General features: G+C 68.7%; 55 protein-coding genes and 2 tRNA genes (1 of these 57 only partly in view). 26 read left to right on the forward strand and 31 right to left on the reverse strand.

The features are described from left to right. Positions 1–90: 90 nt before the first annotated feature. The gene (locus ACWEOO_RS37460; protein ID WP_012922897.1) at positions 91–249 is read right to left on the reverse strand and encodes a DUF5679 domain-containing protein; all 159 of its coding nucleotides are present in this window, start codon (positions 247–249) and stop codon (positions 91–93) included. Between the two features lie 524 nt (positions 250–773). Here ACWEOO_RS37460 and ACWEOO_RS37465 point away from each other — a divergent pair. Both ACWEOO_RS37465 and ACWEOO_RS37470 read left to right on the forward strand, forming a co-directional pair. After that, positions 774–1,310: a M48 family metallopeptidase gene (locus ACWEOO_RS37465; RefSeq protein ID WP_359925727.1), complete on the forward strand. Its 537-nt coding sequence runs from the start codon at positions 774–776 to the stop codon at positions 1,308–1,310. Positions 1,311–1,646: 336 nt separating this feature from the next. Beyond that, a complete protein-coding gene (locus ACWEOO_RS37470) occupies positions 1,647–3,848 on the forward strand; it encodes an MMPL family transporter (RefSeq protein ID WP_452147079.1) in 2,202 nt (733 codons plus the stop codon). Positions 3,849–3,930: 82 nt separating this feature from the next. Here the strand turns inward: ACWEOO_RS37470 and ACWEOO_RS37475 are convergent, their stop codons facing one another. Further along, a complete protein-coding gene (locus tag ACWEOO_RS37475) occupies positions 3,931–4,518 on the reverse strand; it encodes a CGNR zinc finger domain-containing protein (protein ID WP_452147080.1) in 588 nt (195 codons plus the stop codon). 68 nt (positions 4,519–4,586) lie between these two features. Here ACWEOO_RS37475 and ACWEOO_RS37480 point away from each other — a divergent pair, with 68 nt between their 5' ends. Further along, the gene (locus tag ACWEOO_RS37480) at positions 4,587–5,789 is read left to right on the forward strand and encodes an MFS transporter (protein WP_452147081.1); all 1,203 of its coding nucleotides are present in this window, start codon (positions 4,587–4,589) and stop codon (positions 5,787–5,789) included. A 78-nt stretch (positions 5,790–5,867) separates the two neighbouring features. Here the strand turns inward: ACWEOO_RS37480 and ACWEOO_RS37485 are convergent, their stop codons facing one another. Continuing rightward, a complete protein-coding gene (locus ACWEOO_RS37485; RefSeq protein WP_452147082.1) occupies positions 5,868–8,126 on the reverse strand; it encodes an FdhF/YdeP family oxidoreductase in 2,259 nt (752 codons plus the stop codon). A gap of 146 nt (positions 8,127–8,272) precedes the next feature. Between ACWEOO_RS37485 and ACWEOO_RS37490 the strand changes: the two genes are divergently transcribed. Genes ACWEOO_RS37490 through ACWEOO_RS37500 form a run of 3 tightly spaced genes read left to right on the forward strand, consistent with a single transcriptional unit; the run spans position 8,273 to position 12,098 of the window. Further along, positions 8,273–9,001 (forward strand): 3-hydroxybutyrate dehydrogenase, encoded by a 729-nt coding sequence (locus tag ACWEOO_RS37490; protein WP_363717088.1) that lies wholly within the window; start codon positions 8,273–8,275, stop codon positions 8,999–9,001. Between the two features lie 18 nt (positions 9,002–9,019). Beyond that, positions 9,020–10,327 (forward strand): MFS transporter, encoded by a 1,308-nt coding sequence (locus tag ACWEOO_RS37495; RefSeq protein WP_359925708.1) that lies wholly within the window; start codon positions 9,020–9,022, stop codon positions 10,325–10,327. Between the two features lie 4 nt (positions 10,328–10,331). Next, positions 10,332–12,098, forward strand: coding sequence for a helix-turn-helix domain-containing protein (locus ACWEOO_RS37500; RefSeq protein WP_452147083.1), 1,767 nt, complete (start codon positions 10,332–10,334; stop codon positions 12,096–12,098). Between the two features lie 5 nt (positions 12,099–12,103). Here ACWEOO_RS37500 and ACWEOO_RS37505 read toward each other — a convergent pair whose 3' ends face one another. From ACWEOO_RS37505 to ACWEOO_RS37550, 10 genes are all read right to left on the reverse strand, one after another. Continuing rightward, positions 12,104–12,748, reverse strand: a complete 645-nt coding sequence (locus ACWEOO_RS37505) for a methyltransferase family protein (protein ID WP_452147084.1) — start codon at positions 12,746–12,748, stop codon at positions 12,104–12,106. A gap of 7 nt (positions 12,749–12,755) precedes the next feature. Next, positions 12,756–13,670 carry a type II secretion system F family protein gene (locus ACWEOO_RS37510; RefSeq protein ID WP_452147085.1) on the reverse strand — a complete coding sequence of 305 codons (915 nt, stop codon included), beginning with the start codon at positions 13,668–13,670 and terminating at the stop codon, positions 12,756–12,758. Position 13,671: 1 nt separating this feature from the next. Then, positions 13,672–15,624, reverse strand: coding sequence for a type II secretion system F family protein (locus tag ACWEOO_RS37515; protein WP_452147086.1), 1,953 nt, complete (start codon positions 15,622–15,624; stop codon positions 13,672–13,674). Further along, positions 15,621–17,033: a CpaF family protein gene (locus tag ACWEOO_RS37520; protein WP_452147087.1), complete on the reverse strand. Its 1,413-nt coding sequence runs from the start codon at positions 17,031–17,033 to the stop codon at positions 15,621–15,623. Before ACWEOO_RS37520 ends, ACWEOO_RS37515 begins: the two co-directional genes overlap by 4 nt. After that, on the reverse strand, positions 17,033–18,193 hold the full coding sequence (locus tag ACWEOO_RS37525) for an AAA family ATPase (RefSeq protein ID WP_452147088.1): 1,161 nt from the start codon (positions 18,191–18,193) through the stop codon (positions 17,033–17,035). Before ACWEOO_RS37525 ends, ACWEOO_RS37520 begins: the two co-directional genes overlap by 1 nt. Positions 18,194–18,206: 13 nt before the next feature. Then, positions 18,207–19,013 (reverse strand): Flp pilus assembly protein CpaB, encoded by an 807-nt coding sequence (cpaB, locus tag ACWEOO_RS37530; protein WP_452147089.1) that lies wholly within the window; start codon positions 19,011–19,013, stop codon positions 18,207–18,209. A gap of 25 nt (positions 19,014–19,038) precedes the next feature. After that, on the reverse strand, positions 19,039–20,109 hold the full coding sequence (locus tag ACWEOO_RS37535) for a TadE/TadG family type IV pilus assembly protein (protein WP_452147090.1): 1,071 nt from the start codon (positions 20,107–20,109) through the stop codon (positions 19,039–19,041). 20 nt (positions 20,110–20,129) lie between these two features. After that, the gene (locus tag ACWEOO_RS37540) at positions 20,130–20,552 is read right to left on the reverse strand and encodes a TadE/TadG family type IV pilus assembly protein (RefSeq protein ID WP_452147091.1); all 423 of its coding nucleotides are present in this window, start codon (positions 20,550–20,552) and stop codon (positions 20,130–20,132) included. A gap of 146 nt (positions 20,553–20,698) precedes the next feature. Further along, entirely contained in the window at positions 20,699–20,881 is a 183-nt protein-coding gene (locus ACWEOO_RS37545) for a Flp family type IVb pilin (RefSeq protein WP_452147092.1), read from the reverse strand. Positions 20,882–20,980: 99 nt separating this feature from the next. After that, complete coding sequence (locus ACWEOO_RS37550) at positions 20,981–21,166, reverse strand: Flp family type IVb pilin (protein WP_452147093.1); 186 nt, start codon at positions 21,164–21,166, stop codon at positions 20,981–20,983. 282 nt (positions 21,167–21,448) lie between these two features. Between ACWEOO_RS37550 and ACWEOO_RS37555 the strand changes: the two genes are divergently transcribed. The 3 genes from ACWEOO_RS37555 to ACWEOO_RS37565 all read left to right on the forward strand — a co-directional run bounded on the left by ACWEOO_RS37555 (position 21,449) and on the right by ACWEOO_RS37565 (position 23,789). Then, entirely contained in the window at positions 21,449–22,159 is a 711-nt protein-coding gene (locus ACWEOO_RS37555) for a prepilin peptidase (protein ID WP_452147094.1), read from the forward strand. Between the two features lie 104 nt (positions 22,160–22,263). After that, the gene (locus ACWEOO_RS37560; protein WP_452147095.1) at positions 22,264–22,941 is read left to right on the forward strand and encodes a response regulator; all 678 of its coding nucleotides are present in this window, start codon (positions 22,264–22,266) and stop codon (positions 22,939–22,941) included. 146 nt (positions 22,942–23,087) lie between these two features. Then, on the forward strand, positions 23,088–23,789 hold the full coding sequence (locus tag ACWEOO_RS37565; protein WP_452147096.1) for a response regulator: 702 nt from the start codon (positions 23,088–23,090) through the stop codon (positions 23,787–23,789). On the opposite strand, the gene ACWEOO_RS37570 is transcribed toward ACWEOO_RS37565, so the two are convergent. Beyond that, positions 23,786–24,700, reverse strand: a complete 915-nt coding sequence (locus ACWEOO_RS37570) for an NADP-dependent oxidoreductase (RefSeq protein WP_452147097.1) — start codon at positions 24,698–24,700, stop codon at positions 23,786–23,788. The two genes, ACWEOO_RS37565 and ACWEOO_RS37570, sit on opposite strands and share 4 nt — an antisense overlap. Before the next feature lie 101 nt (positions 24,701–24,801). Here ACWEOO_RS37570 and ACWEOO_RS37575 point away from each other — a divergent pair, with 101 nt between their 5' ends. From ACWEOO_RS37575 to ACWEOO_RS37585, 3 genes are all read left to right on the forward strand, one after another. Further along, complete coding sequence (locus tag ACWEOO_RS37575; RefSeq protein WP_452147098.1) at positions 24,802–25,209, forward strand: winged helix-turn-helix transcriptional regulator; 408 nt, start codon at positions 24,802–24,804, stop codon at positions 25,207–25,209. Next, the gene (locus tag ACWEOO_RS37580) at positions 25,206–25,847 is read left to right on the forward strand and encodes a DUF2064 domain-containing protein (RefSeq protein ID WP_452147099.1); all 642 of its coding nucleotides are present in this window, start codon (positions 25,206–25,208) and stop codon (positions 25,845–25,847) included. The genes ACWEOO_RS37575 and ACWEOO_RS37580 overlap by 4 nt, the downstream gene beginning before the upstream one ends. Positions 25,848–26,823: 976 nt before the next feature. Continuing rightward, positions 26,824–27,309 carry a hypothetical protein gene (locus ACWEOO_RS37585; protein ID WP_452147100.1) on the forward strand — a complete coding sequence of 162 codons (486 nt, stop codon included), beginning with the start codon at positions 26,824–26,826 and terminating at the stop codon, positions 27,307–27,309. Positions 27,310–27,608: 299 nt separating this feature from the next. On the opposite strand, the gene ACWEOO_RS37590 is transcribed toward ACWEOO_RS37585, so the two are convergent. Further along, on the reverse strand, positions 27,609–28,151 hold the full coding sequence (locus ACWEOO_RS37590) for an NUDIX hydrolase (RefSeq protein ID WP_452147101.1): 543 nt from the start codon (positions 28,149–28,151) through the stop codon (positions 27,609–27,611). 60 nt (positions 28,152–28,211) lie between these two features. Continuing rightward, the gene (locus tag ACWEOO_RS37595) at positions 28,212–29,513 is read right to left on the reverse strand and encodes a zinc-dependent metalloprotease (RefSeq protein WP_452147102.1); all 1,302 of its coding nucleotides are present in this window, start codon (positions 29,511–29,513) and stop codon (positions 28,212–28,214) included. A gap of 304 nt (positions 29,514–29,817) precedes the next feature. Between ACWEOO_RS37595 and ACWEOO_RS37600 the strand changes: the two genes are divergently transcribed. The 5 genes from ACWEOO_RS37600 to ACWEOO_RS37620 are packed head-to-tail and all read left to right on the forward strand — an operon-like array spanning position 29,818 to position 35,222. After that, positions 29,818–30,243 (forward strand): molybdenum cofactor biosynthesis protein MoaE, encoded by a 426-nt coding sequence (locus tag ACWEOO_RS37600; protein ID WP_452147103.1) that lies wholly within the window; start codon positions 29,818–29,820, stop codon positions 30,241–30,243. Positions 30,244–30,273: 30 nt separating this feature from the next. Beyond that, positions 30,274–30,546 (forward strand): hypothetical protein, encoded by a 273-nt coding sequence (locus ACWEOO_RS37605; RefSeq protein ID WP_359925655.1) that lies wholly within the window; start codon positions 30,274–30,276, stop codon positions 30,544–30,546. Then, positions 30,543–31,580, forward strand: a complete 1,038-nt coding sequence (locus ACWEOO_RS37610) for a YlbL family protein (protein ID WP_359925653.1) — start codon at positions 30,543–30,545, stop codon at positions 31,578–31,580. Before ACWEOO_RS37605 ends, ACWEOO_RS37610 begins: the two co-directional genes overlap by 4 nt. A gap of 43 nt (positions 31,581–31,623) precedes the next feature. Continuing rightward, the gene (locus tag ACWEOO_RS37615; RefSeq protein WP_452147104.1) at positions 31,624–32,238 is read left to right on the forward strand and encodes a PPA1309 family protein; all 615 of its coding nucleotides are present in this window, start codon (positions 31,624–31,626) and stop codon (positions 32,236–32,238) included. Continuing rightward, on the forward strand, positions 32,235–35,222 hold the full coding sequence (locus ACWEOO_RS37620) for a UPF0182 family membrane protein (RefSeq protein WP_359925648.1): 2,988 nt from the start codon (positions 32,235–32,237) through the stop codon (positions 35,220–35,222). Before ACWEOO_RS37615 ends, ACWEOO_RS37620 begins: the two co-directional genes overlap by 4 nt. An 80-nt stretch (positions 35,223–35,302) precedes the next feature. Here ACWEOO_RS37620 and ACWEOO_RS37625 read toward each other — a convergent pair whose 3' ends face one another. Together ACWEOO_RS37625 and ACWEOO_RS37630 are read right to left on the reverse strand one after the other, a co-directional pair. Then, positions 35,303–35,836, reverse strand: coding sequence for a hypothetical protein (locus tag ACWEOO_RS37625; protein ID WP_452147105.1), 534 nt, complete (start codon positions 35,834–35,836; stop codon positions 35,303–35,305). A gap of 170 nt (positions 35,837–36,006) precedes the next feature. Further along, positions 36,007–36,972, reverse strand: a complete 966-nt coding sequence (locus ACWEOO_RS37630; protein ID WP_452147106.1) for an N-acetyltransferase family protein — start codon at positions 36,970–36,972, stop codon at positions 36,007–36,009. A gap of 115 nt (positions 36,973–37,087) precedes the next feature. Here ACWEOO_RS37630 and ACWEOO_RS37635 point away from each other — a divergent pair. Continuing rightward, positions 37,088–37,161: transfer RNA gene (locus ACWEOO_RS37635), tRNA-Met, on the forward strand. Here the strand turns inward: ACWEOO_RS37635 and ACWEOO_RS37640 are convergent. After that, on the reverse strand, positions 37,159–37,830 hold the full coding sequence (locus tag ACWEOO_RS37640; RefSeq protein WP_452147107.1) for a site-specific integrase: 672 nt from the start codon (positions 37,828–37,830) through the stop codon (positions 37,159–37,161). The two genes, ACWEOO_RS37635 and ACWEOO_RS37640, sit on opposite strands and share 3 nt — an antisense overlap. A 317-nt stretch (positions 37,831–38,147) precedes the next feature. Further along, the gene (locus ACWEOO_RS37645; protein ID WP_452147108.1) at positions 38,148–38,609 is read right to left on the reverse strand and encodes an SHOCT domain-containing protein; all 462 of its coding nucleotides are present in this window, start codon (positions 38,607–38,609) and stop codon (positions 38,148–38,150) included. Between the two features lie 154 nt (positions 38,610–38,763). On the opposite strand from ACWEOO_RS37645, the gene ACWEOO_RS37650 reads away from it, so the two are divergent. The 5 genes from ACWEOO_RS37650 to ACWEOO_RS37670 all read left to right on the forward strand — a co-directional run bounded on the left by ACWEOO_RS37650 (position 38,764) and on the right by ACWEOO_RS37670 (position 42,593). After that, positions 38,764–38,852, forward strand: a tRNA-OTHER gene (locus tag ACWEOO_RS37650). Between the two features lie 185 nt (positions 38,853–39,037). After that, positions 39,038–39,709: a hypothetical protein gene (locus tag ACWEOO_RS37655; protein ID WP_452147109.1), complete on the forward strand. Its 672-nt coding sequence runs from the start codon at positions 39,038–39,040 to the stop codon at positions 39,707–39,709. A gap of 57 nt (positions 39,710–39,766) precedes the next feature. Beyond that, complete coding sequence (locus ACWEOO_RS37660; protein WP_452147110.1) at positions 39,767–40,438, forward strand: response regulator transcription factor; 672 nt, start codon at positions 39,767–39,769, stop codon at positions 40,436–40,438. Next, a complete protein-coding gene (locus tag ACWEOO_RS37665) occupies positions 40,435–41,793 on the forward strand; it encodes a HAMP domain-containing sensor histidine kinase (RefSeq protein ID WP_452147111.1) in 1,359 nt (452 codons plus the stop codon). Before ACWEOO_RS37660 ends, ACWEOO_RS37665 begins: the two co-directional genes overlap by 4 nt. A gap of 17 nt (positions 41,794–41,810) precedes the next feature. Further along, positions 41,811–42,593 (forward strand): alpha/beta fold hydrolase, encoded by a 783-nt coding sequence (locus tag ACWEOO_RS37670; RefSeq protein ID WP_452147112.1) that lies wholly within the window; start codon positions 41,811–41,813, stop codon positions 42,591–42,593. 1 nt (position 42,594) lies between these two features. On the opposite strand, the gene ACWEOO_RS37675 is transcribed toward ACWEOO_RS37670, so the two are convergent. The 5 genes from ACWEOO_RS37675 to ACWEOO_RS37695 form a co-directional block, all read right to left on the reverse strand. After that, entirely contained in the window at positions 42,595–42,918 is a 324-nt protein-coding gene (locus tag ACWEOO_RS37675; RefSeq protein WP_359925624.1) for a putative quinol monooxygenase, read from the reverse strand. A 49-nt stretch (positions 42,919–42,967) separates the two neighbouring features. Further along, entirely contained in the window at positions 42,968–43,924 is a 957-nt protein-coding gene (locus ACWEOO_RS37680; protein WP_452147113.1) for a proline racemase family protein, read from the reverse strand. A gap of 77 nt (positions 43,925–44,001) precedes the next feature. Beyond that, complete coding sequence (locus ACWEOO_RS37685) at positions 44,002–44,199, reverse strand: hypothetical protein (protein ID WP_355698571.1); 198 nt, start codon at positions 44,197–44,199, stop codon at positions 44,002–44,004. 235 nt (positions 44,200–44,434) lie between these two features. Continuing rightward, positions 44,435–45,208: an ABC transporter permease gene (locus tag ACWEOO_RS37690; RefSeq protein ID WP_452147114.1), complete on the reverse strand. Its 774-nt coding sequence runs from the start codon at positions 45,206–45,208 to the stop codon at positions 44,435–44,437. A gap of 11 nt (positions 45,209–45,219) precedes the next feature. After that, a complete protein-coding gene (locus tag ACWEOO_RS37695; RefSeq protein WP_452147115.1) occupies positions 45,220–46,119 on the reverse strand; it encodes an ATP-binding cassette domain-containing protein in 900 nt (299 codons plus the stop codon). 82 nt (positions 46,120–46,201) lie between these two features. Between ACWEOO_RS37695 and ACWEOO_RS37700 the strand changes: the two genes are divergently transcribed. Continuing rightward, entirely contained in the window at positions 46,202–46,939 is a 738-nt protein-coding gene (locus ACWEOO_RS37700; protein WP_363717008.1) for a TetR/AcrR family transcriptional regulator, read from the forward strand. Here the strand turns inward: ACWEOO_RS37700 and ACWEOO_RS37705 are convergent. From ACWEOO_RS37705 to ACWEOO_RS37720, 4 genes are all read right to left on the reverse strand, one after another. Further along, complete coding sequence (locus ACWEOO_RS37705; RefSeq protein WP_452147116.1) at positions 46,920–47,555, reverse strand: nucleoside/nucleotide kinase family protein; 636 nt, start codon at positions 47,553–47,555, stop codon at positions 46,920–46,922. The genes ACWEOO_RS37700 and ACWEOO_RS37705 overlap by 20 nt on opposite strands. A gap of 89 nt (positions 47,556–47,644) precedes the next feature. Continuing rightward, positions 47,645–48,610, reverse strand: coding sequence for a non-homologous end-joining DNA ligase (gene ligD / locus ACWEOO_RS37710; RefSeq protein ID WP_355698583.1), 966 nt, complete (start codon positions 48,608–48,610; stop codon positions 47,645–47,647). A 35-nt stretch (positions 48,611–48,645) separates the two neighbouring features. Further along, positions 48,646–49,755 carry a branched-chain amino acid aminotransferase gene (locus ACWEOO_RS37715; RefSeq protein ID WP_452147117.1) on the reverse strand — a complete coding sequence of 370 codons (1,110 nt, stop codon included), beginning with the start codon at positions 49,753–49,755 and terminating at the stop codon, positions 48,646–48,648. A gap of 49 nt (positions 49,756–49,804) precedes the next feature. Continuing rightward, positions 49,805–50,962 carry a helix-turn-helix domain-containing protein gene (locus ACWEOO_RS37720; protein ID WP_452147118.1) on the reverse strand — a complete coding sequence of 386 codons (1,158 nt, stop codon included), beginning with the start codon at positions 50,960–50,962 and terminating at the stop codon, positions 49,805–49,807. A gap of 166 nt (positions 50,963–51,128) precedes the next feature. On the opposite strand from ACWEOO_RS37720, the gene ACWEOO_RS37725 reads away from it, so the two are divergent. Together ACWEOO_RS37725 and ACWEOO_RS37730 are read left to right on the forward strand one after the other, a co-directional pair. After that, entirely contained in the window at positions 51,129–51,473 is a 345-nt protein-coding gene (locus ACWEOO_RS37725) for a hypothetical protein (protein ID WP_452147119.1), read from the forward strand. Between the two features lie 74 nt (positions 51,474–51,547). Next, positions 51,548–52,303, forward strand: a complete 756-nt coding sequence (locus tag ACWEOO_RS37730; protein ID WP_452147120.1) for a hypothetical protein — start codon at positions 51,548–51,550, stop codon at positions 52,301–52,303. Positions 52,304–52,313: 10 nt separating this feature from the next. Here ACWEOO_RS37730 and ACWEOO_RS37735 read toward each other — a convergent pair whose 3' ends face one another. Beyond that, entirely contained in the window at positions 52,314–55,304 is a 2,991-nt protein-coding gene (locus ACWEOO_RS37735) for a S8 family peptidase (RefSeq protein ID WP_452147121.1), read from the reverse strand. A 143-nt stretch (positions 55,305–55,447) separates the two neighbouring features. Next, on the reverse strand, positions 55,448–55,638 hold the end of the coding sequence (locus tag ACWEOO_RS37740) for a class I SAM-dependent methyltransferase (protein ID WP_452147122.1). The gene runs 586 nt beyond the window's last position; the window shows 191 of its 777 coding nt (coding positions 587–777); the start codon falls outside the window, past its right edge — the gene reads right to left on this strand; the stop codon is at positions 55,448–55,450.

Below are 55,638 nucleotides of genomic sequence, written 5' to 3' on the forward strand. Positions count from 1 at the left end.
GGGGGGGGCGTGGGGGGCGGCGCGGGCCTCGAGCTGGGGGGCGTCCCGCAGCTCCAAGTGCCCCCCCCCCCGCCTCTACGACTTGGTGCGTCAGGCCTTGCCGAGGATCCGGTTCAGGTTCGTACCGCACTCGGGGCACTTGGCCTTCGCCATGCGCGTGCCCTTGTCGTTGACCTTGACCTCGCCGTCGGCGGTGCGCTTGGCCTTGCACTTGACGCAGTAGAACTCGCCGCTCCAGGTCTCTGCCATGAGGGCCCTCTCCTTGCTCTGAATTTCAGCCCGGGGTCTCGCCCCGGGCAGTCGTTGGATGCTAACGGCAGACCGTTCCTGCCGTAGGCCGTTCGGCCCAGTCGGGAATCACCCTACGGCAGCTTTTCGCCGGTTCAAGCGCACCTCCCGCTCAGCGCGCCGCGTAATCCCGCCTGGGAAAGCCCTTACCGAAAGTTTCGCCCACACGGAACAGGCTCCCGGTGGTCCGCCTCCGCGACCACTCGGCTTCCCCTCCGAGCGGCCCCGGAAGCGGTCCGGGAGCCTGTTCCCGACGACGCTAGGAGACGCCGGCGGCGGTGGCAAGCCCGCGTTGTCCACCCCTGTGGATAACTCTGTGCGCAACCTGTGGGACGCGCCGCAGGGTGCTGTGGACGGGCGGGGGAACGCGATGTGAACAACCGGGGTCGGCAGGATCAAGATCTGGCGTCTGACCTGCGAAAACGCCCATGCACAGGATGTGGACCGAAGAAAGTTGTCGGAATCTGGGGGTACATTTTTGAGCCATGGCCGACTCTCCACCGCGCCCGATCCCGCCTTACGTGGACATCCGTCGCAGCAAGCGCCGCAAGCGCACGGTCAGCGCCTACCGCGACGGTGAGCGGGTGGTCGTGCTGATGCCCGACCGGCTGTCCGCCGCGGAGGAGGCGCGCTGGGTCGAGACCATGCTGGCGCGCCTGGAGAAGCAGCGCAGCCGATCCCGCGTGTCGGACGAAAAATTGTTGGCCAGAGCACACGAACTCGCGTGTCGTCACCTCCCCGAAGTGCCCGAACCTGCGTCGGTGAGGTGGGTTTCGAACCAAAACAGACGGTGGGGATCGTGCACTCCGGCGGACCGGTCGATCCGGCTGTCGACCCGGCTGCAGGCGATGCCGGGCTGGGTCGTCGACTACGTCCTGGTCCACGAGCTCGCCCACCTGATCGAGCCGACCCACAACGCCACCTTCTGGTCCCTGGTCCACCGCTACCCCAAGGCCGAGCGCGCCGAGGGGTACCTGGAGGGCGTCTCCGCCGCCTCCTCCCTCGACCTCGACGACTTCTGACCCCATCCACCGGCGCTCCCGCCGCGCCCCGCGCAGCGCCACCCTTGCGCCCCGCCTCGCCCCCGCCCCGCGTTTGTACGACGACTTTGAGCGCGCACCAACCGTCTGCGCGGGGCGAGAACGGTTGGTGGGTGCTCAAAGTCGAGCGCAGGGCAGCGGGCCGGGGTGCGTAGGGCGTACGGGAAAGGGTGGGGTGGGGTCTACCCCAGGGGGACCTCGGGGGTTTCCTGCATGGCCGCCGGGTGTCCCGGGCAGCGAGGCTTTTGCCCGTAGCCAGCGCGACGCCAGGGAGCGCTGGGTGGGGCGCCTGAGGGGGCGCAGAGGGGCAGGGTAGGTATGGCCAGGGGACAGATCACGGTACGGGCGGCGCGTTGGAGCGCCACCCATCCGTGGCGGGCGATCGCGATGTGGGTTGTCGTCGTGATCGCCTGTTTCGCGCTCGGCTCGGTGACCGGCACCAAGGAGTCGAAGAACGAGGGGGACATCGGTGAGGTGACCCGGGCGGACGACATCGTCAAGTCCGGCAACTTCGACGACCCGGACGTCGAGAGCGTGCTGATCACGGCTCCGTCCGGACAGCTCGACAGGACCGCGGCGAACCAGGCCGCCGGCGTGGTGATCCAGCAGATGCGCGCCCTCGGTGGGGTCGCGGAGGTCGCTCGGCCGATGCCGTCGCCGAAGAACGACGCGGTCATCGTCCGAGTGACGCTGAAGGACGCGCCGGAGGGGTCGGACGACGATGCGCGGGTCCAGCCGCTGCTCGACACGACCGCCAAGGTCCAGCAGCAGTACCCGAATCTCCGGATCGAGGAGGTCGGCGGGCTGTCGATCGGCAAGGCGCTCAATGAGACGCTCGGCAAGGACTTCAAGCGGGCGGAGATGTTCAGCCTGCCGGTGACGCTGGCGATCCTGCTGGTCGCGTTCGGCGCCCTGATCGCCGCGTCGGTGCCGGTGCTGCTCGCACTGTCCTCGGTCGCCGCCGCGATCGGCTTATCGGCCGCGGCGTCCCAGCTGGTGCCCGCGGTTGACGCGGTCAACAGCGTGATCCTGTTGATCGGTATGGCGGTCGGCGTCGACTATTCGCTCTTCTACCTGCGCCGCGAACGTGAGGAACGCGCCAAGGGCCGCGGCCACATCGACGCGGTCGAGATCGCTGCCGCGACCTCGGGCCACGCGGTCGTCGTCTCGGGGACGGCGGTGATCATCTCGATGGCCGGGCTGTTCCTGGCCCGCGACGCGGTGTTCTCGTCCTTCGCGGTCGGCTCGATCCTGGTCGTCGCGGTGGCCGTCGTCGGTTCGCTGACCGTGCTGCCGGCCGTGCTGGCGAAGCTCGGCCGCTGGGTGGACCGCCCGCGGATCCCGTTCGTGTGGCGGCTGACCGCGAGCAAGGGACAGCCGCGGTTCTGGCCGACGGTGCTGAAGCCGGCCCTGAAGCACCCGATCGCCACCCTGCTGGTCTCGGTCACCGCGCTGCTCGCGGTCGCGTCGCCGGCACTGGGGATGACTCTGAAGTTCCCGGGCACCGAGGACCTGCCGCGGACGACGTCGGTGATGAAGGCGTACGACCGGCTGACTGCGGCCTTCCCCAGCACGGGCACCAGCCACGAGGTCGCCGTACGGGCGCCTGCGGACCAGCAGCCTGCCGTCAAGGCCGCGCTGGCCGAGCTGATGGAGAAGACCAAGGGCGACAAGCTGTTCGCGTCGGACGGTCTCGAGGAGCCGCGGTTCTCCAAGGACGGCACAGTCGCCACGCTCGAGGTCGCCACGCCGTACGAGGGCGGCAGCGACCAGGCCCGGGACTCACTGACCAAGCTGCGCAAGGAGCTGATGCCGGAGACGGTCGGCAAGGTGCCCGGCGTCGAGTACGCGGTCGGCGGGTTCGTGGCCGCGGACGTCGACTACGCCGCCCACACGCGGGACAAGCTGCCGCTGGTGATCGGGTTCGTGCTGCTGCTGACGATGATCGTGATGATGGTGACGTTCCGGTCGGTGGTGGTCGCGATCACGGCGATCGGGCTCAACCTGCTGAGCGCGGCCGCGGCGTACGGCGTCGTCACCGCGGTCTTCCAGAACACCTGGGCCGAGGGCCTGCTGCACTTCCGGTCGAACGGGGCCGTGGTCAGCTGGCTGCCGCTGTTCCTCTTCGTGGTGCTGTTCGGTCTGTCGATGGACTACCACGTGTTCGTGGTCAGCCGGATCCGCGAGGCGGTGCTCCGCGGCGTACCCACCAAGCAGGCGGTCGCCGAGGGCATCACCGGCTCGGCCGGCGTGGTGACCAGCGCGGCAGCCGTCATGATCGGCGTCTTCGCGGTCTTCGCCACGCTGAGCACCCTGGACATGAAGCAGCTGGGCGTGGGCCTCGCCGTCGCGATCCTGATCGACGCCACGATCATCCGCGCGGTCGTCCTCCCCAGCATCATGACCCTCCTCGGCGACGCCAACTGGTGGGCCCCCAAGTGGCTCCGCCCCAAGCAGCCGAAGCACGCCCCCCAAACCCCACCCGCCGCCCCCGACCGCGAACTCACCCCGGTCGGCTGAGACAACACCCCGACGCCCCACCCGAAACTTCTCGGGTGGGGCGCTCGCGATGCCGGAGGATGTTGCCCCGTGCAGGGTTGGGTCAGCCGGCGGCCTGGCGGGCTCGGTGCGTGGCGGCTTTGACGCGGCTTTGGCATTGAGGGGAGTGGAAGCGGCGTTGGCCGTTCTTCGAGACGTCGACGAAGACTCGGTCGCACTGAGGGGCCGCGCAGACGCCTAGGCGGCCGGCCAGGTCGCTGCCGACGGCGAGGGCGAGGCCAGCTGCGCAGCCGGCGGCCCAGCCGTTCGCGAGTTGTTCGTCGGGGCCGTGGAAGTGCAGGCTCCACGGCCGGTCCTTGCCGCGGTCGAGCTGCGGGCGGGCGTTGGTGTCGAGCAGCAACGCGTTGATCTCGTCGGCCGCCGCGTCCAGATCGCCCGCGTTGGCGGCCTCGAAGACGATCCGCATCCGTCCGGCCAGATGCGCCAGCCGCCGCGCGTCGTCGGCCGGTACGGATTTCGGCGGATGGCCGATCGCGGTGAGCGCCTCGGCGACGGCAGTGGTGATCGCGTCGTCGGTGGGGGCGTCGTACGGAAGGCCGCCGGAGTACCCGGGCGTCAGCCGGTTCACGTACTCCACCGACGCGGCCAGCACACTCCGGGCATGACTATCAAAAGACACTTGACCAGTCACGCGATACCTCCGTAGTCTCAGGCTTGCGTGACCGATCATAGCCATTTAGACAGTCATGGGGGTTCGAGGTGGGCACAGTCGTCGCGGCGCGTGGACTGTCCCGCGCGGTGTGGATCCTGGTCGTCGCCCGGGCCGTGAACCGGATCGGAGCGTTCACGCTGCCGTTCCTGGGGGTGGTGCTGTCGGTCGAGTTCAAGGCGTCGCTCAGCCAGACAGGCCTGATCCTGGCGGTCTTCGGTGCCGCGACGATCCCGTCCCGTTTGCTAGGTGGTCAGTTGGCCGACCGGCTCGGCCGGCGCAGCACGATCGTTCTCGGGCTGACGGGTTGTGCCGTCGGGCAGTTGTGGATCGCGCTCAGCCACGCACTGTGGTCCGCCGTCCTCGCGACGATCCTGCTCGGCCTCGCGTTCGAGATCTACGAGCCGCCGAGCCAAGCGATGATCGCCGACGTCACGGAGCCCGAGGACCGCCCCGCCGCGTACGGGCTGTACAGCGCGGCGCTGGCCGCGGCGGGCGTCCTCGCCGGCCTCCTCGCCGCCGCGATCAGCCACTGGGATCTTCGCTGGCTCTTCGCCGCCGACGCGATCACGTGTCTGTCCTGCACCGCTCTCGTGGCCGTCGCACTCCCCGCGGATGTACGCCGGGCGCGGCGCGACGATCTGCCCGACAAGGCTGCGCCTGCGTGGCGCGACCGGCGGCTGTTGCTGCTGCTCGCGGGCGGCACGGTCTTCGCGACGATCTACATGCAGTTGATCATCGGCGTACCGCTGACCCTGCTCGACCAAGGCCTGCCGAAGTCGGGCACCGGCATCATTCTCGCGGTCTCGGCCGTCACCCTGATCGCGGCGCAGCGGCTGCTCCGCGTGCAGCACCTGGACGACTTCCGCGCGATCGCGATCGGCTACGCGCTCGTCGGCGTCGGCCTGGTGGTCGTCGCGCTGGCGCACAATCTCGCGGTCTTCCTGCTCGCCGCGGTCCTGTGGAGCCTCGGCGAACTGTTCCTCCTCACCCGCTACCTCACCCAGGCGTCCGGCCTCGCGCCCGAGAAGGCCCGCGGCCGGTATCTCGCGGTCTTCGGCCTGAGCTGGGGGATCGCGACCACGATCGCGCCGATCACCGTCACCCAACTCCTCGAAACCGCCGGACCCGAAGGCCTGTGGTTGACCAGCGCCGCGGTGGCCTGCGCACTCGCGATACTTCAACCATGGGTCAGGCGACGGCTCGATCCGGATCGGAGGAACGGTGACCGACGCATCGCAACCGACGGGTGACCCGGCTGCCGGATCCTGGTGCCGCCCGTGAACTCGAGTACGCCTGGGACGGTGTCGGCTCCTGTTGGACTGACGCCCTCAGCTCGACGGCTCCAGCCTGACTGTCAGGCCTTTGGCGACTGGGGTGTTGCTGCCCTTCGCGAGGTCGTCGGCGGACATCAGCACGTTGGTCTCCGGGTAGTACGCCGCGACGCAGCCACGCGCCGTCGGGTACGCGACCAGCCGGAAACGCGCCGCCCGCCGCTCGACGCCGCGGAACTCGCTCACGATGTCGACGTACTGGCCCTCCCGCAGACCGAGCTCGGCCAGGTCGTCCGGGTTCACGAAGACGACCTCGCGTGTCCCGTGGACGCCGCGGTACCGGTCCTCGAGGCCGTAGATCGTGGTGTTGAACTGGTCGTGGCTGCGCAGCGTCTGCAGCAGCAACCTGCCGGGCTCGGTCGGCAGCCAGGTCAGGTCGTTCGCGGTGAACTGCGCCCGCGCGTCCGACGTCCGGAACTCGCGCTTGTCCCGCGCGGCGTGCGCGAGCAGGAAGCCGCCCTCGTTCGCGCGGAGCCGATTCTCGAAGTCCTCGTACCCGTCGGCCACCCGCCCGATCCGCTGCCGGATCAGGCTGTAGTCGTCGGCGAAGTCGGCCCACGGGATCTGTCCCACGTCGGGTACGACGTGCTGCGCCAGCGCGCACACGATGCCGATCTCGGACTTCAGCTCCGGCGCCGGCGGAACCAGGTTGCCGGTGGACAGGTGTACTGCGCCCTGTGAGTCCTCGACGGTCACTGATTGCGGGCCGGCCGGCGTGTGGTCGTGGTCCGTGCGGCCGAGTGTGGGCAGGATCAGCGCCTCGCGGCCGGTGACCGTGTGCGACCGGTTGAGCTTGGTCGAGACGTGGACGGTGAGGTCACACTCGCGCAGCCCGCGGTGCACGACCTCGGTGTCCGGGGTCGCCATGGCGAAGTTGCCGCCCATCGCGAAGAACACGCGGACGTCGCCGTCCCGCAGGCGTTTCACGGTCGCGGCCGCGTCGACGCCGTGCTCTCGCGGCGAGGTGAACGCGAACTCGTGGTCGAGCCGGTCCAGGAAGGCGTCCGGCATCTTCTCCCAGATGCCCATGCTGCGGTCGCCCTGGACGTTCGAGTGGCCACGCACCGGGCACGGGCCCGCGCCGGGCTTGCCGATATTGCCCTGGAGGAGCAGCACGTTGACGATCTCGCTGATTGTCGCGACCGCCTCGCGATGCTGTGTCAGGCCCATCGCCCAGCAGATCACCGTCGCCTTCGAGCGGATGAACCGCTGGGCCAGCTCCTCGATTTCGGCCCGGCGCAGCCCGGTCGCGAGTTCGACCGCGTCCCAGTCGAGCTCGGCGTTGTGCTTCGCGTACAGCTCGAAGCCGCTGGTGTGCGACTCGACGAACGCCTTGTCCAGGACCGTACCCGGGGCGGCAGCCTCGGCCTCGAGCAGCAGGTGCCCGAGGGCCAGGAACAAGGCCTGGTCGCCACCGATCCGGATCTGCAGGAGCTGATCGGCGAGCTCGGTCCCCTTGCCGACCCAGCCGCGCGGGCGCTGCGGGTTCATGAAGTTCATCAGTCCCGGCTCGGGCAGCGGGTTCACGGAGACGATCGAACCGCCGTTGCGCTTGGCGATCTCCAGGTGGCTGAGCATCCGGGGCGCGTTGGTTCCCGGGTTCTGGCCGACGATCACGATCAGCTCGGACTCCTCGAGCATCTCGAGCGTGACCGCACCCTTGCCGCTCCCGATCACCTTGGACAGCGCCGTGCCCGATGACTCGTGGCACATGTTGGAGCAGTCGGGCAGGTTGTTCGTACCGTAGGCGCGCACGAACAGCTGGTACAGGAAGGCGGCCTCGTTGCTGGTCCGGCCGGAGGTGTAGAAGACGGCGTCGTTCGGGTCGACGAGGGCCTTCAGATGCCGGGCGACGACCTGGAACGCCTCGTCCCAGCCGACCGGCTCGTAGTGCGTGGCGCCGGCCCGCAGCAGCATCGGTTCGGTGATCCGGCCGAGCTTGCCGAGGTCGAACTCGGAGATCCGCTGCAGGTCGTCGACCGAGTTCTCCGCGAAGAACGCCCGCGGGACCCGCTTGCGGGTCGCCTCCCAGGCCACCGCCTTGGCGCCGTTCTCGCAGAACTCGGCCGCGTGCTTGCGCTTGTGGTCGGGGTCCGGCCAGGCGCAGGACGGGCAGTCGAACCCGCCGTCCTGGTTCATCTTCACGAAGACCTTGCCGGTCCGCGCCGGGCCCATCTCGCGAAGGCCGAACTTGAACGACGACAGGACCGCGGGGACGCCGGCGGCCTTCTTCTTCGGCTGCTCGATATCGACCATGTTTCAACAATAGGTCCAGCTATCGTGCCTCGCTGCTTTGATAGCCGGGGTTGTGGATAAGTGGACGCTCAACCCATCGCCGGGTCGGCGGATATGTGGTCCCATCCCATACCCGGCGGGACCTGGGATTCCTACAGTCGTCGCCCATGGAGACCCGTCGAGCACTCGTCACCGGAGCCGCGTCCGGTATCGGCGCCGCGTGCGCCCAACGCCTGGCAGCGGACGGCGTGCACGTCGTGGCCGTCGACCTCGACCAGGCCGGGCTCGACGCGCTGGAGGGCGTCGAGACGCTGGTGGCCGACCTGTCCGAGCTGGACCGGCTGGCGGAGCTGCCGACGGACGTGGACATCCTGGTGAACAATGCCGGGGTCCAGCAGGTCGCACCGGTCGAGCAGTTCCCGCCGGAGCGGTTCAGCTACCTCCTCCGGCTCATGCTGGAGGCCCCGTTCCGGCTGATCCGGCAGACGCTCCCACACATGTACGGCGCCGGCTGGGGCCGGGTGGTGAACATCAGCTCGGTCCACGGACTCCGGGCCAGCCCGTTCAAGGCGGCGTACGTCGCTGCGAAGCACGGGCTGGAAGGACTCAGCAAGGTCGTCGCACTGGAAGGTGCGCCGCACGGAGTGACCAGCAACTGTGTGAACCCGGCGTACGTCCGGACTCCGCTGGTCACCGCACAACTGGCGGACCAGGCCGCGACCCACGGCCTGTCCGAGTCGGAGGTGCTGGACAAGGTCCTGCTCGAGCCGGTCGCGGTGAAGCGGCTGATCGAACCGGCCGAAGTGGCGGAGCTGGTGGCCGTGCTGTGCGGTCCCGCGTCCGCCTCCATCACGGGGAGCTCGTTCGTACTCGACGGCGGCTGGACCGCCCACTAACAACTCAGGAGCCCGCCCATGACGGCAACACAACCGACCCAGACCCGGACGTCGATCGTCCGCGTGGTCGGCGCGAGTCTCGTCGGTACGACGGTGGAGTGGTACGACTTCTTCCTGTACGGGGTCGCCGCCTCGGTGGTGTTCGGCGACCTGTTCTTCCCGAAGGGGGAGGAGCTCACCGGGACGTTGCTGAGCTTCGCGACGTTCGCGGTCGGCTTCTTCGCCCGGCCGATCGGCGGTGTGGTGTTCGGGCACTTCGGTGACCGGCTGGGCCGCAAGCAGCTGCTGGTGCTGTCGCTGCTGATGATGGGGATCGCCACCTTCGCCATCGGTCTGCTGCCGACGTACGCACAGGTCGGTGCGCTCGCCCCGATCCTGCTCACGGTGCTGCGGCTCATCCAGGGCTTCGCGCTGGGTGGTGAGTGGGGAGGCGCCGTACTGATCGTGTCGGAGCATGGTGATCCGGCACGACGCGGTTTCTGGGCGTCCTGGCCGCAGGCCGGTGCTCCGGCGGGCCAGTTGATCGCGAACGGCGTACTGGCCGGGCTGGCCGCGTTCCAGTCCGAGGCTGCCTTCGACTCGTGGGGCTGGCGCATTCCGTTCCTGCTGTCCGCGGTACTGGTCCTGGTGGGGCTGTGGGTGCGGCTGCGGATCGAGGAGTCGCCGGTGTTCCGGCAGGCGCAGGCCCGCGCGAAGGAGCAGCCGGCGGAGAAGCTGCCGTTCTTCGAGGTGATCACGAAGTACCCGCGCGAGGTGCTGACCGCGATGGGCGCCCGGATGGCGGAGAACGTCAGCTACTACATCTTCACGATCGTGATCGCGACGTACGCGAAGGAGCACCTCGGTCTGGGCAAGTCGTTCGCGCTGAACGCCGTACTGATCGCCGCGGCCGTGCACTTCTTCGCCATTCCGCTGTGGGGCTCGCTGTCGGACCGGATCGGCCGGCGGCCTGTGTACCTGATCGGTGCGGTCGGGGTGGGGATCTGGGCGTTCGTCTTCATCGCCCTGGTGGACACGAAGAACTTCGCCCTGGCGACGCTGGCGGTGACGGTCGGTCTGGTGCTGCACGGTGCGATGTACGGACCGCAGGCCGCGTTTTTCACCGAGCTGTTCGGGACACGGGTGCGGTATTCCGGTGTCTCGGTCGGCTACCAGCTCGCATCGATCATCGCGGGCGGCCTGGCGCCGTTCATCGCGGTCGCACTGCTCAAGGCGTACGACTCGGGCTACGCGATCGCCGTGTACGTCGCAGCATGTGCGGTGATCTCGATCGTCGCGGTGACGTCGTACTCCGAAACCCGGCGCCGGGACCTCACTACCCTGTAGGACCATGGAGGAGCTTCTGCGGCTGCTGGCCGAGGATGCGCCCGGGAGCGAGCTGGCCCGGGCGGCGGGCGAGGACGCGGTGGCACGCGACCTCGCCCTGCGCATCCGGGCGGGCATGGACGCCAGCAAGAAGCGCGAGGCCGAGCTCTCGACCCTGGTCGACGTGGCCCGCGAGCTTGCCTCGGCCCGGGACCCCGGAGACGTCCTCGGCACCATCGTGCACCGGACCCGCAGCCTGCTCGGCGTGGACGTGGCCTACCTGACGCTGTACGACCCGTCCCGCGGAGACACCTACATGCGTGCGACCGACGGGTCCGTGTCGGCGGAGTTCCAGCAGGTCCGCCTCCCGCTCGGCGCAGGTCTCGGCGGTCTGGTCGCGGAGACCTACAAGCCGTACTGGACCGCCGACTACCCGTCCGACGAGCGGTTCCGGCACACGACGGCGATCGACCACGCCGTTGGTGACGAAGGGCTGGTGGCGATCTGCGGAACACCGCTGATCGTCGACGGAGCGTTCGTGGGCGTGCTGTTCGCCTCCAACCGCACGCGGCGCCCGTTCAGCCACGACGAGGTGTCGCTGCTCGGCTCGCTGGCAGCGCTGGCCGCGGTGACGATCGTCCAGGTGCGCGCAGCCGCCGAGACTGAGGCCGCGCTGGAACAGCTGTCCGCGGCCCACGCGGGCGTCGAGCACGCGGCCGCGGCCCACGACCGTTTCGCCGAGATCGTGCTGTCCGGCGGGGACGTGGATGCCATCGCCGCCGCGCTGTCCGAGCTGCTCGACATGTGGGTCGTGCTGGTCGATGCCGGCGGCAACGAGCTCGCCGTCGCCGGCAGCGTTCCCAGTACGCCGGTGCCGTGGCGGGAGTCCGAGTCCGGTCGCTTGACCCGCATCGGTGACTGCTGGGTCGTGGCAGCAACCGCTAAGGGCGAACGGCTTGGCGCGCTGGTCATCGGCGGTGCGGACGACCTGTCGGGTGCAGACCAGCGCATCGTCGAGCGGGCTGCCGTTGTCACCGCGCTGGTCCTGCTCTTCCGCCGACAGGCCGCTGAGCAATCCCAACGCGCCCAGGCGGATCTGCTGGCCGACGTACTCAGCGGAAGCGCCGACCCGCGCGCTCTGACCGACCGGCTCCGTCTACTGGCGCCGAACCATCGGCACGACCGCCTGGTCGTCGCAGTCTGCCGCGGCGACCACTCCGCCGTACGTGCTCGGCTGTCCGCGCCACTGGAAGACAGACTGGTCCTGGCCGGCCCGTATGGCGGGGACTTGGTGCTGCTGTTCGCTCGGACCAGCGCAGCAGCTGTCGCACGCGAGTTGACCGAGGTCGCCAAGCGCACCGGCGTGACCGTCGCTGTCACAGGCCCTGCGACCTGGGGCGAGCCCTTGGTCGAAGCACACCGGCAAGCGTCTCGTCTGGTCACGACAATGCTCCGCCTCGGCCGCACCAGCGAGTCGGCCACACCTGACGACCTGGGCGTGGCGGGCCTTGTAGGCGCGTCCGAGGTCGACCTGCGCACCCACGTGCACCACGTCCTCGGCAAGGTCCTCGACTACGACGACCAGCGAGGCACCGACCTGATCGGCACCCTCCAGGCATACTTCGCCGCCGGCCAGAGCCCGACCCGCGCCGCCACCTCACTCCACATCCACCCCAACACAGTCCAGCAACGCCTCGACCGCGTCACCGCCCTCCTCGGCGACGGCTGGCAGTCCCCGGACCACACCCTCGACATCCAGGTAGCCCTCCGCCTCCACACCGCCCTCGGCTGAGCCGTTCAGAACAGTCCTGGGAACAGGGCCGCGGTTCGGGTGCGGTATCCGGCGTAGGTCGGCAGGGTGCCGATGAGGATCTGTTCCTCGCGCCGGGCGCGGTAGACCTGAAGACCGACCAGCACCATCCAGACCCCGGCAGCTGCCACCGTGCCCGCAGCGATAGCAAGCCCCAGACAGCAGACGATCTCACCGCTGTACAACGGGTGCCGGACCCAGCGGTAAGGGCCGTGCTCGACGACAGAGCGGGCTTGGGCAAGGACCGACAAGTTCTTACCCAGGCTGCGCAGTGACCAGACCGACCACGCGGTGCCGCTGACCAGCAGGACATCCGCGGCCAGTTCCCTGCTCGCGCCGGCGTCCCCGCCGTGCAGCAGCGGAAAGGCGAACGGGATCAGGGTTCCCGTGACCGCGGCCAGGTGAGCAAAGCTGGAGGGACTCGTGGCCTTCGCGGGCCCGCGCCGTACGTAGGCCCAGATGATGAGCGCGTAGAACGCTGCGACCAGGGCGCTGCCAGTCCATCGCAGCGAACCTGCGAGACCACCGCCGGTGGTGTGTGCCAGGGCCACCGTGTCAATCACCAGCATCAGAGTGGCGCAAGGCACCATGATCAGCCGGCCGAGGTCCAGCTTCCGTTCGAGCACAGTCATCGCCGGCCTACTTCCCGAACAGCAGGTGGGCGATGCTGATCATGCCCGGCCCGATGATGACGATGAACATCGACGGGAACAGACAGAAGACGAGCGGGAACAGGATCTTCACCGGCACCTTCTGGGCCTTCTCCTCCGCCCGCTGCCTGCGTCGCAGCCGCATCTCGCGGGCCTGCTCGCGCAGTACGTCGGCGATGGTGATGCCGAGTTCGCCGGCCTGGACGAGAGCCGAGACGAAGGACCGCAGCTCCGGCACTGTCGTCCGATCGGTCAGCGAACGCAATGCCTGCGAGCGGGACTTGCCGATCTGCATCTCCTGCAGGACGCGCGAGAACTCCGCCGCCAGCGGCCCGGTGGTGTTGCGCGCGACCTGCGCCAGGGCCGCGTCGAATCCGAGGCCGGCCTCCACGCAGACAGTGAGCATGTCGAGCGCGTCGGGCAGGGCTCGCTGGAGTTTTTCCTGGCGCTTGACGCCCGCGTTGTAGAGCAGCACGTCCGGAAGGAAGAACCCGGCGGCGCCGGCAAGCGCCGCAGCCACGATCAGCAGACCGACCGAACGCAGGCCGTACGCCACGCCGAGTCCGCCGAAGACGAACAGGCCAAGGCCTTTGGCGGCGAGGATTCTGTCCGGCGTCCACGCCGACGGGTTGCCCGCCAGATCGAGCCGGCGCCGAAGCGTCGCGGTGATGCCCGAGGGCGACAAGCGCATTGCCAGGCCGCGTAGCCAACCCGGCAAGGCCGCGAACGGATCACGCGCGGCATCGACCTCGAGCTGCGGTTGCTGGGCGTAGTGAGCGTCGATGGTGGCCAGGGCCTTCGCGACGCCGCCCTCAGCAGGCCGTGCGGCGATGCCGACGACGGCCAGAACGATGGCGAGCCCGAGAGCGGACAGTCCACCGATCAGGATCACTGTTGCGGTCATGTCACGCCTCCACCTTGATCAGTGCACGGATCCAGAACGAACCGACGATCATCAGGACGACGCCGCTGCCGACCAGCATCAGACCGAACGGCGTGGTGTACAGCGGGCTCATGTACTGCGGCTTGCTGAAGCTCAGCCACGCGCCCAGGACGATCGGCAGGCAGACGATGATGTAGCCGGACAGCCGGCCCTCCGCGCTGAGAGCTCGGACATGGCGCCGGGTCTGGGCGCGTTCGCGCATCGTGTCGACAGTGTTCTTCAGGACCTCTGCCAGGTTGCCTCCGACCTCTCGCTGGATCCGGGTAGCCATCACGACCCAGCGCAGGTCGTCGCAGTCCATCCGGTCCGCGACGTGATTGAGGCCCTCCTCGAGTTCGACGCCGATCCGGGTCTCGGCCAGTGCACGCGAGAATTCACCCGCGGCGGGCTGCGTACCGTCCCGCACGACAGCGTCGACAGCTTGCGGGAGTGAGAAGCCGGACCGAAGCGATCCGACGATCAGTTGCAGAACGTCCGGAAGTTGCTCGCTGAACGCCGCACGACGGCGCCCGATGCGGAAGCTCAGGTAGACGTGCTGCCCCAGCCATCCGGCAACGAGCCCGATGGGTGCGCTCACCAGCGGAGGAAGGCCGATGAGCATCAGCACGGCGGCGAGTACAGCGCCGACGCACAGAGTCAGCAAGGCCCATTCGGCCGGCTTGCGCCTCAGATCCGCGAGATCGAGCCGCTCGGTCAGCCCTTGCTCGACGCCCGCCGAACGCAGCGCCTGGCCGATGAAGCCGACAGCGGTCCTGGCAGCTGCGCTCTCGGAATCGGCAGTCTGGAGCTCATTGCGACTAGGTCCGTAGCGACTGAACTGCTGGGTCAGCCGTCGCGTGACGTCGTCGCGAGCACCCTGCCAGCGGACGAGGATCACGGTGAGCAAAACGACGAGGAAGACGCCACCGAGCAAGGCGAGAAGCTGCCAGGACCAGACGGTCTGGTGCTGCTTCACCGGTGGGGCCGCGGCGGCAGGCTGCGGCGTCGCGGTACTGGACGGCGACGTGTTCGCAGCGAACGTGACCACAGTCGTCGCACTGACCGGGCCCGCCGTGACGCGCAGTGTGACCCGGTCACCGGCCAGCGTGGCCGGTACTGTGATGTCGATCTTCATGCGTGTCGTGAAGTTGTGTGCCACGGTGGCGAACGCCGCGGTCAATTGGCTGGCGTTCTGGGCTGTCAAGATGCGTCCACCGGCAGCTGTTGCGATCTGCTGGGCTGCTGATGAGTCGCTGCTTCCGTAGCGGAAGGCGACGACGTCAGCTGGGACGTGGGCGGCCGCGAGCTGGCTGGTGACCAAGGCGAGCGTGGCCCTACTGGACGTGTCGACTCCGTCGGACAACACGACCAGCCGACGTTGGGCGGATTCGCCAAGACCGGCTGCCTCCAGCGCGGAGGTTCCGGCACGGACCGCGTCGTACAGCGCCGTGTTTCCCACCGCTTGCACGTGGTTGAGCGCGTCGCGAATCAAGAGGCGGTTCGCGGCGGGGGCAACGACGAGCCGGGGGCGATCGGAGAACGTGAGCAAACCCGCCCGTACGTCGCTCGGCAGCGTAGCCAGGTAGCTCAGCGCGGCCTGACGCGCGGCCAGGATGCCGGACCCGGCCATCGAGCCACTGGTGTCGAGCACGATGATCACCGCGCGCGTGGGAGCCGTCGTCACGGTCGTACTGCTGACTGGTGTGACCCGCGCGGGCAGCTGAGTCCGGCCTGCGTCCACGTGCACGACCTTTGGATCGAGCTCGCCGGGCAGGCCGGCCGTCGTGAGCACCATGTCCGCGTGCCCCGGGCTCACCTGGACCGAATCGATCCGGGCCGACGGGCCGGGTTCGGCCTGCGCCACGCCCGGAATGAGCGCCGCGAAGCCGGCGAGCACCGCGGCGATGCCGGTGCGTAATCTCGTAGCGGTCGTCATCGGACGACCTCGTCGGCAGCGAACATCCGCGGCGGAAGGACGACGCCCCGATCGGCGAGCCGGTCCAGGAACCCCGGACGCAGCCCGGTGGACCGCAGCGTTCCCCGGAACCAGCCGCGGTCGTCGACGCCCGCGTGGAAGTCGAACAAGAACAGGTCCTGCAGCGTGACGACCTCGCCCTCCATGCCGGCGACCTCGGTGATGTGCGTGATCCGTCGTGTCCCGTCCTTCAGCCGGGTCTGATGCACGATGAGGTCGATCGCCGACGCCATCTGCTCGCGGATGGCCCGCTGCGGCAGCTCCACACCGGCCATCAGCACCATCGTCTCGAGCCGGGCCAGCGAGTCGCGCGGCGCATTCGAGTGCACGGTGGTGATCGAACCGTCGTGGCCGGTGTTCATCGCCTGCAACATGTCAAGTGCCGCGCCGTCGCGGACCTCACCGATGATGATGCGGTCGGGACGCATCCGCAGGGCGTTACGAACCAGGTCCCGGATCGCGACCTCGCCCTTCTTCTCCACGTTGGACGGCCGGGACTCCAGACGCAGTACGTGGTCCTGGCGGAGCTGCAGTTCGGCCGCGTCCTCGATCGTGACGATGCGCTCGTCATCAGGCAGGAACGAGGACAGGACGTTCAGGGTCGTGGTCTTGCCGGAGCCGGTACCGCCACCGATCAAGATGTTCAACCGCCCGCGTACACACGCTCGGAGGAGTTCGGCCACCGGCGAGGTCAGCGTCCCGAACGAGACGAGGTCGTCGACGGTGAACGGGTCGGCGGCGAACTTCCGGATCGTCAGCAGTGAGCCGTCCAGCGCGATCGGCGGTACGACGGCATTCACCCGGCTGCCGTCGGGCAGTCGAGCGTCGACCATGGGACTGGCCTCGTCGACGCGCCGGCCGACGCGGGAGACGATCTTGTCGATCGTGCGTCGCAGGTGACTCTCGTCGGAGAACGAGGCGTCGACAGACGTCAGACGGCCCTCTCGCTCGACGTAGATCTGGTCGTGGCCGTTGACCATGATCTCGGAGACGCCCGCGTCTCGCAGGTACGGCTCGAGCGGTCCGTGTCCGAGGATCTCGTCCGCGACCTCCTGGGCGACGCGTCCGCGGTCCGCGACGGTCATCGGTGTGTCGTCGCGCTGGAGCACCGATTGCAGCGTCTGGGTGACCTGCTGCTCGAGTTCACGCTGGTCCAGGTGCGCGTCGTACAGCTTCGGTCCCAGGGTCTCGAGGAGGCCTTGATGCACGCTGCGCTTCACACCTGCGAAGGGGTCGCTGTTGCGCGCCGTACGACGGGGAACAGCGTCGGCCGTCCGCGGCTCGGAGTTGCCGGTGGAGGCGGGCCGCGCGGTCTGGTGATCCTGTCCTGGGCGTGATTGCCGCTGGGCAAGGCGTTCTGCGAGGTTCATCATCGCCTCCCGGCGCCGCGGCGGGCGAAGGGCCTGTGCCGTGCCGGTTCCGACTGACTCAGCACCCGCTCGCGAGCGAAGCGGGCGATCGCCTGGCTGACCGGGTGGGTCGGCGTCGCGATCACGATGGGGGTCCCCTTGTTGATCGAAATGGGGACGTTGCGGCTCGACGGAACGTGCCCGTCGATGGTGCTGCGCACCACCCTCTCGACATCGCCTGCCGACAGCCCGACTTTCGAGTCGGACCGGTTGACGACCACGGAGCGGATACCGCGCGAGTACGAGAGCAGATCGAGCATGTCCAGGGTGATCCGCAGGTTCTTCATCGCCGGGGTGTCCGGGGTGGTCAGCAGGACGTGATGATCGGAGACGTCCATCGCCGTCAGCACGTGCTCGCTGAACTGTGCCGGGGTGTCGACCACGACGAAGTCGTACATTCCCCGCAGGACAGCGAGCAGTTCACCGACGAGCGATGCAGGGATCTTCTCGGCGTCGCCAGGGGTCACCGGTGCCAGCAGCATGTCCAGCCCGGGTCGGTACGACGTGACCAGCGAGGCCGCGCCGGTCGTGTCGAGATGGCCGGCCATGGGGAGTGCGTCGCTGATCGTGCGCACCGGATCGAGCTGGACGCTGATCGCGACATCGCCGAAGGCGAGGTCGAGATCGACGACGCAGATTCGATGGGTTTCGCTCGTAGCCAGAGCAGCGGCCAAGTTGATCGCAACGGTGGTCTTGCCGCACCCGCCCTTGGCGGAGAACACGGTGACGACCTTGCCGTGGTGTGTCGGCTCGGCATCGTCATGACCGTGAACATGGCCGGACAGGGCCCGCGAATGGTCGCAGGCGGCGCTCAGCGCAGCGTTGTCGCCTGCTGCGACCACCTCGCGCACACCGGCTCGGATGGCGTCGGTGAGCACCGTGACGTCGACACGCTCGCGGATCAGGATCACCCCGATGGCAGGGCGTTCGAGGCGCAGTCGTGCGCTGAACTCCAAGGCCCGGCCGGTCTCGACAGCCGGACCCACCACGATCAGGTTCTCGCTGGGGTCTTCGCTCAGCGCCAGGAGTGCCGCGCCGAGATCGTCGACGCTTCGCACGCCGGTGCCGATGCTCGAGATCAGGTCTGCCGGCACGTCGGCCGGCTGGCACAGGATGGTCATCGTGATCGTCTCCTCACTTCTTCTTGGCCGGCAGCGTCGGGAACAGTGGCTCGATGTGGTCCTCGACCTTGACCTGGGTGGACGGACCGAGCAGTGCCAGATACGGCAGCGAGGTCTGGGTGAGCAGGATGAGGCGCTCCGCGTCGGTCTGACTGCCGGCCAGGGTGACCAGCAGCATGTCGTTCTGCGCGGACGCGGAGCCCTGGGACAAGCCGCCGCCGGCGGACTTCGAATCCTGCGCGGCCGGACCGATGGCAATCACCCGAATCTTGGGGATGACGACCCGGGTGTTGCCGAGACCCTTGCCGAACTGCTGCTTGTGCTGGCCGGTGCAGTTCGGCTGCCCGCTGACCTCACTGTTGTTGCCAGCGACAACCGTTCCGAAGACCGCGACGTCGGACCCGGCCTTCACGTTCCCGGCCACGGCCTCGGCGCTGCACAGCGTGATGGTGACGGCGACCTTGCCCTCAGGAATCGTCAGACCGCTGGTGGCCTGCGCGGCCGACACCAGCATCGACTTCAGGAGTACCTGTCCGGGTTTGAGGTCGGCCGTGGTCACCAAGGATTCCTGCGCCGGCGTGATCTCCGCCAAGGCCTCGGACGACACCGACGACGCCGGCAGCGTTTCCTCGTGCAGCGAGGCCTTTGCCTCGGCGGCGGTGGTGCCCGACGGGATCACCTTGCCGGCGACGAGCACGGTCACCGCTTGCTGACCCGCGACCGCGCGGGCGTCCGCGCGATTGACGTAGACGAGTACTGCGCCTGATCCGACGACAGCCAGCGCGACCGCCAGCATGATGGTCACAACTCTGCGTTTCATGGTTCTCTCTTCTCTGCTGGCGGCTCTAGCCGGCGAGTTTGACGGCGGTAGCGCCGAAGTAGGTGCCGTCGCCGATTTGGGTGGCGACCGGGACGAGGGCCTGGGTGAAGTGGCCGTAGATGCAGGACGGCGTCGTTGCTCCGTTCGGGCAGCTGCCTTTCGTGAACGGTGCCGGGATGGCGTCCTTCAGCGGGTTCATGTTCGCGTAGCCGGTGAGGATGAACGCGGCGAGTCCGACGAGGTGGTACGTGGCGCCGCTGCCGGTTCCGGTGGTGGTGTCGAAGATCGGGATGAAGATCGGCGTCTTGTTTGCGACGTAGGACAACAGCGCGCTCTGGCACGCCGCGGACAGGTTCTTTCCAGGGTCGCTGCCGGTGACGTACCCGTTCTGGGTGAGGTCGATGGCTGCAGAGCATCCGCCGATGTCGTTCAGCCAGCCGAACTCGCCGGGCGCACTGAGGCCACTGCAGGTGGGCGCGTTGGGTGCGTCACGCACGTAGATTCGCTGATCCACGCCGAAGACCGGTGGCGTGCCGCCACCCGTCGCCTGCGTCCAGGCGCAGAGCGAGAGCGTCATCGCGAGCGATTTGGCGCTCTGGATCGCGGGTCCCCAGCTCGCCCGGGCACAGGCGAGGATCGTTGTCCCCTGGTAGCTCCCGTTGCCGGTCAGGGCGCGAGCGAACACCGGCGGCAGCAGCGAGGATCCGCCCGTTGTCCTGGTGGCCGTATGTACGTCGACGTAGTTCTTGTCCGCGGACGTGGGCGCCGGGCAGTCGACCAGGGTGCCTGAGGACCCCGGGCAACTCGCCAGACCGCCCTTGGGGCCACAGACCAGAGTGACGGCGGATGCGCCGTCCTTGGCGTTGAGATTCGCGTACTTCGCGGCCTCGTCGACTTTACAGTCGCCGTTGGCGCAGCTCCTCGCGACCGCGAGAGATCCGGCGTCGGCGCCGTTCTGCAGCTCGGCGCGCTCCTGGTACACGGTGCCGACATCGACGGTCAGAGCGGCCAGGCCGAGCAGGACACCGGATGCGAACAGCACGCCGATCAGCGCACCGAAGGCGCCGCGGTCGTCGAGCCGGAGCATCTGCATCATCGGTCGAGCGAGACGTGAGATCAGGTTTCGCATGGCATTGCCCCCCGTGCAGTCAAGGTGGTCTGACCGCTCATACCGCTACCGCCGAAGAAGCTGACGAGATAGCCGAGGCCCGGCGTGAACTGGAACGTATAGGTGACCTGAACAGCAGAGTTGTTCGCTGCGGTGGCGCCGGTCGGGCACGACGACTGAACGGATGCGGTGACCGGGCTCAATCCGGTCGCGGCCGCCTGCGTGCGACTGACGGCGTCGGTCCGGCCGAGTGCGACCAGGCGGGCGCCCTCCCGGGCAGCCTGGGTCAAGGTTTCCTGCGCGTTGAGCATCCGGCCGAAGTCGATGATGCCCAGCAGGATCAGCAACAGCAGGGGAAGCAGAAGCGCGAACTCGACGGCGGTGGCGCCACGGTCCGCGCTGCTGCCCCCATGTACCGACGAGGGAAGCATGCGGCGTACTCGTGCCGCGGGCCGCGTGCGAGGTGTGCGACCGTGGTGAGTTTCCCCGCCGCGATTCCCTCGTCTCGGATACATGAGTTCTCCCGGTGATGAAGACTGGCCGGCTGACAGTGGTGTGACCGGCTCGACTGGTCGGATCAGGGGGCGCCGAAGACGCCCGCGAACAGGGCAGCAACCGCTGGGCCGAGAATGGCGACCAGAGGCGCGGCGACAACCGCGATCAATGTCGCCACCAGGCCGTACTCGAGCATGGTCGCGCCGCGATCGTCGCGCCGTACTGATCTGCCTGCGGCCTTGACGAACCACATGAGTTCGCGCATCCGGACTCCTTGGCTGGGAGGCGGTGGCGGCCCGGGCCACTCCGGCCGGGCCGCACCACCCCACGGGATCGGACTGGATCGGCAGATCGCTCCGGACCGTCAGAGGCTGCCGATGATGCCGGTGAAGAGGCCGGCGATGGCGGTCCCCAACGGGCCGACTGCGGCGGCGACGATGACCGCGATCAGGGCGACCATCAGGCCGTACTCGATCATGGTCGCGCCGCGCTCGTCGTTGCGGATCTGACGGACGAGGGACTGCATGTAGGTGCGCAGGTCGTTGAGCATGTGGAACTCCTTCTACGGGCGGTGGATTCGGGTCCCACCGCGTTCGGTCGAACGGCGATCTGCCGATCGGTACCGCAAAGGTGCACGATCGTTGCCCCGTCGCGGCATCGGTCGATCGGTCAGACCGCAGCCCTCGACAGGCCGACAACGCCTCGCACCGGTCGACACGTATGTCGTCCGTTCGGACGACATGTCACTCGAACGGCTGCTCTGCGCATCCACTCGGTCAGTCCCGCGCCCGGATGGTTCCGGAGGCCGGCGAGCCGCCCTAGCTTGGCTGGCATGAACATCGAGTGGGCTCTGGCCGGAGGAGCCGTCGGCCTCGTTGCCGGCTTGCTTCTGCGCGGCACCGTTTTCCAGTTGTCCGTGGCCTCAGGCGAGCCGCTGCGCACCAGTTGCGAGAGGTGCGGCGAGCCCGTCAGCGGCCGCTTCGCCTTTCGTTGTCAGGGCTGCCACCGCTCGCTCGGCCGACCGCTTGTGCTGGAGCTGCTCACCGCTGCAGTTCTTGGTCTGCTGTTCTGGCGATTCGCCGGAGCGCCTGATGCAGCCGGGTTTGCCTTCGTCGGGGTCGTCGGGGTCGCATTGGCAGCCATCGACATCTCCGTGCAGCGCTTGCCTGACCGGCTGACTCTTTCGCTGTACCCGGGCTTGGTCGTCCTGTTCGGACTGGCTGCAGTCCTCAACGGACATCCGACCGAGCTGGTGCGCGCACTGCTCGGTGGAGTGGCGCTCGGTGGCGGCTACCTGATCCTCGCGGTCTTGAGTCGCGGTCAGCTAGGCGGTGGAGACGTGAAGCTTGCCGGCGGGCTCGGCATCGCGCTCGGCTGGCTTGGATGGCCGGTGTTGCTGACCGGCGCGGCCGCGGGGTTCGTGCTGATGGGCGTGGCGAGCGTCGTGTTGTTGCTCGCGGGCAGGATCACGCCGAAGGACTCGATCAGCTTCGGACCTTTCATGCTTGCCGGAGCCCTGCTGACAGTCATGACCAGTACGTGATCTGGACCAGCTGCGGGCATCTGTTCCGTCGTACTAGGGCCTAAAGTCCCTATCCGACGCCCGACGCCGTTACCTAGTGTGACTGCGACACGGGGAGGTTTACTATGAGTCACGACATCAGGATTGTCGTGGTCGACGGGCATACGCTGACGCGCTACGGCCTGGTCGGACTGGTGAGCGGCGAGCCCGGGATGACGATCGTCGGTGAGACCGGCCTGGGCTCCGAGGCCGCGGCGACGGTCGCCGACGCGGACGCCGATGTCGTCGTACTCGACATCGCGCTGCCCGACGCCGACGGTCTGTCGATCGCACGCGAGTTGCGCGACCGGTACGCCGGTCTGGGAATCGTAGTGCTGACCTCCAACGGCGAGGACGACTTGCTGTTCCGTGCGCTCGAGGTCGGGGTCTCGGCTTTCGTCCCGAAGGTCGCGCCCGCGACCGAGGTGCTGCCCGCGATCCGGCATGCGGCGGTTGCGGCCGGCTCGTTCATCGCCACCGGCCTCGGCCAGGCCGTCGCTCGACGGCAGAGCGCTGTTGCGGCGACGGTCGCTCGACCGGCCGTCGGGGTGTCGCTGAGTCCGCGCGAAGCGGAGGTGCTGGCGATGCTGGGCAGCGGCCTGTCCGTTGCCGCGATCGGGGCGTCCCTGTACGTCAGCCACTCGACGACCAAGACCTACATCGCCCGTCTCTACGAAAAGCTGGGCGTCTCGAACCGTACGCAGGCGCTGATGGTGGGGCTACAGACCGGCCTGCTCCCGCAGCGCATGGGCGCCGGAATTTGATAACCAAGCATTCAACCATCTCGGCGAAAAGCACCCACGCGGAAACCGTAACGGACCGTATGCGTCAGCCGATCACAGTTACAGCAGGTCACAACAGTCCATCTCCAGTTGGGGGAGCTGCAGGGACCGTTCCACGGGGGGACATCATGCGGAACACGATCAAGGTCGTCGTGATCGACGGGCACACACTGACGCGGTACGGGTTGATCCGGCTCGTCACCGCCGACGAGGACATCGTCATCGTGGGGGAATGCGGGCTCGCGTCCGAGGCGTCCGAGCTCATCGCGTCCAGCTGTCCGGACGTCGTCGTCATGGACGTCGCGCTGCCCGACGGCGACGGGTTCCGGCTGGCCCGTGAGCTCCGTGACCGCCATGCCGAGCTCGGCATCGTGGTCCTGACCGCCCAGGCCGAGGACGACGTACTGTTCCGGGCGCTGGAGACCGGCGTGTCTGCCTTCGTGGGGAAGACCGCGCCGACCGGCGAGGTCCTCGGGGCGATCCGCCATGCGGCGGTGGCCGCAGCGTCGTTCACCGCAACCGGCCTGGCGCTCGCGCTGGCTCGTCGGGGTCAGTTCGCCGCCTGCCCGCCGGTCGGTCGTCCGGTGCAGGTGTCTGCACCCGCGGTCGCAAGCTCGGCGCTCAGTCCGCGGGAGCGGGAGGTGCTGTCGTTGCTTGCGGCCGGCCGCTCGGTACCGGTCATCGCCACCACCATGTTCGTCAGCCTTTCGACGGCCAAGACCTATGTTTCGCGGCTGTACGAGAAGCTGGGTGCTGCCAACCGTGCCAGCGCGATCATGACCGCCATGCGGATGGGCCTGATCGAATCGGAATACGGCGTCTCCGCTTAAGGCACGAGGACCAGGCGACCGCGGACGCCACCTTCGCTCAGCCGCTTGTAGGCCAGGCGTCCATGCTCGAGGGGGTATGTTTCGGCGACCCGCGCCGATACAACGCCCTCCTCGGCCAAGCGGACCAAGGTTTGCAGGTCGTCCTGGTTGGCGTGTACCAGGACCTGATCCACCGCGATGCCGCGAAGATGTGGCGGACGCGGACCTCCTTGCAGGTGTGCGTGCCGGCCGCGGTTGCGGACTGCTTCTTGGGCGGCGATGCCGGTGACCGCGGCGTCGACCACTCCGTCCACGCCGGTCGGGACGATTCGGCGTACCTCCGTCGGTAGGTCCTTCGAGCGGGCGATGAAGTGGTCCGCGCCGAGGCGTCGTACCAAGTCCTCGTCTTGGTCCCCGGCGGTGGCGATCACGGTCAGGCCGAAGTGCTTGGCGAGCTCGACCGCGTAGCCGCCGACGCCGCCTGCTGCGCCGGTGATCAAGATCGTCTGGCCGCTTTCGAAGGCGCGCAGGGCTTGGAGTGCTGTCGAGGCGTTGAGGGCGCATGTCGACGCGGGGATCAGCTCCATGCCCGCGGGTGCCTTTGCGACGGCGTCGGTGTCCAGGACGACGTACTCTGCGTGCGTCTTCAGCGGCCGGCCGAGCAGGTCGGCGAGCCCGATCACCGCCGTGCCTGGCGGGAGGTCGCCTGCGTCCACTGTTCCTGCCACGTCCCAGCCGAGGCCGAACTGGTCGCGGGCGGCGGTTAAGCCGGACTGGACCAGGAGGCCCGCGCTGACGGCCACGTCAACCGGGTTGATCGCGGCCGCGGCTACCTTGATCCGCACCTGACCTTCGGCTGGTTCAGGCATGGGGGTCTCGATCAGCTGGATGGCGTCGGGGCCGTCGAGCTTGCGGGCGACCAGTGCGCGCATGATGTCTCTCTTTCGATGTGGGGTTGAGCATCACTCTGGGAGAGTTACTCTCTGACGGGAAGTACGCACTTCGGAGTGCGTATCGCACGACGAGGAGAGCCATGCCGACCCGTACCGCAGCTCAACTCCGGGAGGGGGCCGCTCGCGAGTACGACGCGTTCCTGGCGACCTGCCCGGCTCGGCAACTGCTCGACCGGATCAGCGACAAGTGGGTGACGCTGGTGCTGACCGCTCTCGCGGACGGGCCGCAGCGCTACTCCGACCTGTCGCGCCGTATCGCTGGGGTCAGCCAGAAGATGCTGACCCAGACCCTCCGCTCGCTGGAACGTGATGGCCTTCTTGCTCGCTCCGTCACTCCGTCCGTTCCTGTGCGCGTCGACTACGAGCTCACACCGCTGGGTGGCACGCTGATGCCACTCATCGCCGCTATCAAGTCCTGGGCCGAGACGCACATGCCTGAGGTTCAGACTGCCCGCTCCCTCTACGACGCGACGAGCGCTCCGGCATGAGCGCGACCGACGGCTCCGGTGTGGGCGATGCCGTTGATCGGCGGGTGGTGGTTGTCGTCGTGCCTGCGGCCGGCACGTGGGCGCCGCCGGGGCGAGATCCGGAGAAGTGGCGGCTGGCCTTGGCGGAGGACACGTATGAGGTGCTCGCCGCCCTCGACCGGGTCGATGTGGCGGTCGCCGTCGCCGGCGACGACGCCGCGGTGGCTGAGATGAGCGCGCTGACCTGGCCCGGCACACCGACGTACGCCGTCGATCCCGAGCGGCCCGTCTTGCATGCGGTCGAGGTGGTCGGGCCGGCTGCGGCGGTCGTTGCCGTCTCGTACGACGTACCCGATCTTCCCGGGCTGTTGATCGGCAAGCTCTTTCGGGCGCTGAGCCACGCCGACATCGCGGTCACGCCGGCCGAGGACGGTTCGCTCGTCGCCATTGGAGTCGGGTCTCCGGTCGCTTCTTGGATCACCGACCTCGCGCCGACCTTCGACACCCCGCTGGCGCTGCTCGAAGCCCGTAAACCACGTCGGCATGCGGTCGCGATCGGCCCGGGCTGGCACCGTCTGCGATCGAACGCTGACATAGCGCGACTGGATCCAGGGTTGGAAGGCTGGGACGCCACAAGATCCCAACTTCGTCACGCCTGACCCGTCACCTTCCCCGAACCCGCTCGTTCACCATGCAACGGGGAGCAACACCGATCGCCGATGCCGTTCAGGGGCGGCACCCGACGACAACAACCCGACCGCATCGGGGGGATGCGGTCCGGGCAAGAGTACGACGGGGAACGCACGGGGGAACGGGGATCGCAGCACCACGGGGGAACCGCACGGCCGTAAACGCAGTGCCGTCTGGGGGACGGCACCGCGACGAGCACGGGGGCGCAGTACGACGAGCAGGCCTAGGAGACGTCGTACGGCGAGGACAGCTGTAAGCCCTGCACGAGCAGGTGGCTCGGGCACGGAGCAGGATCGCAGGGCAATGCGGAACACGGGGGATTGCTGGGGGAGCTGTGCTCGCACCTGCGGGCACAGCGCGATCCAGTGCACGGGGAATGCGGCGGCGGCTGAAACGCAGCACCCACGGGGGATTCGCAGCACGGGCATCGCGACGGAGGGGACCACTTGGGGAAGCTGTGCCCGCACCCCGCGAGCACAGCGCCATCCGGTGCATGAGGTACACGGGGTCGGTTGAACGCAGTACCCGGGGGGAAGCACGGGGGCCGTACGACGGGCATGCCTAGGAGACCGTCGTACTGCGGGAACAGCTGGAAGCCCTGCACGAGCAGGTGGGGCTCGGGCACGGAGCAGGATCGCAGGGCGATGGGGGCCACGGGGGATTGCCGGGAGAGGTGTGCTCGCGCCTGCGGGCACAGCGCGATCCAGTGCATGGGGGTGTGCGGGTGAGGGTGGGACGCAGTAGCAGCGGGGAGCACCGGGGGCGCAGTACGGCGGGTAGGCCCGGGAGTTTGTCGTACGGCGGGAACAGCTGGAAGCGCCGGGCGAGCGGGTGGTTCTGCGACGCAGCGGGATCGCAGGGCGAGGGGATGCGGGGGTGCCTCTCTGGGGGTTCGTCAGGGAAATCGGGCTGCGCTCGCGGGGTGTTGGCGGGCAGCATGGCGGGATGCCGGATCTGCTGTGGGACGACGTCAGGACCTCCTTCGACCCTGACCTGATGGGTGCTCTGCCGGACGTGTCCGTGGCGGGAACCTCGGTCGAGGACTGGCAGGCGGTGTTCGATCTGATCCGGTCGAGCGGATGGGCGTGGGAGTACTCGGTAGGCGGCGTCGCTGGGCCACTGCCGTCAGCGGCGGAGGTGCTGATGCGTCCGGCCGATGCGGACACTGTCGATCTGCGGGTCTGGCCGGTCCCGGATGTGCTGGCGATCTTCCGTCCGATGTCGGCCGAAGAGATCGACTTCGATGTCGACCTTCGCGAGCTGCAGGGCCAGGAAAGAGTGGACATCCTGTGCGGGTTCTTCGCCGCTGTGGGCCGCAGGCTTGGCAAGCCGGTGGTCATGACGGCCGAGGGCGACAACGGGCATCCGGTGCTCGGATTCGATCCCGCAGCCAATCGCGTGGTGTTGATGGCGGACCCGCGGCTCAGCTGACCGTTTCGCCCGCGGCGGTCTACCGATGCCTCCGGCCCGGTGACAGCACCCCCCGGATCATGCGAGCTACAGGGGGAAGTCATGTCGGACCGGAGGCCGGGAGCCGCGTTGCAGGGCCACGAAGGAGGGAACGGGGGGGGATCGCCGGGACAGCTGTGCTCAGACCCGCGGGCGCAGGGCGATCCAGTGAGCGGGAGGTGCGGCTGAGATCCGCGAGGCCGATCGTCGTCTGCGCTTCTCGGCTCGCCAGCTGACAAAGCCGCACATCCTGTCGGTCCAGGAGCACGGCGGCCGCGTGGTCAGTGCTGTGTGAGGTGATGCTGTGCGCGGGAGGCCAGTTGCTGGACGGAGCTGTCTGTGTCTGGCGGGAGGGTGTCGAGGGGGAACCAGGCGAGGTCGTGGGATTCCTCGCTGACGACGTACTCGGTGGATGTCGCGGTGACCAGGAACTGGACGTCGAGGTGGTAGGCACCGGCGCAGCCGCCTGCTTCTAGTAGGTGGCGGGAGAGTTGGAGGGGTTCGCTGCTGACGGTGAGGGATGAGAGCCCGGATTCCTCAGTTGCTTCGCGGAGGGCGGCGCCGGTCAGGGTGGTGTCGCCGGGCTCGCAGTGGCCGCCTAGTTGGAGCCAGCGGCCGACTGTTTTGTGCAACGTCAGCAGGGTGTCGTGGCCCGCAGCATCGACAACTAGCGCGCTGGCCGTGACATGCTCCGGGCGGCAACTGCGCCACATCCCGTCCGGGTGGGTCGAGAGGTGGTGCAGGTAGTGCGCCCGCAGCTCTTCCTGCTCGGCGTCGGGCGCGCGCCACCTCTTCAAGACCTCGACTGCGTCGGCATGAAGCATTCCGCAAGTCTCCACATCCCCGCCTGGACACACTCAGGCGGGGGGTGGAGAACGCCGCAGCTACTTGGCGGGGTTGTCGCCGTCGTCCTCGGTCGGCGGCTCGGGAGTCTCGGCGTCGAGGAAGTCGCTGATGTCGATGTCGGAGAGTTCGCCTGCGTGCTGGGCGAAGCCGATGGGGTCGTCCAGGTCGCCGGTGCTCGGCATCAGGTCCGGGTGGGACCAGAGGTTGTCACGGCCTTCGACGCCGCGGGCGTCGCGGACGGCGGCCCAGAGGTTCGCGGCGTCGCGGAGGCGGCGGGGGCGCAGCTGCAGACCGACGAGGGTCGCGAACGTCTGCTCTGCCGGACCGCCGGCGGCGCGGCGGCGCCGAACCGTCTCGGCGAGCTGGACCGCGGCGGGCATCCGGTCCTTGGTGGCTTCCCGTACGACGTCGTCGACCCAGCCTTCGACCAGGGCCAGCGTGGTCTCGAGCCGGACGAGGGCTGCCTTCTGCTGCTCCGAGTCCTCGGGCTCGAAGAGGCCGCCGGCGAGCGCCTCCTGCATCGCTTCCGGGTTCTGCGGGTCGATGTCGGCCATCGCGCGCTCGATCTTGCCGGTGTCGACCTCGATCCCGGCCGCGTAGTCGGCGACCGCGGCGAGCAGGTGCTGACGGAGCCACGGCACGCCGGCGTACAGCCGCTGGTGGGCGACCTCACGCAACGCGAGGTACAGCCGGACGTCCTCGTCGGTCAGCCCGAGCCCCTCGGCGAACTTGGCGATGTTGTCGGGCAGCAGGATCGCCTGGCCGGTCGGGCCCAGCGGCAGCCCGATGTCGGACGAGCTGACGACCTCGCCGGCGAGCTCTCCGAGCCCCTGGCCGACCTGCGCTCCGAAGACGGAACCGCCGAGCTGCCGCAGCATCCCGGCCATCGGGCCGGCGAACTGCTGCGCCTCGGCGGGCAGCGCGTTGCCCATCGCGCCGGCGACGTGCTCCGCGACCGGGTCGACGATCGTCTGCCAGACCGGAAGCGTGTTCTCGACCCACTCCGCGCGGCTCCAGGCCGCGGAGGTGGCGGACACCTCGGGCAGCGTGGTGGCGTCGTCGAGCCAGTGCTCGGCGAGCCGGACCGCGTCCGCGACCCGATCGCCGTCGATCGACGTCATCGACCGGTCCCCGGCGGTGGAGACGGTCTTGCGGGCGATGTCCTTGGCCAGGTCCCAGTTCACCGGCTTGCCGTCGGTGGAACCGCTGAGCAACTGCTGGACCTGGGCGAAGATCGCGTTCAGGTCCGGGGTGCCGCCCGCGCCGGCCGCACCGGAGAACTGCTGGAACATGGCCTCGAACGGCGTTCCCTTGAACGGGTTGTCCGGTTCGTCGCTCATCGGAGGGCCTTCCTGTGCGGGTGGGGCGTACTACTCCAACGTACTGGTTCCGTCGACCAGTTCCTCGTCCGGCGAACGCATCGCCGCCTCTGTTCGCCGCAGGCAGAGCCGCGAACCCGGGCCGGCCCGCGGATGGCGGGTAGGTGAGGAAGGCAACAGTCTCTCCCGGTGCACGCCGGACCACGCACCGCAGTCTCCGAACGCCCCCGAACGGGAGGTGGTGTCCGGGAACCGGCGGGCGGGAGGGAGAATTGCGGCGGGGGGATGGAATGGTGTGTGGGGACACGGCGGGAATGAGGAACGGATGAGCGACGCGATCAGGCTGCTGGACATCCGCGACAGTGCGCTGTCCAGCGACGAGGTGCTGGCCGCGGTCGCGGATCCGACGGCGGGCGGAACAGCGCTTTTCATCGGCACAGTGCGCAACCACGACCAGGACAAGCCGGTCGACCGCCTGAGCTACGAGGCCCACCCGGACGCGCTGGAGCATCTGCGGAAGGTCGCGCAGCGTATTTGCGACGATCCAGCGGTGACGGCGCTGGCCGCCGTACACCGCACCGGGGACCTGGTGATCGGGGACGCCGCGGTGATCGTGGCGGTGGCCGCGTCGCACCGCGATGTGGCGTTCGCCGCGTGCCGGCGACTCATCGACGACCTCAAGGCCGAGGTCCCGATTTGGAAACACCAGAGCTTCAGCGACGGTGGCAGCGAGTGGGTCGGCGCTCACTGACCCGTACGCTGGGCGCATGAAGGTGGCCGGATGAAGGTTTTGGCGTGGCTGGCGTTTCCGCTGACCGCCACGCTGCTGGCGATGTGCTGGGCCGCCTGGCGCGGCTGGCGCAGCCGCGAGCCGCGCCGGTCCGGCGGTGCCTTCGCCTCGGTCGAGGACTTCCGTCGCTTCAACGCCGCGCTCGCCGCGCCCGGCCCGCGGGCCACTCCGGAACGTCGTCGCGGCCTCGGTCGTCGTATCCATCAGCCGGTCTCTTCCGAGGTCCGTGGCTCCGGCTCCAAGATCGCAGGGCAGGGTTCGTGACACGTCGTACCGCCACATTGGTCACCTCGATCGTCGTGCTCGTCGTCTCGCTGGGGCTGGTCACCGCCTTCCCGGTGCCGTTCGTCTCGTTCAGCCCCGGTCCGGTCAAGGACACGCTGGGGGCGTCGAAGAACAAGCCGGTCATCGAGATCACCGGTCACGAGACGTTCCCGACGTCGGGGCAGCTCGATCTGACCACGGTGTCCGTGACCTCTCCGGACCGTCAGTTGACCCTGCCGCAGGCGATGCGGAACTGGCTCGACCCGCACCACGACCTGTTCCCGCGCGACATCATCTATCCGCCGGACCAGAGCGCCGACGAGGTCGAGCAGCAGAACACCGCCGAGATGACCGGCTCGCAGGACAGCGCGGTCGCCGCGGCACTGCAGGCAGCGAACGTCCCGTTCCACACGAAGGTGTCGACGGTCGCCGAGAAGTCCCCGGCCGAAGGAAAGCTGAAGCCGGGCGACATCGTGCTGGCCGTCGACGGTCAGCCGGTGACGCAGGTCCCGCAGGTCGGCGAGTTCGTCCGCAAGCACAAGGTGGGCGAGAACGTCACCTTCCTGATCCGCCGCGGCACCGCCGAGCAGACCGTCCAGCTGAAGACGGCTGCGACCCCGGGCGACGAGACCCGGCCGATGGTCGGGATCACGATCGGTGTCGACTCGCAGGTGAAGGTGACGGTCAACCTCGGGCAGGACATCGGCGGTCCGAGCGCGGGCACCGCGTTCGCGCTGGCCATCTACGACAAGCTGACCCCGGGCGCGCTGCTGAACGGCAAGCACGTTGCCGGAACCGGCACGATCGACGCACTCGGTCAGGTCGGCGCGATCGGCGGTATCCAGCAGAAGATCGCCGGCGCCCGCAACGACGGCGCGACGGTGTTCCTGGTCCCGGCGCCGAACTGCGCGGCCGCGCTGCACGCGGACGTGAAGGGCATCCAGCTGGTGAAGATCAGCACGCTGAACGACGCGATCAGCGCCCTGAAAGCGGTCGCCGACGGGAAGGGCGAGGTCCCGTCGTGCAGCCAATGAGTCGTTTGTACGAACCGGCGAACCGAAGGGGAGAGCTGCCGGCATGGATTCCGTAGGCATGCTGCCGTCCAACGCGCTGAGCCGCGCGGTGATCGAGATCGAGAAGCACGTGAGCAGCGCGGGCTGGGACCAGCCCGCGCAGTTGTTCGCGCTGGTCCCGACCGCGGAACTGCTCCGCGCGGAGCCGCAGCTCGCCGCCGAGCTCGGTGCCGAGGACGCGTCCCAGCCGCTGACTCCGGTCGCGCAGGGCGAGCTCCCCGGCGGGGTGGAGGACGAGCATCTCGCCGACACCCTCGGCCGGATCGAGTGGCCGGACGGTGTCGCCGGCTGTGCGTTGGCGATCGAGCGGATCGTGCTGCCGGCGGCGGCCGAGTCGGGGCTGTCCAGCGTCGAGTCGGATGCCGAACTGGCCCGGCTGGCCGGGAGCGATCCGCGCCGGCACGAGGTCCGGATGGTCGCCGCGGTGCTGCGTGAGGGCGACCGGTTCGGCGCCGTCCGGCTGCGTGCCCACGACGAGGACAGCGCGGTGCTCACCGGCGTCGACTTGGTCCCCACGCTGTGCGAAGTACTGTCTTTGACATTCGAACCTTCGGTCGGCAGCCGGTCGGGTGAAGGTCCTGGGGTCGACGGCATGAGCGACGACGAGGAGAAACCATGAGCGACGGCGTCTACGACATGCCGGAGGAGCCCGCCGCCCGGAGACCACGGCGCAGCGGCGGGCGCCCCCGTGCCCTGCTGCCGACGATCGCCACACTGATCGTCCTGCTGATCCTCTTCAGCGTGTTCACCGATGTCTGGACCCAGCGGCTCTGGTACCGGTCGGTGGACCTCGGGTCGGTCTTCAGCACCGTGCTGGGCACCCGGGTGCTGCTGTTCGTGGTCGTCGGTCTGCTGATGGCCGCGGCCGTCGTCGCGAACATCATCGTCGCGTTCCGCACCCGCCCGCGGGTGGCGCTCGCGCCGTCGCCGAGCCCGGGTTTCGAACGGTACGGCGACCTGCTGCAGCAGCACGGGAAGGTCGCGGTCGGAGTGATCGCGACCCTGATGCTGATCTTCGGCGGCTCGGCAGCGTCGGGGGAGTGGAAGGTCTTCCTGGCCTGGCGCAACCGGACCCCCTTCGGCGTCACCGACAAGCACTTCAACAAGGACATCGCGTTCTTCGTCTTCGACTACCCGTGGCTGCGCGTGCTGCTCGGCTTCGGCTACTCGATCGTCCTGCTCTCGCTGGTCGCCGCGATCATCACCCATTACCTCTACGGCGGATTCCGCCCGTCCGCCAAGGGCCAGAAGGCGTCGGGCGCGGCGCAGGTGCAGTTCTCCGTGTTGCTCGGGCTGCTCGTCCTGCTGAAGGCCTTCAGCTACTGGCTGGACCGGTACGGTCTGACGACCTCTGACGCCAAGCTCTTCACCGGTGTCTCCTACACCGGCGACAACGCCATCCTGCCCAGCAAGGAGATCCTGGCCGTCATCGCGGTCCTGTGCGCGGGACTGTTCTTCGCCAATGTGGTCCGCCGGACCTGGCTGCTGCCCGGCGTCGGCACGGTCGTGCTGATCCTGTCGGCGATCCTGCTCGGCGCCCTCTGGCCGGCTGCACTCCAGCAGCTGCGCGTGCGACCGAGCGAGCCGGTGAAGGAAGCGCCGTACATCACGAAGAACATCGAGGCCACGCGTCAGGCGTACGGGCTCGAGGGCGCGGACGTCACCGAGTACCGGGCGGAGACGACGGCCAAGCCGGAGGAGTTGGCGGCCGATGCCGAGGTGCTGCCCGGTATCCGGCTGATCGACCCGACCGTGATCGGTCCGACCTTCGAGCAGCTCCAGCAGGTCCGCGGGTTCTACTCGTTCCCGACCGATCTGGACGTCGACCGGTACAAGGTCAAGGGCAAGGTCAACGACACCGTCATCGCGGTCCGCGAGGTCCAGGTCGACCGGCTGCCGGGCGGTCAGCGCAACTGGAACAACGACCACACCGTCTACACGCACGGCTACGGAGTCGTCGCCGCGAACGGCAACCAGTCGCAGGGCGGCATCCCGGTGTGGACCGAGAAGGACCTGCCGCCGACCGGCGACCTCGGGAAGTACGAGCCGCGGATCTACTTCGGCGAGCAGTCCCCGGACTACTCGATCGTCGGCGCTCCGGAAGGCGGTCAGCCGGTCGAGCTCGACACGCCGGAGGGCAAGTCCGGCGGCGACCCGACCCTGAACACCTACGAGGGCAAGGGCGGCGTTCCGATCGGGTCGTTCGCCAACCGGTTGCTCTACGCAACGAAGTTCCGGGACGCGAACATCCTGCTGTCCAGCCGGGTGAACCCCGAGTCGAAGATCCTCTACGACCGCAGCCCGCGCGAGCGGGTGGAGAAGGCGGCGCCGTGGCTGACACCGGACGGTGACCCGTACCCGGCGATCGTCGACGGCCAGGTGGTCTGGATCGTCGACGGCTACACCACGTCGGACAACTACCCGTACTCCCAGAAGGTCGACCTGGACGTCAGCACCAGGGACACCACGACCGGCCGCGGGACGATCGCGCAGCAGCCGAGCGAGAAGATCAACTACATCCGCAACTCGGTCAAGGCGGTCGTGAACGCCTACGACGGCTCGGTCGAGCTGTACGCCTGGAACGAGAGCGACCCGGTGCTGAAGACCTGGATGAAGGCGTTCCCCGGCACGGTGAAGCCGCGCTCGGACATCTCGCCCGACCTGATGTCGCACCTGCGCTACCCGGAGGACATGTTCAAGGTCCAGCGCGACCTGCTCGCGAAGTACCACGTCGAGGACGCCGGCACGTGGTACCAGAACAGCGACCTGTGGCGCGTCCCGGACGACCCGACCGCGGTCTCGTCCGGCAGTGACTCGGCGACGCATATCAGCCAGCCTCCCTTCTACCTCTCGTTGCGGATGCCCGGTCAGACCGAGCCGAAGTTCTCACTGACGTCGGTGTACGTACCGAACGGTGAACGGGAGAACCTCACAGCATTCGTTGCCGTCGATGCCGAGGCGACCTCACCGGACTACGGCAAGTTCCGGGTGCTGCGATTGCCGGGGAACCTGCAGATACCTGGTCCGGGGCAGGTGTACAACAAGTTCCAGACCGACGAAGGCATCAGACAGGCGTTGCTGCCGATCAACCAGCCGAACAGCGGCGCAAGAGCGCAGTACGGCAACTTGCTGACGCTGCCGCTCGGCGGTGGTCTGCTCTACGTCCAGCCGGTGTACTCGGTGCGGACCAGCGGAGCGGGCACCTATCCCGTCCTGCGGTACGTGCTGGTGTCGTTCGGTGACGGCGTGGCCTACGGCGGAACGCTGCAAGAAGCCCTCAACAAGGTCTTCAAGACCAACGTCGACACCGGTGAGCTGCCACCAGGAACCGAGAAACCGCCTACGCAACAGCCGAACCAGACGGTCAAGCAGGCCATCGCCGACGCACAGGCTGCCTGGACACGAGCGCAGGCAGCCCTGACGAAGGGCGACCTCGCCGGCTACCAGACCAACCTGAACCAGATGAAGGCGGCGCTCGACAGGGCTGCCGCTGCCGCGGCGGGAACGCCCACGCCGACGCCGTCGGCCACGCCGTCCGGCAGTCCGTCGAGTCCACCCGCATCTCCGACGCCAACCAGCCCACCGAGCTCACCGACAGGCTGAGCGCACGGGCTTCCAGGGGCGGCGACACCGACAGCAGTCGGGGTCGCCGCCCCTTCGTCTGCCCCGGCTTGGTTACGGCATCACGTCGTCGGCTCCGGGTGGAACCCGGCGGCGGTGTCGACCAGATCCTCGTCGGTGTAACGCTCGTGATCGATCGTCACCTCGGCCGCGACGCCGGGCTCGATGAAGTAGAACACCTCGTCGCCGGCGAGGAGACCGTCGTACCCACCGACCTTGACCGGGACGAGCTGCCAGTCGCCCGGCTCCTTCTCCTCGTACTCGACGAGGAAGTCCTTGACGGCTTCGAGGTCGGTCAGCCGCTCGCCGCGAAGGGTCTTCACGGTCAGGTCGACCTTGAACGCGCCCTCCGGATCCGGTCCGGTCTCCCAGACCCGGCTGTGGAACGACACGTCCTCCCACTCGTACTCGAAGTCGCTCGGCGTGCCGAGGCCGTCGGGGAGGTTCTCGATCACGAAGCCGTCCAAGGTGCCAGCCCTTTGCTCGGTCGATGGGTGAGTTGCTGAGTGCGTCGACGAAGGCGCGAACCCGGTGGCCGAGGCGGGGGCGGTCGTCGAGAGCGCGAGCGCGGCCAGGACGACCGCGCTCCCGGTCACGATACGACGGGCGGACGGCACGGCTCGGGAACGAAGCGATGAACGCGACATGGCTGCCTCCTGGAATCGGCGGCGCCTCGCCTGCTGCGAGACGCCGTTCGTGACCAAGAAGATGCAGCGATCGCACCGCGTCCGGACCGGCGAATCCGGATCTGTGGACAAACCCGGCGTCAGTACCCGATCAGGCGATGCAGCCGGTGGAACGTCTGCCGGAACCCGAGCCGCGGCCACGTCCGCGACGACAACAGGTTCGTCACCCGCCAATCCGTCACGACCGACGTGTACCCGGTCTCCGCCGACCACTGCAGCACGGCCTCGCCCAGCGCGCGCCCGGCCCCAACCCCGCGCGCCGCGGGCAGCACGGCCGCGAACCCGAGGAAGCCGGCGTTGTCGGGCTTCGCCAGACCGATGTGCGAACTCGACTTGTCCAGCGAACATCCGACCGACGAGCCGATGACCTCACCGTTGTACGAGGCAACGAAGGTCGCGTAGTCCTGGTCGTCGATCGATTCCTCCCAGTCCGCCACCGCCTCCTCCAGCGTCGGCATCTCGCCGGACGAGAACACCGGCGACAGGCCCTGATGACGCGGCAGGGCGAGATCGAGCTCCGCGAGTACCGGGATGTCCGCGCGGACGGCACGCCGTACAGTGAGATCCGGCGGCGGCGCGAGGGGGGACTCGGGCACCGGGCGCACAGCGTGCGCATGCTGCGAACCGAACGCCAGCCGGAACCACGCGTCGATCAGCTCGGCGTCGTCGGGCACCAGGACGTAGTGCGCGGTGCGACCGTCGTCGACCCACTGGGCAGCGGCGGCGCCGTACAGGTCGCGGATGTGTTCCGGCTCACGGACGGCGTGACCGGCGGCCTCCACCCAGATGTTCGGGCCCCAGACCGCCGAGGGCTTCGGTGCGGCCAGCAGGTAGCCGGTCAGTTCGCCGTGCTCGACCAGCACGGCGCCTGACGCGCCCTCGCTCTCCCATGCGGCCGTCACTTCGACGAGCGCGAGGTGCTCGTCCTCGTAGTCGGCGGGAAGCAGCGGGTGACGCTTGCGATGCTCCTGATGCCGCTCGGCGAGCAAGCCCGCCGCCGCCGGCAGATCAGCCTCCTCGAACGGGCGGATGACGTGTTGGGACATACTCGGACGGTACGCCGGGACGTGCCCGACAGACACGGGTTTTCGCCGGTCCGGAGCCGCGCAGGGGGCCGATTTGGTTGCTCGGCCCAGATCCTCTAAACTAAAGACACAACGACGCGGGGTGGAGCAGCTCGGTAGCTCGCTGGGCTCATAACCCAGAGGTCGCAGGTTCAAATCCTGCCCCCGCTACGGAAGAAGGCCCGGACCATCAGGTCCGGGCCTTCGCTTTGTCATGTGGGGTCTGACCTGCGGGTTTTCTCTGTCAGCGGCCTTCCTAGGATGCGACGGCCGATACGTCCGGCGGCTCGTCGCCTGGCGCTCGATCAGCTCGCCCATCGCGTCGGCCATGGCGCGGTCCGTACCTCGCGACATGTGGGTGTAGATCTTCCCCGTCACGGTCACGTCTGCGTGGCCGATCCGCTCGCTGAGCGTCTTGATGTTGTGTCCGGCGTCCTGGGCCATGGTCGCGTAGGTGTGGCGTACGTCGTGCCGGCGAATGCGGGGGACTCCCGCCTGATCGACCAGTCGGTTGAACCGCGCGGTGATCGTGTCGGGATGCAGCGGCCGGCCTTCCGGTCCGACCATCAGGTAGTCGTGATTCGGGTAGCTCGCGCCGAACGCCTCTCGCTCCTCGTTCATTCGGTCGATGTAGCTGCGCAGGTGGCGGACTGTGAAGCTGTCGATCGAGATATCGCGCTGGCTCGACTCGGACTTTCCGTCAGATGCCTCGGCCCGTCCGTGCACCACGACCCGTGTGTCCTCGATGGTCAGTGTCCCGTTGTCGAGATCGACCATCTTCCGCTCGACGCCGGCCAGCTCGGATCGGCGCATTCCCGTAGTTGCTGCGAGCACCCACATTCAGTGGTAGCGGTCTTCGAAGGCGACCCGTAGAAACGCGCCGAGTGGAGGCGGGGTCCAGATCATGTGCTGCTTCCTCCCTGCGCGCCCGCCACGTTCGGCCAGGGGAGTACTCGGCTGGAATCCGGCCGCGCTTGTATCGGCGTACTGCTTCGCGTGCCGCATCGAGCTCTGTGCCACAGGCAGCCGCAATGTCGCGAGGCAGAGGTCCGGCACCGTCGCGCTCGCGGCGGTGTGCGAGCGAACCCTGCGCCCGCCGCCAGCACCAACCAGCCCCTGACCTGCGGAGACGCGGACAGGGGCTGGTTTTGTTGTGGTCAGGCGAGGGCCTTGGCCTTGAGGGACTCGTACTCCTCTTGCGTGATCGTGCCGGAGTCGAGCAGTTCCTTGGCGCTGGCAATCTCGTCGGTCGGGCTCTTGGACTTGGACGTGCTGGCAACCTCCTGGATGTACTTCTCCTGCTCGGCCTGCATCCGTGCAGCCGCCGTCCGCTGCCGCTCGTTCATGCTCCGGCCCCGAGCAATGAGGTAGATCAGTGCCCCCAGCCACGGCACGAGGATCAGCAGGATCGCCCAGCCGGCCTTGGCCCAACCGCTGAGCGAGCGGTCGCCGAACAGGTCCCACAGGCACCGGAACCACACCATCAGTGCGGCGATCCAGATGAAGAACCAGAAGCTCCACAGGAGAACTTCCCCGAAGTCATTCGTTATCGCATCCACGGCCATTTCCTCCCAGTGATGAGCGCTCGCGCCGCCCGGCTCACCCAGGTCGGGCCTCACCTGCGCATCCGACAGGCGCTACGATTCGCATTGCAGCAGGTCCGGAGCGTCAGTTCCTCACCCGCTGCGGGTGAGGTCCTTACCCAAACGCGTTGCGCAGCTCGGGACCGATCGGGACACCTGAGACGGATCAGACGACGCCTCCGGCGTCCGCGGTGGGGTACCTGGACTGCTGAAGCGGCGTGAGACGGGGGCAGGCCTACTCATAAGCCAGAGGTCGCAGGTCAAATCCTGCCCCCGCTACGGAAGAAGGCCCGGACCATCAGGTCCGGGCCTTCGTTTTGTTTCTCGCCGTACTCGCAGCCAGGCCTCGGCACCGTGGAGGTTCTAAGGGAGCTCTAAAGCTCGCTGAAAGTGCGGCTGAGGGCGGGGCGGTTGTGTGTCGTCCATGGCGCCGGGACTGTCCGGCGCGGGACGAAAGGATCACGATGATGAAACGTGCACACCTGTTCGTGGCGACGGTGACGGTTGCGGCGCTGGCCACGACCGGCATGGCGCCGGCGGCGATGGCGGACCCGAAACCCGGCGCGGCGAAGTCGGGTGCCGCGGTCAAGTCGGACGGGAAAGCCAAACCGGGCAAGAACACCGACATCGCCAAGATCGCGGCGCAGCTCGGGGTGACGGCCGATCGGCTCGAAGCCGCGCTCGTCGCGGCCAAGATGTCGCTGGGTGGCTCGACCAAGGTCACGCTGGACGCATTCGCCGCGGCGGTCGCGGCGAACCTGAGGTTGCCGGTCGCGCGGGTCAAGGCCGCCGTGGCGCCGTTGTTCCTGAACCCCGGGCGCCCGCGTCCGGGAGACAAGCACGGCGAGCACAAGAAGGACGGCAAGGACAGCAAGGACAAGAAGGACGGCAAGCACAAGAAGGACGATCCGCGCACCTCGCCGTTCGCGAGTGACGCCGCGGCCGCCCGGTTGGCGGCAGCACTCGGCATCAGTCGAGCGCAGGCGAAGACCACCCTGGTTGCTCTGGTATCGGCGCCCGGCGGGATCGTTCCGACCTCCAAGTCCTTCCGCGACATGGCCGCCTCGCTCGGGGTCAGCGCCAAGCAGTTGAACTCCGCGTTGGGGGATCTGAAGAAGTCGCTGGACAACGGCTGACAGTCGGCGTCGCTCAGCTCATGAAATCTTCATGATTGACGGCGAGGATGGACGACCATGCGGATACTTGTCGTGGACGACGACCCGGCCGTGCGGCGGTCGTTGGAGCATGCGTTGGGCCGGGACGGTTACGACGTCGCGTCGGTCGCCGATGGGACGTCTGCCCTCGCCGAGCACGGCGTGTTCCGCCCGGACGCAGTGGTGCTCGATGTCCTGATGCCCGAGCCGAACGGGCTCGAGGTCTGCCGGACGCTGCGTTCGGGCGGGTACGACACACCGATCCTGATGCTCACGGCCCGGGACCTGGTCACCGACCGGGTCGCCGGGCTCGACGCTGGGGCGGACGACTACCTGGCCAAGCCGTTCGCTCTGGAAGAGCTGCGGGCCCGGCTTCGAGCACTGCTGCGGCGCAGCGGCGCCAGAGCCGAGGTGCTGCGCTTCACCGACGTCGACCTGGACCTGAGCGGCCGCCAGGCCACCCGCGCGGGCCGGCGCCTGGAGCTCACCAAGACCGAGCTGTCCCTGCTCGAGTTGTTCTTGCGCAATCCCCGCCGGGTGCTGAGCCGGACCCAGATCTTCGAGTCCGTGTGGGGCTACGACTTCGGGCCGGAGTCGAATGCGCTCTGGGTCTACATCAGCTACCTGCGAAGCAAACTCGAAGCAGACGGCGGCAGCAGATTGATCCAGACGGTGCGCGGCCTGGGATATGTCCTGCGCGAGGAGCCGTGAACCTGCGTACCCGGCTGGCCATCGCCGGAGGGTCCATCGTCGTAGCCGCACTGGTACTCGTCTCGGTGGTTCTGTACCCAGCCGTGGAACACGGCCTCCGCGGCCAGATCGACAGCTCGCTCGTGACGGCGGCCGGCCAGGCGCCGGACGTCGCGAAAGCCATCAAGGAGAAGTTCCGGGGTACGTCGAACGAGGGGGCCTTTCCGGCAGTCCCGCTGGGAATCGGGAGCACCCAGCTGCAGATCGTGCCGGACCCGGTCACGGCCGGGCCGTCGGCCCAGTTCGTCGACCTCACAGACCGCGACGTCGCCGTCGCCAACGGAACCGCCGCTGCTTACTTCCGCAACGCGGTCTACAACGACGTCGCCTACCGCATCTACACCACCAGATTCCCAGGCGCATCCGGCGCGCTGGTGCGCACAGCGATACCGCAGTCGGATCCTGCCCCCACCCTGCGCCGACTCGCCTGGCTGCTCGCCGCGTCCACCGTGGCCGCCGGACTCCTTGCCGCTGTCGCTGCACGGCTCACTGCCCGTCGCGTCCTCCGGCCTGTACGGCGGCTGACAGAGACCGTCGAACTGATTCGCACGACCGGCGACCTGGCGATCCCGATCCCGGCCGACGGTCAGGACGAGATCGGGCGGCTCGGCTCCGCGTTCGCCGGGATGACCGCTGCGCTGGACGAGTCGGTCGGTGCCCAGCGCCGCCTGGTGGCCGATGCCTCGCACGAACTGCGTACACCACTGACGAGCCTGACCGTGAACCTCGAACTGCTGGCCGAAGACCTGTCCGACGAACAGGCCCCGCAGCTCGCCGCTGAAGCGCTCGACCAGGCGAGCGAACTCAGAACGCTGATCAACGACCTGGTCGATCTGGCGCGCTACGGCCAGCCCGCCTTCCATACCGAAGATGTCCGCCTGGACCTGGTCGCCGAGCGCGTTGCGGCCCGCGCGACGCGGCGGGCGACGCAGATCGAGTTCGAGCTGACCTGCGCGCCCACCCTTGTCCATGGAGACCCCGATGCCTTGGAACGCGCCGTCGCGAACCTGGTGGACAACGCCGTGAAGTGGAGCCCGTCCGGTGGCCAGGTGCGGATCAGCGTCAAGGAGGGCACTCTCGACGTGGCGGACGCCGGTCCGGGCATCCCCGACAGCGACCTCGAGTTCGTCTTCGACCGCTTCTATCGGTCCCCAACTGCCCGCGCGCATCCCGGATCCGGGCTGGGCCTGGCCATCGTCCGGCAGGTCGCCGAGGCTCATGGCGGTACGGCCGAAGTCGTACCGCGCAGCACCGGCGCCCTGCTCCGCCTGAAACTGCCGGTGAGTAGTAGGACCTGCCAGCCAGACCTACCCTGAGGTCAGGGGTGGTAGCCATGAGGGAAGCCTGGGAGATTCTGAGCGTAGGCCCCGACGATGCGGACCGAGCGGTCCTGCTCCTGCCGGGCGGAGCCAACGCTGCCCGTTCGTTCGACCTGGTGATGGCTGATCAGGCGCTGTCCGGGGTTCGCCTGGTGGCGACCACCATGCCAGGTATGGCGGGGGCTCCGCTGACCGGCGACGTGTCCGTGCCGGCACTGGCCCGTACGGCGGGAATGCTGGCCAAGGAACACCGGTGCGACGTGCTGGTGGGCTTCTCGCACGGCGCCACCGTTGCTCTGGAGATGCTGCTGTCCGGTCACTTCCACGGCCCGGTCGTTCTGCTCGGCATCAGCTTGACGACCGAGGACGAGGCCGGGTTCTTCCGCGCCGTCGTCCGGGCATCGCAGAGGGTGGGGAGCTGGCCGATGGCCGTCCTGCTCCGGCTGCTGCCGCTGGTGGCGAGGTTTGCCAAGATCCCCGAGCCGCACAAGCGGGATCTCATCGAGGATCTCAAGCAGAACAGGGCCGGCGATTCGGTCCGGGTGAGCGGCCCGTACCTCGACTACATCGCCGCCGACCGTGACTACGCCGCCCAGTTGGCCGCGTCGGGCAGCGCGGTGTGGGTCGTCCACGCGGAGAAGGGCGATGGTGGGCTCACCGACGCCGAGCGCGCCACCCTCGATGCGGCGGCCGACGTGACGCTGGTGACCATTCCTGGCGCGGTGTTCCTGCTGCCGGACGAGGCGCCGGAACAGACGGCGGCAGTGATCGCCACCGCCCTCTCGACGGCGACCTGACTTACTTGACGGCGAGTTCGCCGAGCTCTGACCAGTCGTCCTGGGGGAGTTTGAAGTTGACGATGCGGGGCGTTTCTACAAGGTGCGGCGGGAGGTGCTCCTGGGCCGCCTTGAAGTGGTCCGAGGTGACGTGGTGGGTGGCGGCCTCGTCGTCGGCGAAGGCCTCGACCAGGACGTACTCGTTCGCGTCGTCGACGGAGCGGGACCAGTCGAACCACAGGCAGCCGGGCTCGGCGCGGGTCGCCGCCGTGAAGTCGGCGGTGATCGACGGCCAGTCGGCGGCGTGCTCGGGCTTCACGCGGAACTTCGCGGTGATGAAGATCATGGGGACCAACTTATCGGCCGCGGCCGCCGGCGACGGTCGCAATCTGAGATCAGCGGAGGGTGAATCCTGTGCCCAGCGGGTCGCGCGGGTCCAGGCTGAACGTCGCCGTGCCGGTCCGGTAGGCCGCCCCGGTCACCTCGGTGACGACACCGTCCGGCGTCTGCGCGACGACGCGGCCGAGGAACGTCGTCCCGACGATCGAGTCGTGGCGAAGCGTCTGCCCCGGTCCGAGACGACCCTCGTCGTACAGCAGGGCCAGGCGTGCCGACGTACCGGAGCCGCAGGGGGAGCGGTCCGCCTCGCCGTCGGCGAAGACGGCCAGGTTGCGCTGGTGCGGGCCGTCCTCGAGGTCGCCGAGATCGTCGTACAGGATCGTGCCGTACAGACCGCTGAGGCGTGGATCCGTCGGGTGTACGGCCACCGGGTCGAGCGCCCACTTGATCGCGCGGCCGATCGCGATCAGGTCGGCGTACGACGACGGCGTGACGGACAGGCCGACCGACGACGCAGGGACCGAGGCGTAGAACGCGCCGCCGTAGCTGATGTCCGCCAGCACCTCCCCGCGGGAGGTCGACACCGGCACGTCACGCCGCAGGACGTACGACGGAACGTTGCGGAAGGCAACACCGGAGTCGCTGACGTGGGCCGTCACCCGTCCGGACGGTACGTCGATGACGACATCACCCGGCTGGACCAGACCGGTATCGACGGCCCAGGTCGCCAGCGCGATCGTCCCGTGCCCGCAGGCCGTCGAGTAGCCGTCCTTGTGCCAGAACACCACTCCGAAGTCGGCGCCGTCGTCGTCACCCGGAACGACGAACCCGCCGTACATGTCGGCATGGCCGCGCGGCTCGTTCACCAGCAGCTGCCGTACGGCGTCGATCGCCTCCGACGACTGCGCCGTGACCCGGCGGTCGGCGACGGAGTCGCCCGGGATCTCGACCGATGTCACGATCCGGAACGGCTCACCGGCCGTGTGATAGTCCACAACGCTGACCTCGTCCACGCACCAACCCTAAACATGACGAAACCGCTGCTTCCCCAGGCGTTGGGGTAGCAGCGGTTCGAGCGACCTGACAGGGGTCAGGCGGCTTGCGGTACGCGGTTGCGGGCGGCCCAGACGGCACGGCGCAGCTTGGCCTTGTCGGGGTAGCCGGCCTCGCAGCCGATCACGTACACGTCGTGGCTGCGCATGTTGACCATGCCTGCCACGTACCAGACCGGGCTGCCCTCGGCCAGCATGGTGACGATCATGGTCCGGATGTCGGTGGTGATGTTCATTCTGACCCTCTCCTTTGGTCGCTCTCACTGATACGTCGAACCAAAGGCGCCGGATTCGACACCGGCAGAAAAGAAAACGAAGCGCCCCGGTCGATGACCGGGGCGCTTGTCCGTGTGGGTCCCGGGGGGAGTGGGACCACCACACGTTGGGGGGGACCTCGACGGTAACCCCACCAAGGGGTCACGCCTGGTCGTTCCATGCCACATCCGTCGCCGAACGGCAGCAGACCTGCGTTCAGCGGTTGGTGTGCCGCCGATACAGCGAAGTGGCCAGCACGACGGAGAACAGGAGTAGACCACAACACCAGGCAAGTGCGGTCCATCCGTTGTTCGCCATCGGCGTCCCGATCAGCAGGCTCCGGACCGTCTCGATCACCGGCGTGATCGGCTGGTGCTCGCTCACCGGCCGCAACCACGACGGCATCGACTCCGGCCGAACGAACGCGCTGCTCAGGTACGGCAGGAACAGCATGAAGAAGCTGAGCGTGCTGGCCGACTCGACGGACTTGGCGATCACGCCGAGCGCCGCCGCCAGCCAGGACAGCGCGACGACGTACAGCAACAGCAGCCCGATCGCGGCCAGCCAGTCCAGCACGCCGGCGACGGGGCGGAACCCCATGGCCAGCGAGGCCAGGACGACGATCGCGGTCGAGGTGGCGTTGCGCGCGACGCTCGCGACGACATGGCCGGTCAGCACGGCGAAGCTGTGGATGGGCAGCGAGCGCAGCCGGTCGATCATCCCGTTGTGCATGTCGTCGGCGACCACCATCGCGGTCGACGCGGCGCCGTACCCGGTGGTGAGCAGCAGGATCCCCGGGACGACGTAGTTCACGTACTCCGTGCCGGTGTTGATCGCGCCGCCGAACACGTAGACGAACAGCGCCATCATCAGCAACGGCAGCAGCAGCGACACGAACAGCGTGTCGACGTTGCGCCGTGCCAGCCGCACGCTGCGGTCGATCATGGTCACCGCGTCCGAGCAGGCGGCGACGACTCCTTGGTGTGACATCGGCAGACCCCTCAGGCGGTCAGTGCGAGGAACACGTCGTCGAGCGTGGGCCGGTGGGACGACACCCGCTCCGGCTCCAACCCGTTGTCGCGCAGTACGTCGAGCACGTGGTGCAGATGCGCCGCCGTGCCGTCGGACGGGATGTTCAGCATCAGCTGGTCGGCCACTCCGTCCAGTACGCCGGCGGCTTTCACGACCTGCACCTCGTCGGCGAACCACACCGAGATCTGCTCGCCGCCGATCTGCGTCTTCAGCGCGTCCGCAGTACCGCTGGCGACGATGCGGCCCTGGTCGAGCAGCACGATCCGGTCGGCGAGCCGGTCGGCCTCCTCCAGGTACTGCGTGGTGAGCAGGATCGTCGTGCCGTCGCGGACCAACTCCACGATCGCGTCCCACATCGCCGAGCGGCTGGCCGGATCGAGTCCGGTCGTCGGCTCGTCCAGGAAGATCACCCGCGGCCGCGCGATCAGGCTCATCGCCAGGTCGAGCTTGCGCCGCATGCCGCCGGAGTACGTCTTCACGCGCCGATCCATCGCGTCGGTCAGGCCGAACTGGTCGAGCAGCTCGGCCGTCCGCCGCTGCGCGGTTCGCCGGCCGAGGTGCATCAGTCGGCCGACCATCACCAGGTTCTCCCGGCCGGTCTGGTTCTCGTCGACCGCGGCGTACTGCCCGGTCAGGCTGATCACGCCGCGCACGCGGGCCGGCTCGCGCAGTACGTCGTACCCCGCGATCGTCGCCGTCCCGGAATCCGGGCGGGTCAGCGTGGTCAGGATCCGCACTGTGGTGGTCTTGCCGGCGCCGTTCGGGCCCAGCAGGGCGAGCACCGACCCCTCCGCGACGCTCAGATCCACCCCGGTCAGCACGTCGGTCGCGCCGTACGACTTCCGCAGGCCGGTCGCCTCGACGATCATGGTCCCCTCCTTACTGCGTATTAGATACGCTAAATAGCGTAGCAGGTACGCAGTATCGGTTGGCAAGCCCTAAACTGATCTGGTGGACAACGACGAGTTGCCGGCCGACGTCGCGTTGATGTGGCGGCTCCGGGAGACGCCGCGGCGCGGGCCGAAGCCCTCGCTGACGCTCGACGACATCGTCACGGCGGCGATCGCGCTCGCGGACGCCGAAGGTCTGGCGGCGCTCTCGATGGCGCGGGTCGCGGAGCGGCTCGGCAATTCGACAATGGCGCTGTACCGGCACGTGAAGAGCAAGGACGACCTGCTCGTGATGATGTCCGACGCCGCCCTCGAGCGTCCGGAACCGATGCCCGAGGGGATCGACTGGCGGACCGGGCTGACGTTCTGGGCGGACGGCGTGCTGTCCGCGATCCGTCGGCACTCCTGGTACGCGAAGGTGCCGATCTCCGGCCCGCCGGCCGGTCCGAACAACCTCGCCTGGTTCGACTCCGCGCTCGGCGTGCTGAAGGACACCGGTCTGCCGGAGGAGGCCAAGGTCGGCGTGGTGATGGGTCTCATCACCTACGTGCAGGGAGAGATCCGGATGGCCTTCGACCTGGCGGCCGGCTACGCGGAGAACCCGGACGCCTTCCAGCGGTTCGGGTCGACGCTGCGGCGGGTTGCGGATCCGCGCGTGTACCCGGCGGTGGCGCGCACCGTCGAGGCCGGGGTGTTCGACGAGGTCGGGAGCTTCGAGGAGGACAACGAAGCCGACTTCGACTTCGGGCTGCAGCTCTACCTGGACGGCGTCGCGGCGTTCATCGACCGGGTCGGATGATCGCGTCGGCCGCCGGTGCGGTCGCGGCGACCAGGTGGGCGTTGCGTTCGTCCGAGCCGAACGTCCGCTCGTGCGCTTCCTCGGCTGATCGGCCGAAGGCGCGGTGCCTGGCCTCCAGTCGCGCGTGGCGGAGTTCCTCGGGCACCTCGACGTACCAGCACTCGTCGAGCAGCCGGCGTACGGTCGACCAGGGCGGCTCGTCGAGCAGCAGGTAGTTGCCCTCGGTCAGGACCAGCGTGACCTCGGGCGCGATCCCGATGCTCGCGGCGATCGAGTCCTCGATGCCGCGGTCGAAACGCGGCGCCCAGATCTGCTCGTCCGGTGACTCCTTCACCCGCTTGAGGATCGCCGCGAAGCCGAAACCGTCGAACGTGTGCGGTGCGCCTTTGACCTCCGCGAGCCCGAGGTCTTCCAGCACCGACTGCGCGAGGTGGTAGCCGTCCATCGGGACGAGCGCGACCCGGTGACCGTCGGCGGTCAGCTTCGCGGCGAGCTGCTCGGCGTACGTCGACTTGCCCGCCGCCGGCGCCCCGGTGATCCCCAGCAGCTGCCGCCGCCCCCGCGTCGCCAGTTCGACGGCACGGTCATACGCAGCGGCTGCATCCAAGGTCTGCACCCGAAGGATCCTAGGCCCTGTCTGGCGAGGTGCCCGTCCGGGCGGATCAGCGTCCGGCACTCTGAGTGGCCCAGGTCCGAGGCCCGCTTCTAGTCCTCCGGCGGGGCCTCGGCGCCGTCGCGCTCGTCGCGTTCGGCCCACTCCATCAAGGTGTCGAGCGAGTAGACGTCGTCGTCGATCGTGGCGTGCAGGTCGCCGAGCTCGGCGTACCGCTGCGGGACCGTACGGATCGTGAAGTCCTTCGGGTTCACGTCGTCGATCTCGTCCCAGCGGATCGGGGTCGAGACCGTGCCTTCGGGGTTGCCGCGGACCGAGTACGCCGAGGCGATCGTGTGGTCGCGGGCGTTCTGGTTGTAGTCGACGAACAGCTTCTTCGGGTCGCGGTCCTTGCGCCACCATGTGGTCGTCACGTCGTCCGGCGCCCGCCGCTCCACCTCCCGCGCGAACGCGAGCGCGGCCCGCCGTACGTCGGAGAAGCCGTACGCCGGCTCGACGCGGACGTAGATGTGGATGCCGCTGCCGCCGGACGTCTTCGGATAGCCGACCGCGCCGAGCTCGTCGAGTACTTCGTGGACGGTGTGCGCGACCCGGCGGACCCGGTCGAACGGGCAGTCGGGCATCGGGTCGAGGTCGATGCGCCACTCGTCCGGCTTCTCGGTGTCGGCGCGCCGCGAGTTCCACGGGTGGAACTCGACCGTCGACATCTGCACCGCCCAGGCTACGTGGGCGATCTCGGTCACGCACAGCTCGTCGGCGGTCCGGTTGTACCGCGGGAACGTGACCCGGACCGTCTCCATCCACGGCGGCGCGCCGTGCGGCAGCCGCTTCTGGTGCACCTTCTCACCCGACACCCCCTCCGGGAACCGGTGCAGCATGCACGGCCGCTCCCGCAGCGCGTTGACGATCCCGTCCCCGACCGACAAGTAGTACTTCACCAGGTCGAGCTTGGTCTCGCCGTGCGCCGGAAAGTACACCCGGTCCGGGTTGGACACCCGGACCGTCCGTTCCCCGACCTCGAGCTCGATCGCCGGAGACTTCCCCTTGGACTCGGCCATGACGTCAACCTAACCGGCGCCGGGGACAATCGGCATCAGGTCAGGCGGGTGAGCCACTTGCGGGTGTCGGGGATCCGGCCGTACTGAACGTCGAGCAGCGTGCTGCGGATCTTGGTGGTGACCGGCCCGACGCCGTGGTTCACCGAGTGGTCGCCGATGGTCAGGTCGCCGTCGGGCCAGGCGACGCGGCCGATCGGGGTGATGACCGCAGCGGTGCCGGAGGCGAAGACCTCGGTGATCTCGCCGCTGCGGACGCCGTCGCGCCACTCGTCGGCGGCGATCCGGCGCTCCTCGACCGGGTGGCCGAGATCGGCGGCGAGCTCGAGGACCGAGGCGCGGGTGACGCCTTCGAGGATCGAGCCGGACAGCTCCGGGGTGGCGATGTGGCCGTCGGCATACACGAAGAACATGTTCATGCTGCCCATCTCTTCGAGCCACTTGTGCTCGACCGCCTCGACGAACGCGACCTGATCGCAGCCGTTCGCCATCGCTTCGGCCTGTCCGGCCAGGCTGGCGGCGTAGTTGCCGCCGCACTTGGCCGCGCCGGTCCCGCCCGGGGTGGCGCGGACGGTCGAGGTCGTCAGCCAGATGGAGACCGGCTTGGGGCCGGTGTCGAAGTACGGGCCGGCGGGGGAGGCGATGACGCCGAACAGCACCTCGTGCGCGGGCCGGACGCTGAGGACGGCCTCGGTGGCGATCATGTACGGCCGGAGATACAGACTGGTCTCGCCGTCGTCGGCGGACGGCACCCAGGCCTCGTCAACGGTCACCAGTGCGCGCAGGGCCGCGATGAACTCGTCCTCCGGCACCTGCGGCAGCGCCAGCCGCTCCGCGCTCGCGGTGAACCGCCTGGCGTTGCGGTCCGGGCGGAACGCCCACACCGAGCCGTCCGCGTGCCGGTACGCCTTGAGGCCCTCGAAGATCTCCTGCGAGTAGTGGAAGACAGCAGCCGCCGGGCTGAGCGACAGCGGTGCGTACGCCGTGACCTTCGCGTCGTGCCAGCCGCGGTCCAGCGACCAGTTGGCCACGACCATGTGGTCGGTGAACGACTGTCCGAACGCCGGGTTGGCCAGGACGGCCGCCCGAGCCTCCGCACTGGCCGGATCGGGGCGCAGCTCGACCGCGAAGTCCCACGCGTCTGTCATTACGGTTGTCCGCTGTTCACCTGTCACTCGCCGCACGCTACTCCCGCTGTCACCTCCGGCTCGAACCGATGCCCACACTTCGGCCACTCCGGTGCACCGGCCGCGCCAGCAGCCGTCGTAGCTCGGCCGCGCCGGGCTCTGCCTGTACGACGCGCAGGACCCGGTCGGCGGCGTCGAACACCAAGGTGTCGTGCCACTCGTCGGGCAGCTCGACCAGGACGCGGAGCGCCGTGGCCAGGCCTGCGGCGACCTCGCCGGCGACGACAAGGCACTCGGCCAGGCTCAGGTCGAGACATGCGCGCTCACCGATCCAGCTCTCCGGACAGAGCTCTCTGGCGCGCTCGAGCAGGACGCAGCCCGCCACGCCGTACCCCAGCGCGGTGCAGACGCGCCCTTCGGCCCAATGCAATTCGTACGGCTGTGCTTGTGACGTTGCGCGCAGGACCTCGTCGCCGGCGCCGATGAGCTCCTGGAGTGCCTGCTGGGCCTCGTGAGTCCGGCCGAGCTCGGCGAGCACCAGGGCTCGCGCTGTCAGTGGCGCGCAGCCGGCCGCGCCCGGTGCTTGTCGATCAAGCGCGACCGACTCGTCCGCGAGTTGCAGCAACTCCGTCAACGGACGCCGCTCGGCCAGGCCGATGATCGTCTCCCTGGCGCGCGCCACTGCCGGTAGCGGGCCGTCGCCGAGGCTGTCCGCAGTCGCACGGGCAGCCCACCACCACCGCCTCGCGGTGCTTCGCTCGTCCAGCCTGGTCAGGGTCTCGGCGATCAGCATTCCCAGCTCGGCTGCCTCCGCCTGGGCGGCGCCGTGCAGTTGCCGCACCAGGTCAGGGAGCAGCGAAGCCGGTGGCACGCTGCGGTGATCGCCGGGCATCGGGCCGCCGGCGCCGAGCGTCGCGGCCAGTCCGCGCCAGGCAGTCTCCAACGGGTCGGCCTCCGGCCGGAGCTGAGCCGCGCGGGCGGGCCTTCGCTCGAAGGTGGCGGACAGCCGGCCGCCGGTGCCGAGCTCCTGGTCGCAGAGTCGCGCCAGGTCCGCAGAGCCCGGCCGCTGCCTGCGCTCCACCTGTGACAGGTAGCTGTGGTCGTAGCCGACACGTGCTGCCAGTTGGCGCAGGCTCAGCCCGGCCGCCTGCCTGCACTGCCGCAGCAGCGGACCGAACGATGTCTCGATCGATGTCTCGGTGGATGTCTCGGTGGATGTCTCGGTCACAGGATCACCCCGTTCGCGCTTCGAGCTCATGTGGTGCGTGCCGGAGAAGTTACAAGCCCTCGCCGACAAAAACCGTGGAAAACAAGGACATGTGGGCTGTGGGCTGTTCCCACAGCCCACAGCCCACACCTGTTGTTTGCACTGCGTTCTGGGCGAACCTGGGCAGGTGAACACGCTGCAGCGACAGGCTCGCCTCTTCCGTCTGGTCCGCCCCGCCGCCCCTGGCCCCCGGATGGTCGCGGAAGGCGCGGAGTGGTCCGATGGTGCGGTCGCGGTCAGGTGGCTCGGCCGCTGGTCGAGCACCTCGACCTGGGACGGCATCGAGTCCCTGCTGGCGGTTCACGCCGACGACGGCGACACCTGTCTGCACTGGCTCGACCCGCCGCCGGTCCGTCCCGCCGCACCGCCTCCCGAGACACCGGAGCGGGTGGTCTGGCTGCCTGCGCCGGCTCCTGACGGTCGCTGTTCGCGGTGCGGCCGTCCGTGGCCCTGTCTGGACTGCGGCCCGTGAGACATCGTGTCCGCACTTACTTGACGCGGTTTAGTGTGAGGTGGTTTGGGTTGGGTCGTTGAGGGGTGATGCGGGTGGCGGACGGTGCGGTGGTGGATCCGCTGGACGAACTGGACGCTCAGGTCGCTCGGTTGCGGCTGGTGGCCGACGAGTTGCGGGAGGCTCGTGGGAAGCCGGTGCTGGACGGGAACCAGGTCGAGCTGATCGAGGACGGGCCGACGCTGCTCCGGGCCTACGAGGAGATGCAGTACAGCTGCCGCGTCCAGGTCCGGGCGCTGGACCGCCCGCCGTACTCGGCGCCGCCCGCGGCGCAACAGAAGCTCGAGCTGGACCGGCTGGCCGACGGCCTGGTGTACCGGGCGATCTACGGGTTCGAGGTGTTCGAGTCCGACGAGGTGATGGCGCTGCTGCCGGAGCTGCGGGCCGCCGGTGAGGTCAGCCGGGTGCTGCCGCAGATGCCGATGAAGATGGTGCTCGGCGACGACAACATGGCACTGGTGGCGCTGACGAAGCGGGCGCCCGCGGAGTCGCACCTGCTGATCAGGTCGTCGGGTCTGCTCGACGGTCTGATCGCGATGTTCGAGATGTTGTGGGGCCTGGCCGTCCCGATGCCGGAGCTGGAGGCCAACGGTGATGTCACGGAGCTGCGGGCCCCGGACCGGGACATCTTGATGCTGCTGGCCGGTGGAGCCACCGACGACATGATCAGCCGGCGGTTGCGGATCAGCCCCCGGACGACCCAGCGCCGGGTCCGCGCGCTGATGGATGCTCTCGGCGCGCAGACCCGGTTCCAGGCGGGCGTTCAGGCCGCCCGCCGGCGCTGGATCTGAAATAGCTGGATCAGTTGATCGTCACTACTGTCCCGGCCCGGTTCGGGAACTCGACGAAGCCCGTGGAGCGCCTGTCGGTCGGCAGGCCGGACCACGAGGCCGTCACCTGGAACGGCTTGAACGCGGCCGGTGCCACCGGAGGTGTCACCTTGAGCGAGCTGCCGGACGAGGCGGTCACGACGTTCGTCTGCATGGTGTACTCCGTCGTGCTCGCGCCCGGCGGGTTGGACAGGGTGATCGCGAGCACGCCCCATACGCCCGGCGTCGGTGCAGGCACGCTGGCGGACGCCTGGTTCGAACCGTCACCGACGAACGACAGGAACTGCATCTGACCGTTCACGACCTTGTAAAGCACCAGCCAGATGCTGCCGGCCGGGTCCACGGTCTTGATGTTCCACTGCACCGCCTTGGTCTGCGAGGTCGCAGTCACCGGGTAGTCGGGCAGATCAGCGTCCGCGGCACCGGCCGGTACCGCACCGGGCACCAGCGGAGCCGACACGACGCCGTACGAGCGGATCGGTACGCCGGCCTTGCCGACGGTGGCGGTGAACGACGCCGAGCCGGACGCGCCGGAGCCGGACACAGCGGTCGGAGCGAGGACGGACGTCGGTACGACGACGATCGGGCTACGGACGGTCTTGCCTGCGCCCTGCCAGGTCAGCCAGCCGTTGGTCGAGGTACCGGAGTCGCCGCTGTCCAGGGTGAGCTTCACCGTGAACGACTTGGTCTCGCCGGCCTTGGTGAAGTTCAGGATCGACGGCGTCACCACGGCCTTCATGCCCGGCACGGACACGGTCGCGTGGTACAGACCCGGGGTCACAGCGGTCACCCGGCGGGTGATGGTCTGCGTACCCAGCAGCTGGCCGACCGCGATCGAGGGAGCGTTGTAGTTGCTCGGGCTGATGGCAGGTACGCCGGTGCCGGTCTTGACACCAGTGCCTTCCAAGTAGCCGAGCCAGTCCGTGTCACCCGAGTCGTAGACGAGGCCGGGGTCCAGCATCTTCGACGGCTGGACCTCACCGGCGCCGGCGTCGAACGGGTTGGTGTTGACAGCGCCGGTCGAGGTCAGCACGTTCCCAGCGGTCGTCATCAGCGCGGACTTGACCGCCATGGGCGACCAGTCCGGGTGCTTCGACAGGTAGAGCGCTGCCAGACCCGCGACGTGCGGTGCGGCCATCGACGTACCCGAGAGGAACGCGTAGCTCTGTCCGCCGTTGGTAGGCGGCGCTACCGCGGCCAGCACGTTCACGCCCGGTGCGGCCAGGTCAGGCTTCAACAGGTTGCCGTTGCTCTGCAGAGAAGGACCACGCGACGAGAAGTCGGCCATCTGCGGGTACGGCGTCGTCGTGCTGGTCTGGTTGCCAGGGACGAGCTCAGCGGTGGCACCGGCTTGCGTGGCGTACGACTTCACCGACAGCGCCCCGGGGGTGTTGAGGTGCACAGTCGGTACGACGTGGGAGTCGCCGACGACGTCCTGGTCGAACAGGTTGAGCAGCACCATTCCTACGCCACCGGCGCGCTGCACCTCGGCGGACTTGTCCACGCGGGCACTGATACCGCGGTCGCACACGACGATCTTGCCGGCAGTCTTGGCCGGGTCGAGGGTGTTCGCCAGACAGATCAGTGCGTCCGCGTCGCTCACACCGTCCTTCTTGACCGCAACTCCGTTGACGAACGGCTTGCTGCCGGTCGGCGACGAGACGGTCGTGCTGACGCCGGAGTACTTCTGGCCGTTGCCCAGCACGACAGTCCCGTTCCACGGGGCGACGGTGGTGGCTCCGACCGTGGTCACCCACGGAGACGTGTTGTCGAGGGTCGACGCGTCCGGACCGGAGTTGCCGCCGGCCGCGGAGACGAAGACGCCGGCCGATGCGGCGGACAGGAACGCCAGCTGGATCGGGTCGGTGGCAGGGGACTCGAAGATCGAGCCCACCGAGTAGTTGATGACGTCGACGCCGTCGGCCACTGCCTGGTCGATGGCGGCGACGATGTCGGACGTGAAACCGCCCGAGTCGTTAGGCCCCTTGCCGGACCAGAGGGCCTTGTAGACGGCGATTTTGGCGGCCGGTGCGACGCCGGTCACCGTACCGAGGTCACGGCCTCCCAGCTGGACGTCGACGTCGGCGCGGCCGGCCGCAGTCGTTGCGGTGTGCGTCCCGTGACCCTCACCGTCGCGCGGCGACACGTAGTCGGCGCGGCGCTCCGGCGGAACCAGGCTGAGCCAGCCCTCACCGAAGTACTTCGCGCTGATCAGCTTGGTGTTGCACAGGTCGGCGGTGAAGCCGTCGCCGGTCTCGCAGCTGCCGGTGAAGGTGCCGCCGTCGGCCTTCTCCATCACGGTCGTCGAGCCGGACAGGTACGGGCGGTACGGGTCCGTGCTCGTCGGCGCCTCGGTCCCGAGCTTGGGGCCGGACAAAGACGCGCTCTCCGGCCAGATGCCGGTGTCGACCACGCCGACGACGACACCCTGGCCCGCGGTCGCCTTGCCGCCGAGCTTGTTCCAGACGCCGGTCTGGCCGGACAGCTTGAGGAAGTCGGTCGGGTTGCGGTCATCCAGGGCGACGTGCAGCTGGTCGGGGACGACGGACACCACACCGGCGGTCTTGGTGAGCTGGTTGACCTGCTTCGAGGTCAGCGAGGCGGCGAAGCCGTTCAGCGTGGTCGAGTAGTTCTGGTCCACCTTCGCGCCGACCGCGGCCGCGACCTGCGCGTGCTTGCCGGTCAGGTAGGCGCGGTACGCCTTTCCGCTGGTGCTGTTGACCTCGACCTTGCGACCGGCCGTCGGCTTGGTGGCCTTCAGCCCGGTCACGCCGCCTTGGTACGTCGCGAGCGGCTTGTCGGCCAGCGTCACGACGTACCGCCCGGGCGCGAAGGTGAGACGGCTGCCGGCCGGCGCGTCCGTTCCGGGCGTCGCGGAGCCTGGTGGAGCCACCAAGGCGGTGGTGATCAGCGCGGCGCCTGCCAGCAGAGCGGCGCGCCGACGCAGGTTGGGATGGTTCACGTGATGCCTCCACGGCATGTAGTCCTGGCCGTGGCTGTAGCCCCGGCCGCCCGCCCCCGAGCTCGGACGCCGAAGAGCCTGCCAATCGACCGCCCCGACCACACGGTTTTGGCTTCAACTAGCCGCTGGCGAAAACCTGCCAGTCAGCGCACCGCGGTTGCCAGCAGGTACTGCGCCTTCAGCCGCACCTCACCGGTCGACGTCGTCCAGTTCTCGTTGAGCATGGTCAGGACGCGGGTGCGTACTTCGTCCAGCCGACCGGCCTTCTCCAGAACGGGCAGGGTCTCGATGCCGAGGGGATGGGTGGCGATGCGGGTCTCCCAGTACTCGGCGG

The organism is Kribbella sp. NPDC004138, assembly GCF_053603655.1.

Bases quoted from the DNA above. Each gene is read 5' to 3' on its own strand.
- ligD (WP_355698583.1), bottom strand. From the start codon at position 48,610: ATGGCCGAGTCCAAGGGGAAGTCTCCGGCGATCGAGCTCGAGGTCGGG.
- ACWEOO_RS37630 (WP_452147106.1), bottom strand. From the start codon at position 36,972: ATGTCCCAACACGTCATCCGCCCGTTCGAGGAGGCTGATCTGCCGGCG.
- ACWEOO_RS37495 (WP_359925708.1), top strand. From the start codon at position 9,020: ATGACGGCAACACAACCGACCCAGACCCGGACGTCGATCGTCCGCGTG.
- ACWEOO_RS37595 (WP_452147102.1), bottom strand. From the start codon at position 29,513: ATGAGCGACGAACCGGACAACCCGTTCAAGGGAACGCCGTTCGAGGCC.
- ACWEOO_RS37500 (WP_452147083.1), top strand. From the start codon at position 10,332: ATGGAGGAGCTTCTGCGGCTGCTGGCCGAGGATGCGCCCGGGAGCGAG.
- ACWEOO_RS37460 (WP_012922897.1), bottom strand. From the start codon at position 249: ATGGCAGAGACCTGGAGCGGCGAGTTCTACTGCGTCAAGTGCAAGGCC.
- ACWEOO_RS37640 (WP_452147107.1), bottom strand. From the start codon at position 37,830: ATGTGGGTGCTCGCAGCAACTACGGGAATGCGCCGATCCGAGCTGGCC.
- ACWEOO_RS37685 (WP_355698571.1), bottom strand. From the start codon at position 44,199: ATGAACATCACCACCGACATCCGGACCATGATCGTCACCATGCTGGCC.
- ACWEOO_RS37485 (WP_452147082.1), bottom strand. From the start codon at position 8,126: ATGGTCGATATCGAGCAGCCGAAGAAGAAGGCCGCCGGCGTCCCCGCG.
- ACWEOO_RS37570 (WP_452147097.1), bottom strand. From the start codon at position 24,700: ATGCGCGCACTGGTCGCCCGCAAGCTCGACGGCCCCGACGCCATCCAG.
- cpaB (WP_452147089.1), bottom strand. From the start codon at position 19,013: ATGAAACGCAGAGTTGTGACCATCATGCTGGCGGTCGCGCTGGCTGTC.
- ACWEOO_RS37660 (WP_452147110.1), top strand. From the start codon at position 39,767: ATGCGGATACTTGTCGTGGACGACGACCCGGCCGTGCGGCGGTCGTTG.
- ACWEOO_RS37490 (WP_363717088.1), top strand. From the start codon at position 8,273: ATGGAGACCCGTCGAGCACTCGTCACCGGAGCCGCGTCCGGTATCGGC.
- ACWEOO_RS37470 (WP_452147079.1), top strand. From the start codon at position 1,647: ATGGCCAGGGGACAGATCACGGTACGGGCGGCGCGTTGGAGCGCCACC.
- ACWEOO_RS37465 (WP_359925727.1), top strand. From the start codon at position 774: ATGGCCGACTCTCCACCGCGCCCGATCCCGCCTTACGTGGACATCCGT.
- ACWEOO_RS37655 (WP_452147109.1), top strand. From the start codon at position 39,038: ATGATGAAACGTGCACACCTGTTCGTGGCGACGGTGACGGTTGCGGCG.
- ACWEOO_RS37535 (WP_452147090.1), bottom strand. From the start codon at position 20,109: ATGATGCAGATGCTCCGGCTCGACGACCGCGGCGCCTTCGGTGCGCTG.
- ACWEOO_RS37515 (WP_452147086.1), bottom strand. From the start codon at position 15,624: ATGACGACCGCTACGAGATTACGCACCGGCATCGCCGCGGTGCTCGCC.
- ACWEOO_RS37690 (WP_452147114.1), bottom strand. From the start codon at position 45,208: ATGTCACACCAAGGAGTCGTCGCCGCCTGCTCGGACGCGGTGACCATG.
- ACWEOO_RS37590 (WP_452147101.1), bottom strand. From the start codon at position 28,151: ATGCTTCATGCCGACGCAGTCGAGGTCTTGAAGAGGTGGCGCGCGCCC.
- ACWEOO_RS37540 (WP_452147091.1), bottom strand. From the start codon at position 20,552: ATGCTTCCCTCGTCGGTACATGGGGGCAGCAGCGCGGACCGTGGCGCC.
- ACWEOO_RS37545 (WP_452147092.1), bottom strand. From the start codon at position 20,881: ATGCGCGAACTCATGTGGTTCGTCAAGGCCGCAGGCAGATCAGTACGG.
- ACWEOO_RS37550 (WP_452147093.1), bottom strand. From the start codon at position 21,166: ATGCTCAACGACCTGCGCACCTACATGCAGTCCCTCGTCCGTCAGATC.
- ACWEOO_RS37620 (WP_359925648.1), top strand. From the start codon at position 32,235: ATGAGCGACGGCGTCTACGACATGCCGGAGGAGCCCGCCGCCCGGAGA.
- ACWEOO_RS37560 (WP_452147095.1), top strand. From the start codon at position 22,264: ATGAGTCACGACATCAGGATTGTCGTGGTCGACGGGCATACGCTGACG.
- ACWEOO_RS37555 (WP_452147094.1), top strand. From the start codon at position 21,449: ATGAACATCGAGTGGGCTCTGGCCGGAGGAGCCGTCGGCCTCGTTGCC.
- ACWEOO_RS37675 (WP_359925624.1), bottom strand. From the start codon at position 42,918: ATGATCTTCATCACCGCGAAGTTCCGCGTGAAGCCCGAGCACGCCGCC.
- ACWEOO_RS37575 (WP_452147098.1), top strand. From the start codon at position 24,802: ATGCCGACCCGTACCGCAGCTCAACTCCGGGAGGGGGCCGCTCGCGAG.
- ACWEOO_RS37695 (WP_452147115.1), bottom strand. From the start codon at position 46,119: ATGATCGTCGAGGCGACCGGCCTGCGGAAGTCGTACGGCGCGACCGAC.
- ACWEOO_RS37585 (WP_452147100.1), top strand. From the start codon at position 26,824: ATGCCGGATCTGCTGTGGGACGACGTCAGGACCTCCTTCGACCCTGAC.
- ACWEOO_RS37580 (WP_452147099.1), top strand. From the start codon at position 25,206: ATGAGCGCGACCGACGGCTCCGGTGTGGGCGATGCCGTTGATCGGCGG.
- ACWEOO_RS37670 (WP_452147112.1), top strand. From the start codon at position 41,811: ATGAGGGAAGCCTGGGAGATTCTGAGCGTAGGCCCCGACGATGCGGAC.
- ACWEOO_RS37525 (WP_452147088.1), bottom strand. From the start codon at position 18,193: ATGACCATCCTGTGCCAGCCGGCCGACGTGCCGGCAGACCTGATCTCG.
- ACWEOO_RS37715 (WP_452147117.1), bottom strand. From the start codon at position 49,755: ATGACAGACGCGTGGGACTTCGCGGTCGAGCTGCGCCCCGATCCGGCC.
- ACWEOO_RS37600 (WP_452147103.1), top strand. From the start codon at position 29,818: ATGAGCGACGCGATCAGGCTGCTGGACATCCGCGACAGTGCGCTGTCC.
- ACWEOO_RS37615 (WP_452147104.1), top strand. From the start codon at position 31,624: ATGGATTCCGTAGGCATGCTGCCGTCCAACGCGCTGAGCCGCGCGGTG.
- ACWEOO_RS37605 (WP_359925655.1), top strand. From the start codon at position 30,274: ATGAAGGTTTTGGCGTGGCTGGCGTTTCCGCTGACCGCCACGCTGCTG.
- ACWEOO_RS37520 (WP_452147087.1), bottom strand. From the start codon at position 17,033: ATGAACCTCGCAGAACGCCTTGCCCAGCGGCAATCACGCCCAGGACAG.
- ACWEOO_RS37505 (WP_452147084.1), bottom strand. From the start codon at position 12,748: ATGACTGTGCTCGAACGGAAGCTGGACCTCGGCCGGCTGATCATGGTG.
- ACWEOO_RS37510 (WP_452147085.1), bottom strand. From the start codon at position 13,670: ATGACCGCAACAGTGATCCTGATCGGTGGACTGTCCGCTCTCGGGCTC.
- ACWEOO_RS37565 (WP_452147096.1), top strand. From the start codon at position 23,088: ATGCGGAACACGATCAAGGTCGTCGTGATCGACGGGCACACACTGACG.